The following is a 57,671-nucleotide window of genomic DNA, read 5'->3' on the forward strand; positions in this document are numbered from 1 at the left end:
TAAGATGAATGATTATAGTTTTTTTTCTTATGAATCTAATGAAGCGTTGCATATTTCTGAAGAGGAAAAGCACACGATAGGAGATTGTTTAAAGAAAATCGAAAAAGAATATTCGCTTAATATCGATAAACACAGCCAAGCCCTTATCGTATCATATTTAGAACTTTTGCTTAATTACTGCACACGTTTTTATGACAGGCAATTTATTACAAGAACTAATTCAAGTAAAGATACCATTATTGAATTTGAAAAGTACCTGAATAACTTTTTCAAGGGGGGAGAGCCACTGGAGCAAGGATTACCTACCGTGAAAAAGTGTGCAGAGTGGATGAATCTTTCGCCTAATTACTTAAGTGACCTTTTAAAAAAAGAAACAGGTAAAAATACAATGGAACACATACACTACACGGTCATCGAGCATGCAAAGAATAAACTTTTAAATACTACACTGCCTGTTGGTGAAATTGCATATAGTTTAGGATTCGAATACCCCGGACATTTTTCAAAGATTTTTAAATCGAAAACTGGAATGTCGCCTGTTGAGTATAGAACTTCAACATAACAAGAACCTTACTAAATTTCAGAAATGACAAAGGAAGAATTCATAGTTAAGGCTGGAAAAGAAAAGGTGCCCAAAATAAAAGTTGGAGACTCCATCCATGATGTCGGAACCATTTGGTAAGTGTTCATCTACATGGTTTTAATTTGCTAACAATTGGTATAAAGTCTGCTTTAAGACCATCATTGTTATAAGCTATTTTGCTTTTCCAGTATTCTTATAACGCGACTATATGCAATTTCTGATAAATTCCAGTTGTATCCTTCAAAGTGAGTGGTGTTTGTAAATTGGATAACAACGGCATCAATATCTTTGTGGTATTTGGCGATACTCTGATAGCCAGGGACTAATCCGGTATGATCATACACGTATATTGAGGAATAGATTGCTTGTTCACCTTCATTAAGCAATGAGCCATCGTTTAATGCCCTTAAGAATATACCCACATCCTCTGCAGAAGCTAACATTCCTTGCTTATCAGTCTTTAAATCGGGTTCATGGCCAACATGATAACCACTCATCACATCGTTTATATTCACTTCACTTAATGAACTGAAAGTATTGTTCAGATTAAGTGGTGTTAAAATTTCCTCTTGAATGTATTGAAAGTGATTATAGCCTAATGCCTTATCCATGAGTTCCCTAAGTAACAAATAATTCGTATTACTATATTCGTAGTTCTCGTCGGGTTCAAAACTAGCCGGCAAATCCAGAACCAATTTTAGTTTTTCGTTATTGCTTTCTTTTGGAGCTACCCAATAATTATGAGTGTTGGTATAATTGGGAATACCACTTCGATGTTGCACCATCATTCTCAAGGTAATTTTCTCAGCATTTTCAATTCTTCCTGCCAATTCAGGAAAATAATCAGCGAGTGTTTTATCCAAAGACAAACGCTTATCATTGACTAATTTAGTGATAGCAACTGCTGTATATAGTTTGCTGATACTGGCAATTTTGAATAAGGCTTTCGGGTTGGCAGGTATTTTATTTTTCCGGTCATGCCAACCGGCAGAATAAAACGCTGGTGGTTTGCCTGATTCGTCCACATAAACAATAACTCCATCAAATCCATAATCAATGGTTTTATTTACTTGTTCCTGAACCGTATTTGGCAGTGGTAATATCCAGGCCCATAGTAAAATCCATGGAACAAAGAGCATGGAGGTTATGGTTCCAATAAGCAAAACTATTCTGATTATTCGTTTTGTTTGTTTCTTATTCATAATATACTGTTTAAGGACGGTGAACTCTTATTAAATTGCCATAAGGCTGAGTAAATGCAAAGTGGCGATTACGGACCTCAAACCTATAAACCGATATATATTATTGAATGTTCTTATTTTTCAAATCTAGCACTATTACACAATGACCTTTATTTTATTGTTGAGTCATGCTTTTTAATCCAAAGCTTCAATCTTTAATCGTCGGAACATAACATCAGTAGCAGTTCCAACGAAAAGTCCCGGTTTCCCCGTTGTCAAATAGTAACTCAGTTTTTTCTTAAAGATGAATTGTCCATTTACATATACTGAAAACTCATCTCCGTTTACATCAATCTTTGCAGTAAACCAATCATCTTTAGGAAGGTGTATATTCCCTTTTTCTTGTTTATTATAAGCCTCAGTCCACCATGGACATACACCATGAGCTACCGGGACATAGGCAATCGTATTAGATTCACCTCCACCGCCCGGCATAAACCAAACGATCTCATAATTCTCGAGATCTTGTGCTCTCATTGCATAACCGAACCAACCTCCACTTGGAAAATTATCTATATGAAATCCTAAAAACTTCATATCAACTGTCATTGAATAATTGCCGATTTTATCTCCTAATAGGATAATTTTCCCACCTCGGGAATCATCTACCTTTTTTCCTGTAAATTCGTCAATTTCCTCGTTATAAGTATTTCCTCTCAGAATCAGAATTTGTTCGTTATCTATTGTATCGATTTTAAACAGATCAGTATTCTTTTCAATTGGAATCTGCTTCAAATTAAGGTATTTGCTATTTTCAGTTTGTGAATTAACAATAGCATTAATCATTAAAAATCCGATTGTTAAAAGTGTTAGTTTCTTCATTTCTATGTGTGTTGCATTGGTTGGACGAAGTATATAGAGATTCGGCTAACCAAACCTCCAAAAAAGCTCTATGCCAAAACTTTTATATGTTTTATCTGTCCAAGATATGCAAAAGGACGAAATCTTTTTTTGACAATAATCAGGTCATTAATCCAATTCAAGCAATTATCCAAATCACGGTAATTCAGCAATTATTTTAAACGGAACTGAAAGCCACTCTTATTACCCGAATTGTTTTGGTTTTCTGCTGTGTCTGGCATTATCTACTATTTCCTTAATTCGTTTTTGTCTTGTTTCTGCTCGTTTAGCTGAAATGATCCAGTATAGCATTGCCTTTTGAATTGATTTACTTAAACTTTTGAAAAAATCCTTAGAACCTGGAGACTGGTTCAGTTCATGTTCCAAATCAGATGGGATTTCAAGGTTTTCTACACTATCTAAAATTGTCCAGGAGCCATTTTGCTTAGCAATTTCAATGCTTTTTATTCCGGATTCAGTCATTAATCCTGATTTTATCAGTTTTTCGACTTTTTCTTTATTGATCTTTGACCATGTGCTTTTAGGTTTTCGTTTTCCAAAATACTGCATATACTTCTCTGAATCGATAGGTCGTTTTAAGCTATCAATCCACCCAAAACAGAGAGCTTCATCAACTGCTTCACTCCAACTTAAATTGGGAGTATCCGATTTTTTCTTATAGATGATCAGCCAAACAGATTCTTTAATCTTGTGATTTAGAATAAGCCAGTTTCTCCAATCTTCTTTATCTGAAGGACAAAAACTTTCCGGGTTATTATTCATGGATTTCAGTTGGGCGTTTATTTATTACTCATTTGTTTTATCGTTTCACCAGTTGGCAGTACTGCCAGATAATCAATTTTTATTAATCGTTTGAGTAAATTATCCAGATAGTGGGAACTGATCGGTCCCCATCCTTCTTTGTCCAATCCATGAAGATTCAGAATGAGCCAGCCTCCTTCACTTGCCAAAAAATTATTCACTTCCTGCTCTATATAATCATCACATAAGCCCGGACCTTGTCCCCAACACCCCAGACGCAGAGGGGCTTCTGCTACAGGGATTGTATTCACCATTCTTTCTCCAAGTACCAGCCAGCCCCCGGTACGTATGGCACGAACTTGCGTTAATGCGAAATCTTCTAATTCCGCCGTGGAAGCATTGTAAGCAAAATTGTACACAGCTTCAGATGAAGAGTATCCCTCGAGATGCTGGTCAAAATAGTTTAAGCACTTTTTGATATTCTTCTTTGCTTTATCAAACGGTATTTCGGTAAGGTTCAAATGCTCCCAGGAATGTGGCATAATTTCATGTCCACGTTCTTTAAGCTTATTCCAATCATTGAAATCTCCCAAGAGTTCTTGTGGAATCCATTTAGGTTCAGTATTGAAACTTTTCAAATGCCCTGTGGCAATTACATTCAGACAGGCTTTCAGTCCATAATTTTCATGGATTTCTGCAATTCTGTAAAATGATTTTTTGAAACCATCATCAAAACTCAAAGATAAAACATGGGTTTTTAAGGGATCTGAAGGTAGGTCTATAGAACAGAGACTAAGGGCTCCGGCAGCAGTTATGGATGTTATTATAAAGTTTCTGCGATCCATATAAGAATTATTTGCTTAGAATAATCAATAGTAAAATAAGTATTTCTAAATCAGTCCCTTTTCAATTTGAAAATATATTGCGCTCTACTCCCTTGGAAAAATACTTCAGGTGTTATTTGCGTTTTATCAAACTTAAAGATGCACAATACATACCATATAGGCAAGGGTGCATCAGTGTAGGTTAAGTCTTTAATTTGGAATCGGTATATAAAGAAACCAGCCCCATTGCTTGCGCAATGAGGCTGGTCATAATTGGTATGTTGAACCCCATCTAGATAGTGTCGCTTACTTCAGTTTCGAGCTCTTCGTCTTGCTGAGCAACGGCTTTGGCTGATCCATAAATAACATAGTCGAGGTAATAGGCTTCATTCTTGCCTTTCCAGATCAGTTTGCCCACATCGCTGATTTCACTGATTAGTTTGTACAGTTTATTAGCTTTTCGTGTACGTTCAATTTTCTTTTCACGTCTTTGAGTAATGGCAGCAGCTTGTTTGTCAATATCGTTATCAAGTTGTTCCCTGTCATTCATAATGACATCTAAACTTTCCTGGCTTACCATTCGTTTTCCAAGTGGTACGAGGCGAGGCGCTGCTACCTGACAGGCCAGCAGGGCTCGTTGTACCAGTTCATTATCATTAAGATCGCCCACTCGCTTCAGTTTAAAAGCTTTGTAATCGACCGAGTTAATGCCATATACCAAGCGAGCCCGGTTTCGTAAATCAACCAGGTTGTACTCTAAGCTGGCGCGCGACTTATTTTTATTGTTGGTCGCAATTTGCTGGAGTCCTTCATAGTAATCGTCTGTAGGAAACTCCTTAAGTTCATTTGTTTGCGTTTCAATAGCGGTGGCAGTTTCTGCTGAGTAGCCGTAGTTAACAAATTCGGCCTGGTCACGTAAGTAAGTTGCAATTAATTTATCTCCTCTTTGGCATAATTCGGCTATCGAAAAGTTGAATGACATGTTTTCTTCCATATAATAGAGTTTTTTAAGGGTGATGATACACGTGAAACGTTATGTTCTTTGTGTAATGATTAAAATAATGTGTTACTAATATAAAATAAACTTAAAATTCAGAAAAAAATTGTTTAGAAAATTTATAATTATAGATGGTATATAATGGATATATGTACATCTATATTATAGTTGCCTATAATTGAATAAACGGATGATAAGAAAGTAATATTGATTCATATATTATAAAGTTATAGTTTGGTATAGTTATAAATATCAAGAATAATAAGAGAATTAATATTTGTTCATATAAAAATGTAAATACGATTATAATATTGTTTTTTAAGATGTCATTAATAAATGGAGGAAATGTCAACCGAAGTCGGGAAAATTCCAACCGAAGAGTAGAAAATATCAACCAGAGGCGAGATGCTGTTAACCAGAGACGAGGAAATTCCAACAGACGATGAGATGTTGTTAACCAAAGGTGAGGAGATACTAACCGAAGACGGGGAAGTAATAACCAAGTTATAGAAGGGATTAACCAAGTACGAAAAGACTATATATAGTATTCTGGTTGTGAGGACTGAGTATATATTTATGAAGTGGTAGGGTAAGAAGAAAGCTCGCCAAACAGCGAGCTTTTATTAATCTCCATTAGAAATATTCAGTAAGGTTAAGGTATATTGCACCTCCTCCATTTGGCCCCCAACCATAGTCGATAGATAGATTGGTTCGTGTTTGTTTCTGGATTTGAATCCTGATTCCTGCACCGATTGCCGGTTCCCAGTGCTGGAATAGTTTAACGTTTTCATCCCTATTAGAGGCTGATGTTGCATTGGCAAAAATAACACCACCAAACAAATCGGGACGGGTGGCCATTAATGGCAGACGGAAACGATACTCTGCCTCAGCATAGAACATATCGTCACCTCTCCACCGGCCTTGTGCGTACCCGCGTCCGGAGCGCCCCATCTGATCCCAACCTATTGCTGGTAATGCCATATATGGAAGTGTACCGCTAGTTGTAACATTTGCGTAGGTCCAAACTGCAATAAGGTTGCGCGGTACTTCGGGATTTACATTAAAGTAATCTCGGTACTCCATCCATAAAGTTGATGAGTTCTTGTCGCTTCCCAGCAATTCGGCATTGTATCGATATGAGGCATTGATATAGCGCCCTGTATAAGGATTGGCAATATTGTCACGAGTATCATAAATGACATTTGCAGAAGCCCCTGAAATGGTATATCCGGTTGGGTCAAAGCCGTGTTTAATACTGTGCAGGTAATGATTAGTATACACAGGGTTTGGTGCATCAAGATCTAACAAGTGATCGTTAATCTCACTGTAAATATCCAGGTGATAGCCAAGACCAACATATAAACTTGGAGCAACTTGTTTAAGCCCCGACTGATAAAATCGAATCAGATTAAAGTCCATTAATTCACCGTCGTCAAACGAATCATCGAATTTAATTGACAAATGCCCGGGGGAAAGATTATCACCTTGGGGGCCTGTACCTAAACCAAAAGTTGGTTGAGACGATAAAAATAATCGCCAATCACCCATAAGCATCCATTCGTTGTTGTTTGTATATACATTGGATTTGATTGCAAATAAGCTCTGGTTTTTAGATGTCCAGGCTGCTGTTAACATGGCATTCGACATGTTGGTTGTAGCCGGGTCACCTAAAAATATGCTGCCCGATGCTGCTGCGCCATACATAAAACCAAAAGCCGGATTGGAAGCAATAATAGGAAGTGGTGATAAGTAAAGCTTGCCAACTTTTATATTAGTTGAATCGGATTGTGCAACTGTGGAATTATACGATAGGCTTAATAGAGTAAGCACTAGGAAAAGATATCTTGTTTTCATGACTATATACTTTAATGATTAAAAATTAAGTAGGTTAACTGAAAATACCAGGTAACTCTGGCCACTGATGATATTATTGTAACTGCTAACCTTAATTGGTAAACTTATATTGTTATTGATTTTTAAATTTCGGCTTACAGTAAGACCTATGTTATTGAATCCTGGAGTATTTCCGTAAAAATGACTTCCATTCGGGTTAACCCAGCTAAACGCTCCACCAACATGAGCCTTTAATTTGTACTCGTCCCATTCCCAGGTATAATCCAACTCTAGATATTGACTATAGCGATGCCTGCCTCTTCTGGTTGTAATTTCGTCTCCTTCAGTAATTGATTCAATATCTGCATCACGACCTGCCACCAGGGTAGAAGATTTCAGGTTCCATTTACCTGCTCGATCCAACTGCACTTGCACGATTAGATCAAAAACCCCACGCATAGTCTGACGGTTAAAGTCAAATATGCTACCCGGATCAGGGATGTCAGTTATACCATAGGTATAGTTGTAGAAATACTCAAATTCTACTGAGTAGCGATTTTGTGAGTATTTAATATTCAGGTCTGTTTCACGGTAACGACCATCAACACCAACACCACCATACATACCGAAACGCCAGTTGCCCCAGTTGAATCCAATATTTGTTGATAGTGTTGGAGCTGCAGAAGGGAATAGTCCTCTAAACACATTCATAGTTTTTAAATCAAGTGACAGATCCACTTTGTGATCACTGATATTCTCCATTTTAGCAACAGAATCTTGGCTATATCCAATAGTTGAAAACAGAAATAGAAACAGAGTAATATTTAGAAGACGTATTTTCATAATCTATAGTTTCCAGGGTGAATCATTTACTAGAATTCAAATAGCGTGAAATCTCATCGAAAGCTGATTCAACTTGCTTGGTACGCTCTTTGTCAACACTAACCTTTTCAGAAGCAAACCTAATGATTACAACTTCCTGCGTAGGGTTAATATAGATGTATTGTCCAAACATACCTTTAGCCATATAAGCTTGATCTTCATTATTGGTTACCCACCAGTAATTTCGGTAAGCACCTTCAGGATAAGCCCATGCATGCGATCCTTTAGCAAAAGCTCCGGTATCGCCATTTTCCAGAATGTCTTTAGTGATTGATTCCGGGAAAATACGCTTGCCATTAAATATACCGTTCTGTTGCATTAAAACTCCAAACTTAGCAAGATCGTAAGCATTTGATGACAGACCACCTGTAGGCCATGCAAATCCGGCTCCGTCAATAAGATAGTACGAGTCTCCTTCCGGGCCAAGATGTCTCCATAATTCATCCGACACATTTTGCTCAACCGTTTTACCTGTAACCCTGCCTAATATCCAACCCATTAGGTCAGCTTGCGGTGAGTTGTATATAAAAACATCACCATGCTTTCTGTCTTGTTCAATGGATGGTAAAAAGTCGAACACACCACTTCCTTCATAACCTTTGATTTTCCACGAATTAGCAGCAGCACCATATTGTCTGGCTTTTGAAGTAGGGTCTAACAATTCGCTCATACTTTCGTCCCATGCAGTTCCGGCTGTCATATCAAGTACCTGACGTACGGTGGCATCTGCAAAACCACTTTCTGCAAGTTCAGGAATGATCTCTTTAACTGTCTTGTTTTCATCCAATACGCCACGCTCAACAAGGATTGCCGCTACTGTACCAATAACTGATTTTGATGTTGAGGCCATCCAATGAGGTTGATAAGGCGTCATGTTATTCCAATATCGTTCATATACTAATTTACCTTTATGGATAACCACAAAAGCATCAGTATTGTGAGTGTCCAGAATTTCTTTTAATTGATAATCTTTATCTCCTTCTACAGGGATTGTTAGCTTATCCAGGTTTACAATTTCTTTCTCGAATTCATAAGGCGTTTGAGCGCCATTATCGATAAAAGCGGTTGAATGGATGCGTTGTACATTCATAAATGCCCACCGGTTAAAAGGATACATGGTCCAGTTATAGGCATCAACCATTTTATCCTCAGCAGGAGGAAATCCTTTCATCAACCCAAACTCATCAGCTGTAGGTTCAACTTTTTGTGCTATACCACTCATTGAGAGTCCAAATAAAGCAATTGCGATAAAAAATAGATTTTTCGTGTTCATAACGTATACATTTAAAAGTTTTACGCTACAAAATTGCTTGTTCGCGATGAGGGTTTTTACTCCTTTTCTGTCATCTGATACTCTAATACCATCTTTTCGTTCTTTTAATTATAAGATGCCAGACTTTGTTATATGACTGGGTTATTCTTAATTACAATTTGTGAATGAATCTCTTGAAATTTTCTTAAATACTGAAGGCAGAAAGAAGATGTGAAGAATGGACAGAATCATATTTGTTGAACCATATGTTTGCTGTAAACTTTGTATTATTATAACTTTATCATTATTCAGATGCTATGGATACAATTAAAGCAAAATATATAAAGCTTAAAGAGGGCTCGGCAACGAATTATTTTGAAGCTTTGCTGCGTACTTTTGGAGGGGAAGTAAAAAATAATGCTTATACGTATAAAGAAGGGCGAACGAATATTAATCTGAGCTTATATAAAATTTCAGATTTATTCGAGCTGGTTATTAATAATTCTACCCATTATGAAACTTTAGTTGCAGAGCGTAAGCCTGATAATGATCCTGATTTCGTTCATTTTCATATCGTCAAAGAGGGTGGTGTTAATCAGTCATACGACAATAAGAGCATGAGGGTTGAAGCGGGAAGTCCTAAAGGGGTATTTATGTACAACGGGCTTTTCCCTATTGTAGCAGAATATCAGCCAGATGTTGTCCATAGGGCTGTAACTTTCAGGGTAAAAAGGCAATATTTTGAAGACCTGATGCCTGAGGCTCTGCCAATATTTAATCAATTATTTGGGGACAAAGCGGTTGCCTATCATTTTCCGACTGTACCTGAGTTGGAACGATTAACCGAAGATATATTCAAGATAGACAGGACTACCTTTGGTAACCGGCAAATTATCTGTGCCCGTGGTATCGAATCATTTGTCACCCTGATTAGATATGTCAAGCAATTGTATGATAAAGAAGAGCTTAATGGACTTCATGTTGATGATTATAATCGTCTTCAAAAAATTAAGGATAAGTTGCTTATGAGTTTTGAGGAGGGGATAAATATAGAACTGTTAGCTCAGGAATTTGGGATTAGCGTTTCAAAACTTAATAGGGATTTTAAAACACTTTTTAATTATTCAATTTATAAGTTCTTTACTCATGCAAAAATGGATGAGGCATTTAGACAATTAAAAACTGGTAATTTTTCGGTTATGGAAGTTGGGTATTCATTGGGATACCAAAACCTTTCAAAGTTTTCTGAGATGTTTAAAAAAATAAAAGGGATTTACCCTAAAGATGTAATTAGCTTATCTGACATACATTAAAACTTTAATAATGAGTAATCAAACTTAGTTAGAAAAGGGATTAGTAATTATTGCCAAATATGTTAAAGCTATTGGTGCAACAGTCTTTAAAAGTGTGGTTGGTTTTACACTTGATGGCACCAAGATATTCGGCTATTTGATGAATGGATAATACTCAGTTAATTACTATTAATGAAAGAATATCATAATAGAATATTAGATACTAATAGTCCCTTTGTAGTTCAGACTGCTGAATTGAGAATTGAAGTATGTGGAACGATTAGATAATTATAAAAGCCCGCTATCAGGCGAGCTTTTATATCAATAATTAAGATCAATTTAATTATCCAACTGGTTTTTGATGATGGCCACAGCTTCTTCTATGGCTACATCTAATCCATTGAGGTTCTTACCACCTGCTGTTGCAAAAAATGGTTGTCCACCGCCACCACCTTGCATTTTCTTAGCTGCTTCGCGCACAATGGTGCCAGCATTTAAGCCTTTCTCTTTAACCAAGGTGTCAGCTATTAAAATAGCAAGCTGTGGTTTGCCTTTCACTTCGGCACCAAGTACAGCCACTACATCTTCTACTTCCTGTTTAATCTGGAAAGCTAAATCCTTTAATGAGTCAGCTAAAATAGGCTCAACTCTTGAAGAAATAACTTTAATACCATCTATATCGATTGCGCCATCAATTAGATCACGTTTTTCAATGGCCATCACATTTTTACGCATACCCTCAACCTGAGTGTTCATATTGCTGTTCTCAGCCATCAGATTTTCGATATTTTTCTTAAGGTTGGCAGGATTTTTAAACATATTGCCCAATTCCTTTACAAGAGCAAACTGCTGGTTGATAAACTCCTCAGCTTTAGCTCCTGTTACCGCCTCAATACGACGTATCCCGGCAGCAATGGATGATTCACTAATAATTTTAAAGAATCCCATCTGTCCGGTAGCTTCAACATGCGTACCACCACATAACTCAACCGATGTGCCAAATTTAATGGCACGAACCAGATCACCATATTTCTCACCAAATAAGGCCATGGCACCCATTTCCATTGCTTTAGTATGCGGAATATCGCGCATTTCTTCCAGCTTCATGTTCTGACGAATGCGTTGATTAACGATTGCTTCAACTTTTGCAATTTCCTCATCACTTACTTTCTGGAAATGAGAGAAGTCGAAACGTAAGTAATCCGGATGCACCAATGATCCTTTTTGCTCAACATGATCACCCAATAATTCACGCAATGCCTCATGCATCAGGTGGGTAGCAGTGTGGTTATTAGCTGTATTCTGACGCGCAACACTATTAACCACAGCCTTAAAAGTACCATTCAGTTCGCTTGGTAATTTTTTAGCTATGTGTACAATCAGGTTGTTTTCCTTTTTAGTATCAATGATCGATACCTTTTCGTCACCTTTTTGGATGTAGCCTGTATCACCTACCTGACCACCACTTTCGGCATAGAAAGGTGTGATGTTGAACACAATCTGATAAAGTTCTTTATTTTTTTGCTTGATTTTGCGATAGCGGGTAATAAATACATCTGATTCTAAATAATCGTAACCAATAAACTCTTCGCGGTCGTCGTGCTGAAGTACCACCCAATCGTCTGTTTCCACAGCCGAAGCATTGCGGGCACGATCTTTTTGCTTCTGCATTTCCTGTTCAAACTCCTTGCGGTTAACCACTAATTCGTTTTCTTTCAGGATCAGCTCGGTTAAATCTAATGGAAAGCCGAAAGTATCATACAACTCAAAAGCTACCGAACCGCTTACCACATTGTAATTCTTGTCTTTGGTTTCAGCAATGATCTTATCCAGCATATTAATACCGGTTGATAAAGTGCGCAGGAAGGACTCTTCTTCTTCCTTTATCACTTTCTCGATCAGTGTTTTCTGAGCTGATAATTCAGGGTATGCATCGCCCATTGTGGCAATGAGTGTATCCACTAATTTATAAACAAAAGCTTCTTTGCTGTTTAGGAAAGTATAACTGTATCGAACAGCACGACGTAAGATGCGACGAATGACATAACCAGCTTTGTTGTTAGATGGTAATTGTCCGTCAGTAATCGAGAATGCAATGGTACGCACATGGTCGGCCACTACGCGCATGGCAATATCCAATTCTTCGTTTTTGCCATATTCAAATCCCGATAATTCAGCAATTTTATTGATGATTGGTGTAAACACATCGCTATCGTAATTGGACGATTTGTTCTGGATTACCCGAACCAGACGCTCAAATCCCATTCCTGTATCAACGTGTTTGTTGGGTAATGGCACCAATTCGCCATTGGCCATGCGGTTAAACTGGATAAATACAAGGTTCCAGATCTCAATGACCTGGTCGTGATCCATGTTAACCAACGATTTGCCATCAACCTTGGCACGTTCATCGTCGGGGCGCATGTCAATATGTATTTCAGAGCAAGGGCCACAGGGACCTGTTTCGCCCATTTCCCAGAAGTTATCTTTTTTGTTGCCGTTGATGATGCGGTCTTCACCAATCCATTCTTTCCAGGCATCAGCTGCTTCGTCATCACGACTCACGTTATCCTCTTTGCTACCCTCAAAAACAGTCACATACAAACGATTTTTGTCGATCTTTAAAACATCAGTCAGGTATTCCCATCCCCAGGCAATGGCTTCTTTTTTAAAGTAGTCACCAAACGACCAGTTACCAAGCATTTCAAACATAGTGTGGTGATAGGTATCATGACCTACTTCCTCCAGGTCGTTGTGCTTACCCGATACACGCAAACACTTTTGTGAATTAGTAACACGCGGACTATCTGCAGGATTGTTACCTAAGAATATATCTTTAAACTGGTTCATACCAGCATTGGTGAACATCAATGTAGGGTCGTTTTTCACCACCATAGGGGCTGATGAAACCACTTTATGTTGCTTAGAACTAAAAAAATCAAGAAAGCTCTTCCTTACTTCTGACGCCGTCATCATATTGCGTAGTTTTAATTTTCGGTGTTATGTAAACAAAAAATGCCTTGCAAAGTTAGATTATTTAAGTAATTTTGGGTCGATTAGTCCCCAAATTTTCTAATTAAAATAAAACACCCGTAATATGTCAAAAGTTAAGTACCGTTATAATCCAGAAACACTTAGCTACGATAAAATAAACAAAGGTTATAAATATTACATCTCACGCGCATCCATCTATGTTTTGTTCACATTATTTGTTGGATTGCTCATGTATTTTATATACCCATATGTGTTCGAAAGCCCGATCGAAAAGCGTCAGGCGCGCGAGATTCAGCAGATGTTAGCTCAATTGGATATTATTAATAAAAAGGTTGATCAGTTTGAGCTTGTTCTGGAAGATATTGAGTTACGTGACGAAAATATTTATCGAACCATCTTTCAGGCAGACAGCATTCCAAACAGTATCCGCAGAGCAGGTTTTGGTGGTGTAAATCGCTACAAACACCTTGAAAGTATGGACAATGCCGAAATGGTTATTTCAACTGCAAAACGCTTGGATATAGTAATGAAACAACTGTATGTACAATCGACTTCTTTTGATGAGGTTATCTCTTTGGCCAAACGAAAGGAAGAAATGTTACGATGTACACCGGCTATTATGCCCATTTCGAATCGAGATTTAACACGAACAGCATCTGGTTGGGGATATAGATTACATCCAATATATAAAGACAGACGTTTTCATTGGGGAATGGATTTTTCTGCACCTATAGGTACTGATATTTATGCCACTGCCGATGGTAAAATAACGAAGATAACTACCGAAAAAACCGGGTACGGGAAACGAATTGAAGTTGATCATGGCTTTGGTTATAAGACGCTTTATGCTCACCTTGATAATTTTAATGTGAAGAAGGGTCAAAAGGTAAAGCGTGGTGACGTAATTGGCTATGTTGGTAATACAGGAGGAAGTACCGCTCCACACCTGCATTACGAAGTACATGTGAAAGGCAAAAAAGTGAATCCGCATCATTATTATTTCCAGGAGGATTTTACGGCCGAACAATATGATAAGATGATTCAGATTTCATCTAACTCCAACCAGACTTTCGACTAAGGATAATATTGATTGAAATAACAAAAGGTGGCTTATTGGCCACCTTTCTTGTTTTATGTCCTTTCTGTTATGTATTGATATAAAGTTGTAATCTTCATAACCTGAGCTCAACGTATAATAAAAACCTTCACCTCGTTTGAGATGAAGGTTATTATTGAAAGAACTTATTCTTATCGTACTACCAATTTTGTTTTTTGTCTGTTGTTATTGCCTTCTGTTACCAGGATATAAATTCCCGGGTTTAACACAGGTACATTAAGTGATATACCAGTTGATCCACTAGACAAGTCATTTACAGAATATTGTTTCATTACCTGACCATTAATGTTGTAGATGGTAATTCGTAAAACTGAACCTGCTTGTTCTTTAGGTACACTCACAGTTATCTGTTCACCTTTGTTAACCGGATTAGGATATACCATCAATTTACTCGTTGTTGGTTGTTTGATATCTGTTGATGATTCTCCCATTTTAAGAGGTGCAATAGGGGATTCGAATGAAGTTGAATCCACGTACTCAATTGTCAGATATGGGGCATCGGAACTTTCCTTTGATTGAATTGTACTCCAGATATTCATATCATTTGGATCAAACATTTTCAAACTTGCAACTTGATCTCCTCCAAATTCCTGTTTAATGTAATCTGATATATCATACTGATACCAGGTTAGATCTGTTGAATTTATTGTTGTTGTTCCTATTAGACTACCTAAAGTTGGTTGGTTATCCCAGGTAAGGGTAGTCTCCTGCCAGGTATCATCGCTTATTTCATAGCAATAATAATCTAATGCAGGATTTGATTTGGCCATAATATTTAGCACTGCACTATGGATATATGAAACATTTAACTGGCTAAGATCAAACATCATATATGATTGCCTGTCGTATTTACTATTTCCATTTAAACCTTTCACAACCAAACGGGTAGAAGTGCCATAGTTTTTCGAACTATTAGGTCCGCCTTCAACATAGGTATCCTGAGCAACCACTAAAGAACCGTTTTGTAGTGTAGGTTGAGTCCAGGAAATATTATCAATAGCTAAAGCTTCATCACCGGCAGAAGCATCTCCTCCCATATGTCTGACTTCAATAGCAACATCTCCTCCTATATTAATATCTTCAATGGTAAAATAGTATTTCTTACTACTTCCTCCTATTGGGTTACATGTACCTACAGAGGTTCCATTGACTAATACTTCCAGCTGACGGTTATCTATATTACTACCATACCAAAACCTTGTCATTTGAAGCGACAATGATCCTATTCCAATTTCTCCATCGATGCTAAACGAAGAGTTAGCTCTTAATGCTCCTGTTTCAGATTCAATTTGATAGGACGAAGTTGTTAAACGGGCATCATTATAGGTAACTGTAAGATTGTTATCTCCTACATAGTTTCCGGAGCTATAGTTGGAGCTGGTCAGGTTTGTAAACGTTTCGGTAAAAGTAGCCAATTCAAAATTAACCAGATAGGATTCTTGTGTTACTCCATCAGCCGCAGTAACAACAATGGTAGAAGTACCCGGAAGTTCTGTTGCATCATTTACCTGGTAAGATGCACCCGGATCTTCTGTATATGCTGTTATTGACGGCACAACTGAAGTCCCTTGTTTCAGTATAATAGTATATTCCTTTTGATCGGGTTGAAACCGGTTTATATAAAATTGATCTACCTGTATGGATTGCAACCTTACATCAGGGTAAGATAATGTTACCGTGTAACTTTTGGTTGAACCATCTTCTGCCGTAACCAAAACAGTAGCAGTTCCCGGATATCCTCCTTGTGGTGCAATTACCTCATATGAAGCTGAGCTGCTTTCGGGAGTTGCCTCAATTAATTCTTGCCCTTGTGGTACTTCTAAAGAGTAGCTTTCCTGGTCTCTGTTAAAACCGACAATTGAAGTTCCATTAACTTTAATATCAGATAAATGGGCATTATAATCTGCCGAATAATTGGTCCAACTTATATTATCGATAGCTAAGGCAACATGGGAAGCTGAAGCATTACGTATACCCAATGTAAAATCTCCGCTTATTTTAAGGTCCTGAACTGAGAATGTATAGATTTCTGTGCCTGTGTGAGTCATTTGTCCAACAACCTGATCATTAACTAATAATTCCAGTTTTCTTTCTACTCCGGCTCCCCACTTATCAATTACCTGTACAGAGAAATCATCGATTCCTCCTGATAATAATTCAGACGTAACTCCAGTTGTGTTTTCATAAAAATAAATGCTATTTCCACTACCTAAATACGTGGCTCTTTTAGCTCTTACATGCCAATCGATATCATTATCTCCTGTAAAGTGAATATTAAGCCAACCATCTGCTGTGTAATTGGTAAACGTTTCGGTATAAGTTCCGATGGTATCCAACTGGACGGTGTATAAGGTGGTATCTCCTGAAGTGTTAAATACTGAAATGGTTGTCTGTCCGGGTATAGTACTTGCCGGGATTACTGCTACAGTTGCACCAGGATCAGTTGTTTCTGCTGTTATTGATGGTACTGATGACGAAGCAGGCAACATCATTTTATATGAAGTTGTATACGGGTCAAAGCCACTTATCGTATTGTTCTCAACCAAAATATCACTTAAATGAGGTTCTTGTACTGCTATTCCTGCTTCAACTTTTGCTTTCACCAACCAGTCCGGTAGTTTACCAAAGCGTACTTTTAATTGCTCCTCATATAATGATTCCTCATCCACCATTTGCCCATGCGACTCATTTTCCTGCAATTGACTTTCTACAAAAGTTACCGAATTACCATGAAACCCGGATATAATTGGAGGAAGGATACGTCCGTAAACACTTGTGCTACGCCAAAATTCATAATCAGTAACCTGAGCTCCCGTATTATTAAAATTCCACATTACAAGATGTGATAAATGGTTGGGCTGATTGGCAACAGATCCTCCATAACGCCATAACATTCCTCCGTCAACACGGTCGATCAGTGTTGTAAATGGTTGGTTGGCATGACTTTCAAAACTGGTTGTTCCCGGCCAGCTCACACGCCAAAGTACATTACCTGAGCTTTTTCCTGCAATACCAATTGAATGCCATTGACCCGCAAGATCATCAGATAACCCTATAAGTATATGTGTTGAACCATTGGCTTTAATAGCTGTGTGCCCTCCGTTTCCATCGATAACATTATGAATAGCAGTTCCATTGGCTGACATGGTGAAATTCATAACCTGGCTCCAGTTAGAAAAACGGCAGCGGCGTACCCATGAGTTAACTGTTCGTGTCATTTCTATGCAGCTCCAGCCGCTATCGTCCAGCGCACTGTCGTGATGCCCAAACTCATCAACAAAATTTCCGGTAAAAGCAATATCCTCAACGCCAACATGATCAATGTACTTATGGCTCCATAATTCCCAGTTATAGTTACTGTTAATGGTTCTGTGGATAGGTTCTTTGAATGTAATGGTGTTGCCGTTAATTGATTCTACCTGGTGTATCTCTCTAACTGCAACTCCATCATTGATAATAGTTGTCCATGCAGGGTCAACTGTGTAAGGAGATAAAGCATCAGCAATTGCTTGTGTACTTGCATCCTGCATATAAAGTATTACCCATTGTCCGGGCATTACACCGGAAGCATCAGCAACCGTAACAGAAAATGTTTCGCGTGTTGCATTAGCTGTAATGTCTGTTATTTTTGCTCCGGCTGAACTTTGTTGAAATGAAAACATAAACGGACATGAGTACATTTCATTGGGGTTTGCTGGATCCATATGACGATCCATAAAAAGTTCTGTTCCACCTGAACCTGATCCGGAACCTCTTAATACAATGTTTCCTTTACTGATTACAATGGGTTGATTAATGGGATCTGTAAGTTCATTAATAAGGAATTTCCCAGGAGGGAAAAATACTACCCCGGAACCATTGGCTTCTGCAGCGGCGATGGCACTTTCAATGGCTGCTTTATCAGACAGTCCATCGTTAGGCACTGCACCATATGCAGGATCGGTTACATCAAACACCTTGTAGGTTACATCTGGTATTTCTGTTTCGCCGTGTTTGTAACCAGCATATGAAAAATCGGGCAGTATGGGCTCTGTTCCGTTTTGCCTGGCAGTTTTATAGTCATAAAATAGTGTACTGGGATTTTGTGCCTGGGATTCCCAGATCCCTGAAATCAGAATTGTTGCTAATATTAGCAAGCATGTGGATTTTTTCATAAAACTTAGATTTAAATAATTAACACTCACAAGTTAGATGGATATAATCCAATTGCTGTGCATAATTATTCAATCTACATCTAAAATTGTTCGCTTTATCACAGACAATAAGTGATTTGCATAAGGTTGGAACTTGCTTTATATATGAAAAATTCCAACAAAACAGCTTGGATTCTTAATGCATATTTAATTGCTCATTATCCAAAGACATTGTACAAATACATGCTTCATAAATATCATTTTTAACTCCAAATCTTTGCCTGACTAATCAAATAATTTAATGATGTTATCCGCATGATAAAAACATATAAATATTAATGATTGTATATTCGCATTCAAATAATATATTTATAATTTAGGCCTTAAACTTAAAAGCACACGATGAAAAACACATTAACTCTTATTGTATTAGCATTGTTTTTTTTGCACAAAAATGATGCGCAAGTGGTTTTAGAAAAAATTTATACTCCTGCTGAATCTTTTACCACAAAGGTAATTGCTTTTGAAAGTGATAAAACTAAAAAAACCATGTACGCAGAGCTCACAAAAGAAAGAATTAACATCTACGATTCGTCACATGAATTATACAAAGAAGTCATTGCTAAAAATGATAGCTATTTCAAACAAATGTTTTTACCGACTGATCATTTATTCAATGATGATGATAACATCGAACTTATTGTTTTAGAAGGTACAAATGAAAATTCATATGGACAGTTTTGCATTATTAATGAAAACGGCGAAATATTACAACGAATTGGTCCGGATCGATTCTATTCTGGAGATAAAGATGAATCAATGCCCCTCGTTGAATTAATTGAAGAATGGAATGGTGGTCGCAAAATAAAAATTAATGGCAGTCAGGAAATATACATATATGATGTGACCGGAGTTTCAACACCAAATTCAATCACTAAAGAAAAGTCATCATCTTTTTCATTTTATCCAAATCCAACCTATGAAGTTTTAACTATAGAATTTGATAAAAATATGACTGGAACTTTAAATATATATGATTTAAACGGGAAGCATGTAAAAAGTAACGATGTAGATCAACAACGTAATATTGAGGTAGAAATATCAACTTTAAGACCAGGCACTTATTTATGGCAATTAAATAACATCCAATCTAAATTTGTGAAAGAATAAATACAATTCCTTCCAATTCATCATCCGTATTTAATTATCTGAGATATTTTATACTTGAGGGCTCATTGCAAACGTTCGTATTACCAACAGGAGCGTTTTGGAATCCCCATTACCATCATTCTGGATACCATCAGTCAAACCTGTATCAACATTTGGAAATCAAGAAAGTCCTGTTAAAACAACAAAAGGTGGCCCAACGGCCACCTTTTAAATTGAATTTTATCTTAAAGAGTAAATAATTATCAGACTTTAAGCATCTGGTAAATCAATCTTATGTCTAAATTCTAATGATCTACTTTTAACAATTACTCTTCCAATTTCTCGATCTCCAAAGCTAATTGATCAACCAACTCGTCTAACTGGTTGATAACCGCCATAATGGTCTCCGGCTTGGACAAATCCACTCCGGCTTTCTTTAACTGTTCCATTGGGTGATCATTACCTCCTGATTTTAATAAGGTGATATAACGCTCCAATGCAGCTTGACGATCCTTCTTTTTGCCTTCCGTTACATCTTTATACAACTTGGCTGAAGAGGCAAAACAAGTGGCATATTGATACACATAGAAAGGAGAATTATAGAAATGGGGGATACGTGTCCACGCATAACCGGAATACATGGTTGGTTCAGACACATCACCATAATAGGTGTCTGCCAACTCTTTCCAGATATTGGTCAGGATATCGGCATTCACCGGGCGACCCTGTTCGGCCATTGTGTGTACCTGGTATTCGTAATCAGCAAACATGGTTTGTGCATAGAAAGTACCAATAATACCCTTAATGGCTTGATTTAATAAGGCAATACGCTCTTTCGGATCTTTTGTGTTGGCCATCATATGATCAAGTAACAAACGCTCGTTAAAGGTAGAGGCTACTTCGGCCACAAAGATGGTGTAACTGTGCGTTGCAAAAGGCTGTGTTTCATTAGAAAGAGTAGTATGCATTGTATGGCCCAGCTCATGAGCCAGAGTAAATACATAATCCAGCGTCTCATCGTAGTTTAACAGCATATAAGGGTGAACACCATATACGCCTGAAGAAAATGCACCAGAGCGTTTACCTGGATTCTCGTATACATCCAACCAACCACTTGAAGTAGCTGTTTTAAGTTTGGCCTGATAATCTTTACCCAATGGCAATACTGATTCAGTTACGATATCAACTGCTTCATCATATGGGTATTTCTTATTGAAATCAACCAGACTAATGGAGCCATCAAAACCATAGTACTTTTCAAGACCTAACACTTTCTTACGAAGCTTACTATATTTCTGTACCGGAGCAGTGTGCTCTTTAACGGTATTGATCAGGTTGAGGTAAACTTCCTTTGGAATATTGTTTCCTTCCAATTTGGCATCCAAACAAGTTGGATATTTTTTGGCTCTGGCATTAGCCCATCCAGATTGCACAATACCATTATAAATGGCTGCGTAGGTATTTTTATTCTTGTAATAAACATCGTAAAAGGCCTCATAAGCTTTACGTCTGTCTTCCTGGTTCTTGTTGTTAGTTACAATGTTAGAGTAACCACCCGGAGTAACTTTCACTTTTTCACCATTCGAAAGTTCTACCTCAGGAAATTCAATATCAGCTGTTGACAACGCAGTAAATACTTTTCCGGCAGTTCCTGATACCTGGGAGAAATAAGATACCAGTTCTTCCATCTTTTCGCTAAGTACATGTTTTTGCAGACGGTACATATCCATTAACTCAAACTGATAAACTTGCAAAGATTCATTATCAGCAATCCATTGTTTCATGGTTTCTTCTGGAATTTGAATCATCTCAGGCGACATCCAGGCCATTGAAACACCAAATTGAGCAAACATGATTTGTACTTTCTGAAGCTTGCCCTGGAGCTCGGTATTTCGAGTGTCAACGGTACTTTGCAAGGATACAAACTGGTAGGCTTTGTAAGCCTTTTTCATCAGGCTTTCCTGTAATTGCATCATGGCTAACAAATTGTGAGCACTTTCGCCCAGCTTACCTTTAAAGGTTAGCATTTCATCCATATCTTTTTGGATCGCAGCCAGATCAGTTTCCCAATCATCCCAGCTTTTATAAATGTCGTCGAAATTCCATTTGTACTGATCGGGAATTTCTTCGCGCGTTTTGTAGTTAACCTGCGCTACTGATGGTAATAAGCAAGCAATTGCCAAAATTAAAGTGATTAGTGTGTTTTTCATTCGGATTATTTTTACTTAGACATAGGTTTAGCAAAGGGGTGTAACGATCACCCCTTATTTAATGTTTAGTTTTTTCTTAATTGTTTTTGGTAATGCATCTTTATGCAACATGATAGCCACAGTGTGCTGACGCATATAGCTTTCTGACATATATAAGTAGCCCTCATAACCTCCGCGATCGGTTCCCCAACTGTTTTTGGTTTTGTAATAAGACGTTCCGTTCTGATCTTTTGATAAGCCAGTGATGTGCATCAGGTGGTCATCAGTTGACTGCCATGATAAGAATGCTTCCTGACGGATTTTAGGAGTAATCTCTTTTTCCTCTTGTGGAGCATAACCTTTGGAGTCATCAACAGGAATGATAGCCGCACCTTGTTTGTGAGAAAAGAACTTTTCGCTTACATCTCCATCCCAGACAAATGTATAACCACTGGCCAATGCATTATTCATTACTTCCATCAATTCATCCAATGGCAGGTTGTAATATAAGTCATCGCTCCAGTTGTCCGGTACTTCCAGGTTGAAGGCTTTGTAATAAGGGTGATGGGTATAAGAGGTTAACTCAATGTAATCATCTGCATTAATCTTCATTTCTTTGGCGAATTCCTGAGGTGTTTTGCCGTTTACCATTTCAGGAACTTCTCCAAGATAAATGTCAAGAATAGCATCTTGCACTTCGTACCAAACAGGAGAGGGAGATGCCTTACGTCCTTTAATAAAATTATCAAGCAGTACTTTTTGCGATGAAGCCAGCTCAGAATGGTTGTGCGGCTTTGTTACATCACGACGACCAGGGTAAGCTTCCTCTGTCGCAATTCCATAGTCGCGAACTACTTTCATTACATCATGTGCCTGTCCGCCTTCACTAAAATTGCCTTTGCCATGTGCCATTATATAAAGACGAGCTTTTTCAGGATATGCGTAACGTACAAAATACATTTCTGATAAATCCAGCTCAGGACCGCCTAATCGGATAATTTCCGACTCAAGAAAAGAGGTTGTACTGTAAGACCAGCAAGTTCCTGTTCTGTCCTGGCTTTTTACCGGTGTGGTTTTGATGTCGTGCACCGGCTTAAATTCAATGGTGCTTTTTTGTTCTTCCTGAGCCGACGCCCCAAAAGCAATGGCACCAGCCAGCATTAATAACTGTAGTTTCTTCATGATTTACTTTAATTACTAGTTTTTAGACAGTAGTCAGTAGAATATGGAACTACTGACCACTGACTATTATCTAATGACTATTTTTTGCCTTCTTTTACAGTTGCCTCAACGTCTTCCACATCAATTGGAATTCGCTCACCAAGAATGCGACAGCTGTCTTCGGTTACAAGGATATCATCTTCTAAACGAACACCACCAAAATCTTTATAAGATTCCACTTTATCAAAATTGATAAATTCAGCATTGGTACCATCTGCTTTCCATTGATCAATTAATGCTGGAATGAAATAGATACCTGGCTCGTTGGTGATACAGAATCCCGGTTGCAGGGTACGACCCAAGCGAAGTGCTGACAGACCAAACTGGGTGCTTCGTTCCATCTCGTCCATGTAGCCAACTAATGTATCGTTGTAATCCTCCATATCGTGAACATCCAATCCGATCATATGGCCCAGACCATGAGGCATAAACAATGCATGGGCTCCTGAAGCAACAGCAGCATCAACATCTCCTTTCATTAACCCAAGATCTTTTAATCCTGATGCTAATACGCGAGCTGCCACCAAATGAACATCTTTATAAGTGACACCAGGCTTAGTGGCTTCGCGGCTAATGTTATTGGCGTCCACAACAATTTGGTAAATCTCTTTTTGCTTTTGGGTGAACGTGCCACCTACCGGAGAGGTACGAGTATGATCGGTTGCATAGTGTAATGGTGATTCTGATCCGGCATCAACCAATAATAAGTCGCCAGTTTTAAGAATATTGCTATGATCATGGTTGTGTAAAGTCTCACCACGTTTGCTACAAATGATCGGGAAGGAAACCATTCCGCCTCCAGACATTGAAATGCCTTCCAAAGCCCCTGTAATGGCTTGCTCAGATGCGCCGTCCTGGGCCATTCGCATAGCTGTTGTATGCATTTTATAGGCTACTGCCATGTGACGCTCCATTTCTTCTATCTCACAAGCTTCTTTAATAGAGCGAATCTTGATACAAGCCTTAGTCAGTTCTAACGAAGCTTTTTCTTTTACTTCTGAATGATGGCAACCTAACAGATCGGCCAGCCACATAATATTTTCACCACGGTAAGGAGGATTAAAATGAATGGTGCGCCCAGCCTTTTTAGCTTCATCAATCATTTTGACCAAATCAGCCATTGGTCGAGTGTTTTCAACACCAACCGACGCAGCTTTTTCGACCATGGTTGGTTGTGGTCCCATCCAGATGATATGACCCAATGAAATATCGTCACCAATTAAATATTCCTTGTTGTTATCCACATCAATAATGGCAGCGTGGTCCTGCAGATCAATGCCAAAGAAATAAAGGAAAGTACTATCCTGACGGAAGTGATATACATTGTCAGCGTAATTCATTGGAACATCTTTGTTTCCCAACATCAGAATCAATCCTGATTTTACTTTTTCAGCCAATCGCTTACGCCTGTTTATATACGTCTCTTTTGTAAACATGTTAAATGATTTTTAAAAATTGGATTTCAAGATAAGGTTTTTAATAACAAAGGAAAACGACATTTATCATTCAATAAATTAACTGCTTCCTGAATAATTATGCATTTAACAGGGATTAACTATCTCTTGACAAAAACATGCTGAACTTTTGATAAAAACATCACTATGTTTTTGGAAAAAGATAACGATGTTTTTCTAAAAATATAAGCATGTTTTTTAGCCTCAATAATAATGACTGATAATAAGCAGTTTAAGGCTGATCTCTCAAAATAATTAAACTTGTATAATTATACATATTATGCTGATCACCAGTTGAAACCAAAGCAGAATTCATATGTACCAGACTTATCAGGGAATCACTTTCCAGCCTGTTTCTGCAATTCGCTTAGCACATTAAAAACACTTAGTGAGTTTCCAAAGGAACTGTAGTGCGCTGCTCTTCTTTGCAAAAGGATAATATCACGAAATAAATGGTGGTTAAAAAGGGTGTCTTTTACCTAAAGAGCAAGGCAAACAAAGCAAAGATTTCTCTATGGTAACTACAATCAGTTTGACGTTAATTAGCAGACAGAGGTTTAAATTTAACTTTACTCAATTTGCCTTTTATAATAAATATGAGTTAGCTATATAAATTATTTTTTATGCACGCCGAAGTTACAGACTTCGGCGTGTCGTCTAATTGACTACGAATTTATTTGAAATGCCATTGTATTCATAAATGTACATGCCAGGATTATAACCAGAAACATCTAACTGAATTTTGTCGAAATATTTATCAATTTTCTTTCTTTCAATTATAGCACCCTTAGAATTGAAAATAGTCATGATAGCTTGATTCTGGCTTTTTAAGTTATATGGTAGATTTACGACTGATCTACTGGGGTTGGGAAATGGATTTCTTTTTTCAGTAACGCTTAAAGCTTGGGTATTTGTTGGTACAGTGCCTCCCAGTGTATATACTTCCCATTTATTGGTGATAGAGCCGTCGGAATTTATAAGAGTTTCTCCAATATTTATTCTAAACTCATTATTGTTAATGTATACATACGGATGAATAAAAGGTTGACCTGAGTATTCTTTAATAAGTTCACCATCTTCATTTAAGAATTGTGTATGGATTGTATATTGAGGGGTTCTAAACAAAATGATAAATTCAACTTTCTCATCTGAATTAAAGGCCTTAGTTGAGGCATGGATTATATTATATATTAGATCATAGCCGGCCGGAATTTCAATTGGTACAATCTTGTGTAAGCTAAAATCTGGATTGAATATTTTTACTGAATTATCCTTGGAACTATACAGAATATACTTTACTGTATTTGGATTAGCTGGCGATTCTTGTACGTTTTTCAAAAAATACGTGAAATCCTCCGTATGTGTTACCTCGAAAGTTTGCTTCAAGGTCATTTGTGCTTTAGTTGCGATAAACATGCTAAATAGGCCTAATAAAATAATCGTTTTTTTCATTGTAATGTTGTTGATTGAATATTTGAATTTGAGTTTAATAATTCTTGTGTCTTATTGGTAGTTCAAGTTTTATGGTGTTAAAAATAATCAATGAAAATAGGCGTAAAGGTTCAAGTATAGTAAATCCATACTTTACTTCCATAAATAATTACTTTAGTTGTTGTGTGTTAATGTGTTTGAATGTCACTGTTATACATTAATGTGTATTTGGTTCAGCATGTCAAAAGTAGTAAAATATTAACATAGTAATATATTATAATTGGAGAAACAGAATGATTTCTTCTATACAGATAAACCTTAAAAGGATATTAACTTCTGACTGAGCTTTCTCTTTCTTCCACCGAAAAACCTGATTTTACTCAATTTGCCTTTTATCATGTATATGAATAAAATATGCTCGTAATTTCGCTCAAAATTGAAAACACAAACTGATTATATATGGATACAAAAGCGTTTCAGGCAGCTATTTTAGAGGGAATTCCTGAAGTGTTGCCGGCACCAAAAGCTTACGAATCGGGTATCAACCATGCTCCTAAGCGTAAGGAAATTTTAAATGAAGAAGAGAAGAAACTGGCATTGCGTAATGCTTTACGTTATTTCCCAGAAAAGGATCATGCAGAGCTGGCCCCTGAGTTTTTAGAAGAGTTAAATACTTACGGACGTGTCTATATGTATCGTTTGCGTCCTGATTATGAGATGAAGGCGCGTCATTTAGATGAGTTCCCGCATCAATCACGTCAGGCGGCAGCTATTATGCTGATGATCCAGAATAACCTGGATTATGTAGTGGCACAACATCCACATGAATTAATAACCTATGGTGGGAATGGAGCTGTTTTCCAGAACTGGGCGCAGTACCGTTTATGCATGCAGTATCTGGCTACTATGACCGATGAGCAGACCCTGGTGATGTATTCAGGACATCCTATGGGCTTGTACCCATCTCATAAAGATGCGCCTCGCGTTGTGGTAACCAATGGTATGATGATACCGAATTACTCGAAGCCGGATGATTGGGAAAAATTCAATGCATTAGGCGTGACCCAATACGGACAAATGACAGCCGGTTCATTTATGTATATCGGACCACAAGGTATTGTACATGGAACAACTATTACTGTGCTTAATGCCGGAAGAAAAATTTCAGGTGGCAAAACTGATTTGGCAGGTAAGCTGTTTATCACTGCCGGACTGGGTGGAATGTCAGGAGCACAGCCTAAAGCAGGTAATATCGCAGGATGTATCAGTATTACAGCTGAGGTTAATCCTAAAGCAACGCATACACGTCACTCGCAGGGTTGGGTGGATGAAGTAATTGCCGATTTGGATGAATTAGTAGCTCGTGTTGAAAAAGCCAAAGCAGCTAAAGAAGTTGTGTCGATTGCTTATCAGGGCAATATAGTTGATGTGTGGGAGAAATTTGCTGAGGAAGGTATTAAGGTTGATTTAGGTTCTGACCAAACATCTCTTCATAACCCATGGGCGGGAGGCTATTACCCGGTTGGGGTGTCTTTTGAGGAATCAAACAAAATGATGGCTGAAAACCCGGAATTATTCAAAGAGAAAGTTCAGGAGAGTTTACGTCGTCATGTTGCGGCAGTGAATAAATGTACCGATAATGGCATGTATTTCTTTGACTATGGAAATGCTTTCTTGTTGGAGTCGAGTAGGGCAGGTGCTGACATCATGAATGAAAAAGGTGACTTTAAATATCCGTCGTACGTTCAGGATATTATGGGGCCTATGTGTTTCGATTATGGATTTGGTCCTTTCCGTTGGGTATGTTCAAGCAATGATCCAAAGGATTTAGCCATTACTGACCAGATTGCTACGGATGTTCTGGAAGAATTAATGAAAGAATCGCCAGCTGAGATTCAACAGCAAATGGCTGATAATATTCTGTGGATTAAAGAAGCAGGAAAGAATAAGATGGTGGTTGGTTCGCAGGCACGTATTCTTTATGCTGATGCCGAAGGACGTACGCGCATTGCAGCAGCTTTTAATAAAGCCATTGCCGAAGGGCGTATTTCAGCACCAGTGGTGTTAGGTCGTGATCATCATGATGTATCAGGTACTGATAGTCCTTATCGTGAAACATCAAATATCTATGATGGCTCCCGCTTTACTGCTGATATGGCTGTTCAGAATGTGATTGGTGATTCGTTCCGTGGTGCTACCTGGGTATCGTTGCATAATGGTGGCGGTGTAGGCTGGGGTGAAGTAATGAACGGTGGTTTCGGTATGGTATTGGATGGATCAGAAGATTCACATCGCCGTTTAACCAATATGCTATTCTGGGATGTAAATAATGGTATTTCACGCCGAAGCTGGGCGCGCAATGAAGGTGCTGTTTTTGCCATCAAACGTGCCATGGAAGCTAATCCAAATTTGAAGGTGACAATACCAAATATGGCCGACGATCAATTAATAGACGGACTGTTTTAAACCAGATTTTGCTTCAATATAGTTTAGTTAGGACTTGCCTTCGGGCAGGTCCTTTTTTATACAGACAATTCCCACTTTTATCCAAGGGACAAGAAGGGATGTGTAATCCGTTTCATCTATTCTTGTTATAGAAAAAAAGCTGCCAGGCTAAGAATACCTGACAGCTTTTGAATTATTAGAGGGAAAAATTCTTATTTCTTAATCACTTTTTTGGTTGTTATACTTCCGTCAGCAAACTTAACTTGCAAAATATACATGCCTTTAGGTAAATTATGAGTAATAATTCGCTTAATGCCAGAATTATCGTTTTTAACAACCTGACCAGTAGTATTAAACATTACTATATTCTGTACATTTTTAGTTGATTCAATTCGCAATTCGTTTACAAATGGATTTGGAGTTATTGTAACGTCTGTTTTTGTCTCACTATAGAGGTTGGTTGGAGTACTGTCTACTCCTGAAATATAAATGTTTGTCAATCTCCAACGAACAGCATCTGATGTTCCACAGGCATAAACGAAGGCGATGTAAGCATTCCCTGATATGCTACTTAAAGAAACAGTTCCAGAATTAATCCATGAATCGGTTCCATCACCAAGAGTAAAACCAGACAAATCAATCCAGGTTGCACTGGAAGGATCGCCTCCTCCATCGTAATCTGTTGAATATTTAACAGACAATCCAGCGTTGTCACCAAATTTTGATGCAGAAACAAATTCTAATGTTTCATTACTGGTATTATCCATATTTATAGCAGTTGAAATTAGCCAGTCTTCATTTTCTCCAGAATCATAACCATTAATATAGGCGTGTGTTTTTCCATTATAATCATTAGATGACCATTCCTCGGAGCCACTTGCATCAACAGAAATTGCGGTCCATGGAGCTAAGTCTGAATCAAAGTCAGTCCAAAGTAGTTCAGAATCATGTCCATCAATTGAGAATGTGGCATCTGACTCGTCATTAATTGATGACTCACTTGCATCAACTACCTTAATCTTGTATCCATTCCAACTCCATGCATTTGCTGGGATTGTGAAATCATATGTATTTGCTCCATCAACAGAAGCTACATCTTCAACAATTGTTTCCCAAGTAGAATCATCATTCCAAACTTGAAAATCAACGGAACTTACATCTGTAGAATTCCATGCAAATTGCACTTGTTGCCCAGAACTATATGATTCACCACCATTTGGGGAAGTTAGCTCCAATGTTCCTGTTGGAGGAGGAGGTACATGACCAAGTTTATAAAGGTGCAAGGTGTTAGGATTAGTATATGACCTAAAATCTGTTTTGTATATTGCGATTTTGCGATTATTGCCTGCTGCATTCCTTGTGGAGAAAATAAATCCATCATCGTCGTCATAACTTGCATCAAACCCTTCTAATGCAGATGCTTCAAGGCTAAAGCCAGATGTATTATCTCCAGTTATTTCACAAAATTCATTAGTATTTTCATTGTAGAGAGTATACCCATTCGTAGCATCTCCTGCTACTTTCCAAACAATAGCGGTGGCTGGATCAACTATGGTACCACTTGCTATTGTCACAGAGACAGCCTCAAATCTTCCACTTGAAGCAAATGAGCTACCCATTGCACCATTATCATCTCCATTAATACCATGAAGAACATAATAAGTGTCGGCTTCAAAATCATCCATGGAACTAATTTTTCCGAAGCTTCCGGTACCAGTATACTGGGCATGTAAAGCAAGACTAAAAGTGAATAAAAAACTAAAAACAAAGAGTAAAGTCTTTTTCATTATTAAATGTTTTAGGTTAAAAAGTAAATTTATCGCTACTAAAATAAACAAAATTGAATCAAAAAAGCAACTGGTAAAATGCTAATTGTTAATTAGATATTAAGTTTTAACAGACCAAAAGGTCGTTTATTTGTAATTGAAAAGTGAAAAGGTAAATTGAAGCCGTTAACTGTTGATAAACAGCAGTGTCAGGATACCGTAATTATTAAGATTGTATTAAGCGGAATCAGAATCTGCCTTATAGATTGTCGATCTGTTAAAGACAAAAAACAGTTGATCTTCTTTATTCTAAATTGTTCAGAAGTGATTAACTAGTTGTTGAGAATATTATTGACTTTGTAATTGATGGTTTTTTTATAAGCCCCGGTATTTAATTTGTGAGCTTGTTCCAGGTATTGTTGGCATGAGGTTGTATCATTATAGACCTTCAGATAAATTTTAGCTGTTTCCAGAGCGGAGTAAGGTCCAATGTATCTGTCATCGTTTTGAGTTAAGGCAATTACCTGGTTGAAATTCGACATTGCGTCTTTATAATTGTGTAATTGTTGCTGTATTTTGGCTTTTCTATAAAAGATTTCTGCACGATAATATTCATTGAGGCGAGACATGTTGGTTTGATTCAAATGCAGTTGTGCATTCCCAAAATAACCTCCATCGTACAATAACCGGGCTTTTAGTAAAGAAACGGGGAGGGTGTTTAATGTTGTAATTTCGGCTTTTGCTTGTTTGTCGTTTGAGGTGGGTAGTTTGGCTTCTTGTGTGATTAACTGTTTAATGCTATCTCTTTTAGTATGCAAAGCGTTTATATGATACCACCATGCTTCGCGAAGTAATGCATCGGTCTTAAAAGAGTCTCCAGAATAAGTGCTTTTAAACTTATGGAATTGATTCAGGCATGCACTATCTAAAGAGTTCAGCAATAAACGGCCCTTCATATAATGTAGTAGTGGAAATTGGTTTAACGTGGTTTCAGATAATTCATTTATATATGCCAAGCCTTCATTTCCTAACTTATTTTTTATTGCAAGTGATGTAACAACAAATGATAAAAGGGGTGAATTCTGGGAGTTAGCAAGTTGCAATTGTTGCCTGACATTTGAGTCCTGGACTTCTCCAAATTTTAACTGGCAATAATTATAAAGAACAAGAGCTTCGATATATTCACCAGTTGTTTGTGAGCATAGTTGAATATTCTCAGCAAGCAGTTTGAATCCTATATCAATATTGCCGTTAAGTCCGATCAGGGATGTCCAGAAGCGATACTGCTCCGGTATTTGATTGAGAAATACATTGATCATCCCCTTAAGTTTATTGTATTGAATAGGATAATTTGAATCTCTTATATTAACCATCTTTCTGTGTGCTTTGTAAAATGATCGAATGCCATTGGTAAAGTCTTCATTATTCCAGTATAAGAGACTTTGCTGGATGAGTAATGTGGAATACATAACTGGAAAACGATCATCATCTGAATGCATTTTTGAGAATTGATTGATCCCGGTATGAAACGATTCAGCAAACAATTTCCTTTCTGAACTTTGATAAGCTAGAAAAAGGTCATACAATCGCAGATATTCCTCTTCAATTGATGAGTAGCAAGTATTGCTGCTAAAATATGAAGTAGTTATATCTGGAGATTGATATAGTTGCAGTAACTTTTTCTGACCATCCACAGATAGGAAGTTTCTCTTTTGTGCCCATGAAGGACAAATGCAGTAAAAAAAGAGAAAGCCGATCAGAAAATACTTCATGTTTGAGTTTTGTTATAAAAATAGCAAAAGCTATAAACAAAAACAGCCGGAACAAGTCCGGCTGCTATATATTTTTGAACAGGCTTATTAAGCTTCTTCACCTCCGATTGCACTATCAACAAGGATACGACCACAGTATTCGCATACAATAATCTTTTTACGCGAAGCAATATCCATCTGTCTCTGAGGTGGGATTTTATTAAAGCAACCACCACAAGCATCACGTTCAACGCTTACAACGGCTAAACCATTGCGGGCATTCTTACGAATACGTTTAAAAGCAACTTGCAAACGTTCAGGAATCATGTTAATGATCTCGTCTGATTTTTCAATCAATCGCTCCTCTTCAACCTGTGTTTCGCCAACAATCTCTTCCAACTCTTTTTTCTTGGCATCTAAATCAGCCTTTCTTTCTTCCAAAAGAGTCCTCGATGATTCACCCAGTTCTTTCTTATTCTTTAATTCGGCTGTGAATTCTTTGATACGTTTTTCGCAAAGCTCAATCTCCAACTTTTGAAATTCAATCTCTTTAGATAAAGAATCGAACTCGCGATTATTTCGCACGTTGCCTTGCTGTGCTTCGTATTTCTTAATTAGCAAATCAGCCTCTTTAATCTCATTTTTCTTACTCAGTATGGCGTCGTTTAAATTTTTAACCTCCCCATCAAGGTTGCCCATACGAGTATCCAGCCCTTCTATTTCATCCTCCAAATCCTGAACTTCTAAAGGAAGCTCACCACGAAGGGTACGAATCTTATCAATTGACGACTCTACGCTTTGAAGGTCGTAAAGAGCTTTCAATCTCTCCTCTACCGTCATTTCTGGTGCATTTGCTTTTGAATCTTGTGCCATGCTGTTATAAATAATTTACGGGATTGGTATTCACGTTTGATAAATGGATTGCAAAATTAGAGAATTTTTTTGTAAGTATCTCAAAAAAAACTTCTTTAGTGTATTGTTCACTCTCAAAATGTCCAATATCAGCAATTAAAATCCGACCTTCGGCATCAGCAAACTGATGATATTTAAAATCGCCTGTTACAAATACATCGGCTTTTTCAGCTATTGCTTTGCCAAGTAAGAAACTGCCTGAACCGCCACATAAAGCCACTCTTTTCACAGGCTTATTTAATAATTCAGTGTAGCGAACACAGGCAGTATTAAAAGTGCTTTTCAGTTGATTTAGAAAAGTGGCTTCGTCAATTTCATTAGGTAAATCACCTACCATACCTATACCTGTTGTAGGCCAATCATTAGCTAAAGGATACAAATCGTATGCAACTTCCTCATAGGGGTGAGCCATTATTAAAGCACTTACTACTTTGTTCTTTAGGTAGGCCGGTAAGATCGTTTCAACCCGAATTTCTTTTTCGGTATGGATTTGACCTTTTTTGCCAACAAAAGGATTCGTGTTATCGCCACCTCTGAAAGTTCCTTCACCGTTTAAGTTGTAACTGCAAGCATCATAATTACCAATCTGTCCGGCACCGGCATTAAAAATTGCATCACGAACCATATCTGCATGTTCATTGGGAACAAACGTTACAAGTTTTAACAGGCTTTCTTTTTTAGGCGATAGGATTTTGCAATTTTCCAATCCGAGCTTTTCGCACATCTTACCACTTACACCATTTAATACGGAGTCGGCATTGGTGTGCGAAGCGTATAAAGCAATGTTATTTTGTATTGCTTTGATAATAATCCGTTCGGTGGCATTGCGACCATTGATCTTCTTTATTCCTGAAAGCATTATAGGATGATGAGCTACAACCAGGTTACAATTTAATTCAATGGCTTCATCAATTACTTTTTCTGTAATATCAAGGGTGATGAGTACTCCTTTGGCATTATCATTAGCATTACCAACCAATAAACCAACATTGTCAAAATCCTCTTTCAGGGCACTTGGAGCAAATTGCTCAAGCTCATTAATTATTTCTTGAATTTGCACGATTATCTTATTCTATATTGTCACGAATTTCCACCAATAACTCCCTGATATCTTTCAGTTTTGACACTACTTCGAAATTGTTGACAGTGTCATCGTGATTCTCTTTCAGCTTTTTTTGGGCACCTTTCAGGGTCATACCTTTTTCTTTAACAAGGTGAAAGATGAGGTGAAAATTCTCAACATCCTTTGGAGTGAACAGACGATTACCTTTTTTGTTTTTGTGCGGTTTAATGATGTCAAACTCCTTCTCCCAAAAACGGATGAGCGAAGTATTAACTTTAAACATATCGGCAACCTCACCGATGGAATAAAAGAGTCTTTCTACTTTTTGCTCCTTATAAGGCATAATATCTTAATTATCTATTTTAAATCAGGAAAAGATGTAACACAATATTAGCGGTATTTTGGCGAAAAGCCAAATACTAACAAGTGAGCAAGTCTAAGAATAAAGGCGTTTACAGATTAAATTTCGACAACACATATCTTAATCATCGAATCTTTTTTTACTTTTAAACCATTATAAGAATGAGGAACCGGGGTATTCCTGCTAAGTAAAGCAACATGAATTATTTTGATATTGTAGCTGGTATTCTGCTGATACTGGCAGTTGTCAAGGGGTTTAAGAATGGATTGATTATTGAATTAGCATCCCTTGCAGCATTGGTTTTAGGCCTGTTTGGAGCAATACAGTTCAGCAGCATAACTGAATCTTATCTGATTGATTATATTGACTCTTCATATATTGGCATTGCAGCTTTTATTATTACCTTTATATTAATTGTTATTGGGGTTCACCTGATAGCTAAAGCTGTTGACAAATTGGTATCAGCTATTGCACTGGGGATGGTTAACCGGGTGTTAGGCGCAATTTTTAGTTTACTCAAATATGCATTTATCATTAGTGTTATATTAGCAATATTAGGAAGTTTTGAAAGGACCTATAATGTAATTCCTGAGGATCAAAAAGAGTCGTCTCACCTATATGCTCCTTTGAAGTCAATTGCACCTTCCATTTTTCCTTATCTGCAATTTGAGGATGTTCGCAGCCAGATAGATAATGCTAAAAAGGGAATTGATATTTAATCAGGCCAAATGTCAGTTAACTTTTGAGCCACTCAAGGAGTCATTAAAGGCATGCAATAGCTCATCATTATCAATAGGTTTTTCGAAAACATAACTGAACCCCATTTCAAGATAATTTTCCTTGTCTTCGTTAGATAGTGTGCGGCTGGTCTGTCCAATAAAAGGAACATAAATACCCATTTGTCTGATACCAGGAATAAAACCTTTCAGCTCAAGTCCTGGCATTTCTAAATCCATTAACACAATGTGAATGTCATTACGTTTCAGCAATAGTTCGCGCGCTGAATTTTGAGTTCTGGCCGAGATTAATGTTATTCTTGTGCGCTCCAGAGCTTTTCGCATTTGCAACTGAGCTGTACTGGTCGCATCAATCAGCAACATCATTTTATTTGTCCAGGTATAATTAGCTGGTCTGATTACTTTCTGTGCGATTGCATTGGCAGAAGGTTTGGTTCCATTTACTTTTGGTTTTGTGAGCATAGGAAGCGTAAAGAAAAACTCAGAACCAGTTTCAGGCTCCGATATCAGACCAATGTTACCACCATGCGCATCAACAAGCCGTTTGCAAATCGATAAGCCAAGCCCGGTTCCACCATAATTTTTTGAGGTGCTTTCATCGGCTTGGCGGAATGGTTCAAAGATAAAGGATTGCTTTTCAGGAGCGATACCAATGCCTGTGTCGCGCACATAAAAGCGAACTTTACTCTCTTCAATTGTGTAACCAAATTCAATAAATCCTTTCTGAGTGAATTTAAAAGCATTACCCAGAAGGTTAATAAATATCTGCCTTAAACGGCGATGATCACACGCTATATACAGTGATTCTTTATTATCAGGAAGATTGAGATAGAACTTTAAATGAGTTTTTTGGTCGATGGCCATTCGTTTTTCAAACAGTAAATGGACTTCATTAAGTAGCTTAATAACATCAAAATCTTCTTTGACAAGGGTCAGCTCGCCACTCTCAATTTTAGCAAGGTCAACAATGTCATTAATCAGTTCCATCAGGTTTTCGGAACTTTTATTAACTATATCGACGTACTCAATTTTTTCTTCATCTGAGATGTTTTCTTCTTTAAGTAAATTGGTAAATCCAACTATTGCATTTAATGGTGTCCTGATTTCATGGCTCATATTAGCCAAAAATGCCGATTTAAGTTTGTCAGCACCAATAGCTTTTTCTTTTGCAATAACGAGTTCCTGTTCCGCTTTCTTCTTCTGAGTATAATCCCGACCTACGATCAGGAGTGATGAAATTTGAGCTTTATTAGTTTCTGGTGTTATTGTCCAGTCAAATGCTCTAATGTTATCTTTAAAACGGTATTCAAGTTCAACATTATTTGGAATGGCTGAACTAATAACCTCATTTATTTTAGACCCTAAACCATCGATTAATTCTTTAGGCAGTTCATTGATTTGATTAAGGAGGTTGCCAACGCATTCCGCTTCTTCCAGATCAAAATCATTTAAGAAAGCAGGATTGCAATACAATAAAATACCATTGTGATCAATGCGAAGTATGTGGTCAGGTGAGTTTTCAGTTAAAGCTCTGTATTTCTGTTCGTTGTTTTTAAGTGATACTTCGTTGTTCTTTCGTTTGGTTATGTTGTGAATAGAAGCATAATAATGAAGGTTACCATCCAGATTTAAAGTCGTGACATATACCTCAGCATGAACAATTTCTTTCTTTTTGTTGATAAGCTGTGTATCCCCTTTATAATCATCACCATTTTTAACCTGGCTGATGACTTCTGTAAATCCATCGTAATATTCCTTGGAAGGGAATATGGCCTCAATGTGGAGGTTAAATATTTCTTCTTGCGTATAATGAAGCATTTCGCATGCCGACGCATTTCCATACATCAGTTTCATCTGATCATTGATGATAAAAATACCATCAATGGTGGCTTCAATTAATTTTCGGTTTCGCTCTTCGCTTTCACGTAAATGGTCCTCGGTCTTCTTCACGTGCGTGATGTCTTCTCCTATAATGAGGAAGGTGTCTTCTCCTGTATATTGCGGAGCCGGAGTACCAAGTACGCGAATGATAAATTCCTCATTATGTTTGCCCTTCATGTGAGCCTCAAGCGTGCCAATACCATTAGTTTTGATATCCTGATAAAATTGATGAATCTTATCTAAGTCTTGTTTCCCTTCGTAGTAAAGATCGGCCAATGGCTGTCCGATTAACTCTTCTCTTGAATAACCGGATTGAAACAGTGTTGCATCATTAACGTATTCTATGATGCGATTTCGTATAAGGAGAATACCAACAGGCGCAGAGCTTAATATGTTTTGAAGGAAGCGTTCTTTATCGGCTAATTCTTTGTTAACCTTTAATATTTCGGCGTGATTCTTCCTGATCTCTTCAGAAGTAGATTCTCTTTCAAAAGTATGGCCAATGAGTCGGGCGGCCATGTGTAATAAATCTGTTTCGTGTGGCAACCACTCACGTTTGAAGCTGCACTCATCAAAACCTATGAAACCATAAAAAGAGTTCTTTACCCAAAGTGGATAAACTAATATCGATACTATTCCCTGGTTTGAAAGTGGTTCATGAACTTCTTCCGGAAGGTTTTTAATGTCAGATGCAATGATTTGCCCCTCTTCAGTTAAAAGATGGCGCCATTCTTTAAAATCATTATATGACAAATTTTGGAGTGTATCTTTGACAGATTCAACACCTTCACTGCACCACTCGTAGGTATTAGAGAAATATTCTGTGTTTTTGTGATTCTCAAATATGTAGATACGACTTACATCAGCGAAATCGCCTAAGATGTTAAGAGTGTGTTGGATTTTATTCTCTATTGGTTGATCAGAAGATAGTTCAGTCGAGAGATATAAAGGCAGGTAACCCGATGATATGGGTTCTTCTTGTTCATTAGGTCTGAAAGGTAAACCCCAAACACCTTGATACATACGATTTATCATGCGTTTGAGTCTGCTGTTTTCAGCTTTTATTGCCTTTATCTCGTTTTTATCCACTTTAAATTCATGATTTCCAAGAGGAAAGATCCACCTAGTTCAATAAGTACAAAAATAGCTTTTTTACATTGTATAAATACATTCATTACTAAAGGAAATTCGCTTGTTCATGTAAAAAACTAAGCTATTAATAAAATAATCTAACAAACTCAGGACTTATTGCAAGAAGAAATGCGGAAAGATTCTGTTGATAATACGTTTTTTTAAATTCAATCGTTTATTTTTGAAGAAAATGTTTTTGGATGGAGCAAAATAACGGGTTAGTCATTAAGTCAACTGGTAGTAGGTATACGGTTCTCACCGAGGGTGGAGAATTAGTAATCTGCAGAATTAGAGGAAAGATACGGCTTCAAGGAATTAAGAGTACTAACCCGGTATCGGTAGGTGATCGTGTTGTGTTTGATGCAGAACCCAATGGAGAAGGGGTGATATCAGAAATAAAAGAACGTCGGAACTATATAATTCGAAAAGCGACAAACCTATCCAAGGAATCACATATCATTGCCGCTAATGTTGATCAGGCAGTGTTGATTATCACCATAAATTACCCAATGACGTCTCGAGTATTTGTTGATCGTTTTATTGCTGCTTCAGAGGCCTACGGTATACCTGTTACGCTCGTATTTAATAAAACAGACCGGTATGACGAAAAACATTTACAAATATTGAATGAATGGCGCGAACTTTACGAAGGCATTGGCTATAAGACGCTCGCTGTATCTGCAAAAAAGCAAGAAGACCTAAGTGAAATAGAAACTTTACTAAAGGATAAAATTAGTGTTTTAAGCGGCCATTCAGGTGTTGGTAAATCTACATTGATCAACAGAGTTGAGCCTGGCTTGAATTTAAAGACAGCTGAAATCTCAGCTATTCATCAATCAGGAAAGCATACCACGACATTCGCCGAAATGCACGCGTTAAGTTTTGGTGGATATATCATCGATACACCTGGTATAAGAGGGTTTGGTCTGATTCATATTGAAAAAGAAGAGTTATACCATTATTTTAAAGAGATCTTTAAATACGCAAAAGACTGTCGTTTTAATAATTGTACACATTATAGTGAACCTGGTTGTTCGGTTAAGGAAGCTGTTGAAGATGGAAAAATAGCCTATTCACGTTACGAAAGCTATCTGAGTATTTTACTAAACAGAAATGAAAAGTACAGGTAGTATCTGATGATTTAATTATAGGCAATGAAGAAAGCTTTTATCATAGCGTTTATCAGTATTGCATTTTTAATAGCGTCAAATATCTATTACTATTTTGATACCTACAAGTGGCAATCGAATACACAAAAAGATATTCTGCTCAAGCAGTCTTTGATGGTTCGCGATAGGCTAGAGCAATTTGCCAATAAAACAAATACCGGAATTTCAATTTTAATTTCCCAGAAGGAACTTGACAGTCTTTTTGTCTCTAAAGGTCATTCTATTGAAGTCCAAAAACGTCTTGAATTGCTTTATAATGGTTTTAGTGAGCGATTAAATGAGATTGTTGTTTATGATACAAAAGGAAATTCATTTGAACTAAAAAAGAGTGAAGGAGGTTCGTTTGTTTCCGCTTTCAGTAATGCTGAAATAATGCATGTCAAATTACCTAAGGTGCTAATAAACCCTTATGGTACTCGGATCATTTATATTCAACCCCTTGCACCCGAAGATGAGATTATAGGGTATGTCAAGTTTGATATGGATTTGAATAAGTTCTTCGGTTCTGTGTTTTACAATTTTAATGTTGAGAATATTAATTTTCAGTGGGTGCTTAAACCTAATGGAGAAGTAGTATATAATACCTTAAACGAAGAATGGTTTTATACGGAAATTGAAGATCTTGAAACTGAAATCGGTCATCAGGATTGGTTCTCCAGAGTCCATAGAATTAGTATTGGCGACGAAGAGATAAAGGTACTGACAATGTTTAGTAAGTTAAGTTTCAATGGAGCCGGTTACTACCTTGCATTTTCTATACCTCAAAAAATTATTACGTCATCAATTGCCAGATACACCTTTATGGTTGGAGGGATCTCTTTATTTATTATTTGTCTGATTATTGTGTTTTTTACGGTTCTTCAACGGCGTTATGATGAGGACGAAAAGACCTTAAAAGCTTCGGAACAGGCACTGAGGAAAATGGTGTATTACATGCCGGTTGGCGTGGTGTTAATTGATGATGGCAATAGGATTCATCAGGTTAACCGATCTGCGCTGAAGTTATTCGCATTTGATGATGAGGATCAATTAGTTGGACGCCTGGCAAACGATGAAGTTCTATTTGAAAATAAGATAAGGTTAGACAAAACGACCTATTCTGCTCACTCTAATAAGTTCATTCTAAAAAGTAAAAGTAACGAAGAGTCGGTTATTCTGCACGAGCAGATTCCTTTTTATTTGCTGCGCGAGAAGTATACAATTCGTGTTTTTATGGAAGTGTCTTCGCTTGAAAATGAAAGGAAAACAGAAGAGATGGCTCATAAGGCCAAATCAACATTTATAGCCAATATTAGTCATGAGTTACGCACACCATTAAATGGAATTATTGGGATGACTGATATCTTATTGTCTTCGGAAAAGGACGATAATGATCTCAAGCTTTTAAATGTTGTGAAACGATCGGCTGATACACTTCTGGCTCTGATTAATGATATTCTTGATTTCTCAAAAATGGAATCAGGACGATTTGAGATTGAGGCTATTTCATTTGATTTATATGAAGAAATTGAAAGTACTATACAATCGTTCAAATCGAGGGCTGCAGATAAAGGACTGAAATTAACCTGGACATCGTTAATGGGATTGCCTCGGAACTATTTGGGTGATCAGATAAGAATTCGTCAGGTTTTGAATAATTTGATTAGCAATGCGATTAAATTTACCGATAAAGGCCGAATTCATTTAAGTGTAAAGCAAATTAGGGGAGTCAATGGTTCTCCGGCCATATTATTTTCCTTAAAAGATACTGGTATTGGCATTCGACAGGAAAAGTTGGATACCATCTTTAGTCCGTTTTCACAAGAGGATGAAAGCACCACTCGAAAGTATGGAGGAAGCGGACTTGGTATTACCATCTCAAAGCAGTTGGTTGACATGATGGGTGGAGAAATTTGGGTCAATAGTCCATCTGGCATATCAGAATCTAAACAGTTTCCAGGAGCTGAATTTGCATTTACCATTCCATATAAAGCAAAAACCCATACTAAGCACTATAATTATAATCATATTACCACTTTAGATAAAGTGAGGGCTTTTGTTATTTCAGATGAACCATTGCAGGTTAGGACATTAATGAAAAATCTTGATTCGCTCAGGGTGGATTATAAAGTATTCCCACCATCTAACGAATCGATAGATATTATCCGAACTGATAATAAACACCATCTGTTGATTATTGATCACCGTCCTGACTTTAATGGTCTGGAATTTATGCAGGACATTTATAATACCAGGCTTCATAAACGGATTCCGATTATAATGCAGAGTTCGGACTTTGAGCCTTCAAATACATCATTAGCAAAGCGTCTTGGAGTGGATGTTTATCTGCGTAAACCTGTTGAATTGAAAAACCTCGAAGCCAGAATAAAGAGCTTTTTCCCAAATATTCAGGAGAGAAAAACATTGTTGAGTGAATTAGGAAATAAGCAATCATTAAAAGTGTTAGTTGCTGAAGACAATGTTCTCAACCAGAGAGTGGCTAAAAACTTGTTTGGTAAAATTGGTCACAAAATAGATATCGCAAATAATGGATATGAAGCTGTCATAAAAATGCGAAAGAATAAATATGATATTGTATTTATGGATGTTCTGATGCCGCAAATGAATGGTATTGAAGCTCTTCAAAAAATGCGCAAAGACGGTGGTGATTGTCCGGTGATTGCAATGACAGCAAGTGTTGATGAGTCAGAACGCGATCGTATTCTTAAAGCAGGCATGGATGATTTTATAACAAAACCAACCAAGGTTGACGACTTATCACGTATGTTAGCTAAATGGTGCAAGGTTTGATAAGTAGCACGAAAAATAAATATGGTGATTATGCGTTGTGTTGATATAAATAGTTAAAAATGAGTTTTTATACACACAAGCGCATTTGGAAGCTTTTTCTTTTGATTGGGGCCATAACAATTGGTTTTTTCACCTTGATATATACTGACGATTTAACAAATGAACTGAAAGAGGAGGAGCGCAAGAGTGTCGAGATTTGGATACAGGCCATTAAGCAAATTACACAAAGTGGAGCAGGCGAAGATGAGTTAGGACTTACTCTTGAAGTCATCAGTCAAAACACGACAATTCCCATTATTATAATAGAAGCGGACTCATCAATCAATTCTCATCGCAATATTAAATTGCCAAAGGGTAGGGAAGATGCAGTTTTGGAAGCCGAGTTAAAGAGGCTAATGAAGCAAGGTGATCCATTGATTATCGATTTAGGTGGAGATGAATTGCAATACCTGTATTATGATGATTCCGTGTTAATAAAAAAGCTTGAATGGTTTCCGATAATTCAGCTTTCAATTGTGGCTCTGTTTATTTTTATCGCTTATATTGCCTTTAATGGTGCACGGAAAGCCGAACAGGATCAGGTTTGGGTTGGTATGTCAAAAGAAACTGCTCATCAATTGGGAACGCCAACATCTTCTTTGTTGGGATGGGTTGATCTGTTAAAGTTAAAAGATGAGAATCAGGATATTGCACAAGAACTGGAAAAGGATGTTGAACGCTTGCAGGTCATTACAGATCGTTTCTCAAAAATTGGTTCTAAACCTGAGTTAACAGAACAGCCTTTAATTCTAACAATTGAAGAAATTATTGATTATTTACGTCGACGTACTGCATCAAACATTGATATTGATTTAGAGGTTGGAGATGTTCCTTATTTAATGGTGAAAGTTAATAAAGTACTTTTTCAATGGGTCATAGAAAATTTATGTAAGAATGCTGTTGATGCCATTAAAGGAGAAGGTAATATTTTGATAAAAATTCACCGCAATAATGGTCATGTAAATATAGATGTAAAGGATACCGGCAAAGGTATTCAGCGAAGTCAGTTTAAAACCATTTTTAAACCTGGCTATACCACCAAGCTTCGTGGTTGGGGACTAGGTTTGTCTTTAGCTAAACGAATAGTTGAAGGATATCATGGAGGGAAACTCTTTGTCAAAGAATCAGAAATAGATGTTGGTACAACATTCAGGATTACACTTCCAAAAGCCTGATGGTTTTCAACTTATTGGATATTAATAAGGAAAAAAAACTCCTTTTCTTTTCTTACATTGGTTTATTTTATACTTTTGCACAGTTTTTAGAAAGGGAAAAGTGGACAGATTGAGAAACTACGGTATCCCATTCAAGGGATTGAAAGAAGGTAAGCACTTGTTTAAGTATGAAATAGGAGCTGAATTCTTTGGATTGTTTGTGCAGCCATTGATTGAAAAAGGGGTGTTAAAGGCTGAAGTGGAGTTAAATAAAAGCTCAGCACTATTAACATTAAACTTTAATATTGGAGGTGAAGTAGAAACCGTTTGTGATAACTGTTTGGAAGCTTTGACTCTTCCGGTTGTAAACGAATCGCTGATGTACGTTAAATTTGGCGAGGAGTATGATGAACCAACAGAAGAGATCATAGTTTTACCTCACGAAGAACACGAAATCAATGTAGCACAGTTGATATACGAGTTTATTTGTGTGGCATTGCCAATCAGGCATGTTCATCCCGAAGATGAAAATGGCAACGTAACCTGCAATACTGAAATGATGAATCAGCTGAATAATTATTTAGTTGAAGAGGGAACTGAGGAGGAGCAGGACGATGATATAGATCCGCGATGGGCGGCTCTGAAAAAATTAGTAGATAAATCAAGTAAATAGGTTGAAAAATGGCACATCCTAAACGAAAGATCTCGAAAACGAGAAGAGACAAGAGAAGAACGCACTACAAAGCAGTAGCACCTGCATTGGGAGTATGTTCAAACTGTGGCGCTACTGTAAAGTTGCATACAGTTTGTGGTGAGTGCGGTTATTACCGTGGAAAATTAGCTGTAGAAAAAGAAGTGACAGCATAGTTTATTGAATCCGCATTCAATAAAATTTGCCCTCAAAGAAATTTGAGGGCAAATTTTGTTTAAGGGCAATAAAACTGATAATATTTGTTTACAATAACTGTTTTCTTACTTTTGTATTCGCCCTAAATAAGTGTTAATTAATATACTTCGTTGATATTAGTTGCTTAAGGACAGATGGGATTGAGTAAATGGTATGTGTGGTACTGTTTACAAGTTATTGAATAAATGGAGACAAGAAAAAGATAATTCAGGAGTGAGTAGTAATTTTTTGAAGGTTTCCGATCTGCTGTTGTGCCTTGATGTGAACAGCAAAAAATGAAAGTCAAATGAAAAAAACCAGTGCAGTAATTACAGCCATTGGAGGTCACGCTCCTGATTATATCCTTGATAATCATGAGTTGAGTACAATGGTTGATACCACCGACGAGTGGATTATGACCCGTGTGGGAATTAAAGAGCGTCATATTCAGAAAGGCGAAGGCCTGGGTGCTTCGGACATGGGAGTAGAGGCCATTAAAGAGATATTTGAAAAAACCGGTGTTACGCCAGATGAGATTGATTTGGTAATCTGTACAACGGTGACACCTGATCATCCGTTTCCTGCCACAGCTAACATTATTGCAGATAAGTGTGGTATAAAAAATGGACATGGTTTTGACTTAAATGGAGCATGTTCAGGTTTCTTATATGGTTTAGATACAGCAACTCGTTTTATTGAATCCGGGGCAAAAAAGAAAGTAATTGTTGTATGTGCTGAGAAAATGTCATCTATTGTTGATTACACGGACCGAACTACTTGTGTGTTGTTCGGTGATGCAGCAGCAGCTGTTTTGGTTGAGCCAACTGAGGAGGAAATAGGAGTTCGCGATAGTATCTTACGCAGTGATGGCTTTGGTCGCGTGCATTTGCACATGAAAGCCGGGGGATCTGTAATGCCTGCCTCGCATGAAACGGTTGATAAGAAATTGCACTCAGTATACCAGGAAGGTCAGCCTGTATTTAAAAATGCGGTTTCTAAAATGGCTGATGTATCGGTTGAGATTATGGAACGCAATAATATGACCCATGAGGATATTGCTTGGTTGATACCTCATCAGGCTAATTTGCGGATTATTGGGGCTACAGCTGACCGAATGAATTTGGCTAAAGAAAAGGTAATGATTAACATTGAGCGATATGGTAATACCACTTCGGCTACTATTCCTTTATGTTTGTGGGAATGGGAGAAACAGCTCAAGAAGGGTGACAATATTGTTATAGCATCATTTGGTGCAGGTTTTACCTGGGGAGCAATGTACTTGAAGTGGGGTTATGATGGAGAAAAATATGCTAAAAAATAAGGCTGTTGGTTTTTAGCTAACTGCTAATAAAAGAATAAGGATCGCATCTTTACATTCATCATTTGAATAAAGATGCGATCCTTTTTATTTCTACGAACACTTGATTACTTGTAACTATCCAGCTTTTCGGCTAGTTCGTCCACATCATCAATTTTGAAATTACCGAAGAAAGAAAGCAGAACACCATTGGTTTCACCTTGAAACAGCACATGGCATTCGTATACTTTCTTTCCTTTGCGATATATTCGAATATCAACATCCTCATCCTGATCGTCATCTTCAACCTTATCATATCGGCTTAATGGCAGGTAGCTCAGGGTTTTCTCCCTAAATGCCATTGGTTCTTCATCTTCAGGAGCTTTGTAAATTATAAGTTTAACTTCATGGAGATCGCCGGTAACATTGCTATCTGTGTCTCCATCTTCGTTATCAAAATTAAGGTTAACCGCATCCAGCATCTCCTTCGAGAATGACATCATAGTAACGCCTTTTTTCAATGCCATCTTTTCAAAAAGTCTGTCTGATGGCCGATCTTGTGCCTGAGCAGTATAGTTAAAAGCAATGATCAGGATTAATGCAATTGTCTCTTTCATATTTTAATAGGTTTTAATAATTTTAGTTTTAGGTCATGTAAATCAACCTTGTATAGATTTAATGTCTTTTTACACTAATATTCATCAATAAATCGATCCAGGTAAGGGCTCACATCAAGGTTCTTGTCGTATGGAACCTGTATATTGACATACACTTTTTGGTTTCGAACAAGAGCTTCGTTGGCAATGATGAATTTTCTATCCAAGTAAATGACAGAATCGTTTTGTACCCACTCATATTGGGTAGTTTTAGCATTGAATTCGGCATCTCTTTCATTTAAGCCTCTTGCTTTTTTATCAATGGTGATCTGAAATTTATCGCCTCTGCTGATATTGATAACCGGAGCACCTTCTACCATTAATTCACCATCCTCAGAGAAAACTTCCAAATGATCCATGTCCCATAAATACTCACGCTCACCGTTGCTGATCTCAACTTCAGACGCTTTTAGGTATATGGTTTTTGACTGGCTTGGATTTAGAGCTTGTTGTGCAGTTACAGAACCGGATTCCTCAAAGCTTTTGGCAATTCGAATTCCTGTAAAGAACACAAGAACTATTCCTGATAACCAAAGGATGAGTGCCGTCATACCTACTACTTTGCCATGACTGTTAAAACGGAATATCAATTTTAAACCAAGGTAAAGGATAACCAGGAATGGGATTCCAATAACAAGAAGGACTGCTATCATTAGTAAATTCTGATCCATGTATGAAAGGAAACGGTCGGGAACAGATGCCAGAAATTGGTTACCATCTGTTACTGCCAAACCAAGGATGGTATCTTTAAACGCAAAGAAACCAACTAATCCCATTATTGATAACACACTCCAAATAACGATGCCAACGCCTAATATTATTCCAAAAATATTGAGCAATTGATATAGGCCATTGGCCATGGCATCGCCTGTTTTATTCGCTCTTTTTTGCATACGCTTATAATTAGGTTTGTTTGTATATTCTTTAAATTTTGAGGATACTGCCTCGTATTCTTCTTTAATGTTTTTACCCATGTTTTTGAATGTGATACCACCGCGCATTTCAATGCGTTGTCCAAGCGTTTTGGCTTTTGGCATGGCAATCCATAGGATGACATAGATTAATGCGACTATTCCAAAGGACATAAAAGCCGTAACGACCGCAATGATCCGGAATACTAATGGATCAACATCCAGATAAGCACCTAATCCGGCACAAACACCACCTAAGAGACGGTCATCAGGATCCCGAAAAAGCGATTTCTTACCAACGTAAGTGGTAGAAGATTGACTTTGGCTTTTTCCTGAGTCTGAATTACCTTCGGCATCTTCTTCATCAATAATCTCAGCAGGTTCACCAATAGTATGTATAATTTCTTCAACAGCGTCCAGTTGGATCGTGCATCCCTGGCATTTATATTGAAATAGTTCGGCAATTCGCGCTTCAATATCTGCAATAACCTCTTGAGCCTCTTCGGTACTTCCTAACCGGCTTTTAATGGTATCCAAATATTCATTCAATCTGTCATAAGCACTTTCTTCTATTTTAAAAGCTAATCCGTCCAGATTGATATTTATAGTTTTATTCATGACAGTTTAATTTCTAATGATTCGATACTTTTGATTAACAAACCAGCATAAATCCTCCAAACATCCAGAATAGTACTTTTAGAGTAAGTGCCCCTAGTAATATAAAAGCAATCAGATAAAGGATGATTTTCAGTACTGTTTTAAATATCAGTCCGATGATTAGTAAGACTAGAATCAATGTCAATGCGCCTGGGAAAAAGATGTGATTAAACGTAGGTGCTACATGATGTGTAAATCCGGTGAAAACTGCAGCCGGTCCATGAAACAAGTCTGGAAAATTGGGCATATTGAAAAGCAAGGCAGCTCCAACCACTGCTATAACAATCAGAATAGCATTTTTTTCACTTTTTGAAAAACGACTGAAAAAACTTCGTCCCTTTTTGTAAGTTGGGGATTCTTTAAAGTTTCCAAATTTTTTGCGAACTTCTTCATATTCATCACGAATGCTACGTTCAATGTTTTCAATGGTGATGCGTTCGCCTCTCATTTGTAACTTTTGCGCAGTGGTGCGGGCAGGAGGGACAGCAATCCATAGAATAACGTATATAACAGGGATACCACCCCATGTTAAAATGGTAAGCAATGCAACAATAACTCGTATCAAAAGCACATCGATGCCAAAATAGGCAGATATTCCGGCACAAACACCACCAAGTATCCGGTTATCAATATCGCGATAGAAACGGCGGGTAGGTTTTACATATATAAGTGAACTTGATGAAGTAGTTTTTTGTCCTTCTGTTTGATCACCTTCTTCGAATTGTTCCGGCTCACCCATAGTGGCAATTACTTCTTCAACCATTTCCATGGTTACGACGCCGGTTTCGCGATCGATACGCTCATTGAATATTTCGGCTACGCGGTTCTCAATATCAGAGATAATTTCATCGCCACTTTCCTGAGAACGAAAGGTTGATTCAATTTTATCCAGATAACTGCGCAAACGTGAATAAGCATCTTCATCGATGTAAAACATGTGTCCGCTTATATTTATGGTGACTGTTTTTTTCATTGTTCGGTTATTTTTTTGGTTTGATGTATCAATTCAACAGCATTAACAAGATCTTTCCAGGATGTATCCATTTCACCCAGAAAATTTCGGCCTTCATCAGTTAGGGCATAATATTTACGTGGAGGCCCCTGAGTTGACTCTTCCCAACGATAGCTGAGAAGTTTAGCATTCTTTAGTCGCGTTAATAACGGATATAGTGTTCCTTCCACAACGATCATCTTAGCTTCCTTTAATTGATTGATGATATCGGAAGCATAAGCATCGTTGTTGGATAAGATGAGCAGGATACAATACTCTAAAACTCCCTTCCGCATTTGTGCTTTTGCGTTTTCTACATTCATTCTCCCGGTTTTATAGAGTTATTATTTTATAATTTACTAATGGAGTGGCGTTTAAATAAAAATCCATCTTCCATTCTTTTAGTTCGTTTGTTTTTTGAGGTAATCTTCTTCTTGCCACATTTTTGATTTGGCTTTTTTACCTCATTAGCTTCTGGTACTTTTTCAGTCTTAACCTGTTCTTCACAGATTACTTTACATGTATCTGCTTTTGTTGATTGAGCTTTTAGGTTAATAGCGCTAAATAGAAATAAAAGCATAACGGCTGTTTTAAAGCTAGACTTGAATATGGTTACTGGTAATAACATGGTTAAAATACTATTTTAAACAATGAATTATGCATTACAAATATACATTGATAAGATGGTACTATGCAATACAAAGTACCATATTTTTTTAAATATTTTTATCAATACGTCTAAAATGTAGATTATTAGAGGGATTCAGGATATAATTTTTTTTAGTCTCTTTGCTTGTTTTTGTACATTTGCACCTGAAAATGAAGTATAATGATATTTGATCCAGGGTATTTTGCTCTCTTTCTGGCTTCTTTTTTAGCAGCCACTGTTGTTCCATTTAGTTCTGAAGCATTGCTTTCAGGAATGTTGGCAGCTGATTACAATTTGTACTGGTGTCTGGCCCTGGCAACATTAGGTAATTGGTTGGGAGGAATGAGCTCGTATGGGTTAGGTTGGTTGGGAAAAACCGAATGGATTGAGAAATACCTTAAGATTAAACATTCACAGATTGAGAAAACCAAGAAGCTTGTGTCGGGAAGAGAATTATGGATTGCTTTTTTTTGTTGGTTACCAGGGGTTGGTGATGTAATAGCTGTTATATTAGGATTGCTGAAAGTTAACTGGTTACTAGCCAGTATTGGTATGTTGATTGGGAAATTACTACGTTATATTGTTTGGGCGCTTATTAGCTTAAAAGTTATCAACTGGTTTGCCTGACAGATAAAGCAAATACTTTGAATATTAGAGGCCTTGCTTTCGAATTAAATAATTTTCAAATCATCACAATTTTCCCCATTTTTGCAGCTCTTTATTAATTGATTATAAGAAACAACGTCATATGACAACTGAAAAAGCTGAAGGAATCAGTAATGCTTCATTTGATATTGCCGTAAAAAAAAGTAATGCTTTAAAAGCGGATTTGCAAATAAACCCTGAGAAGCACAGGGTTCTTACAGGTGACAGACCAACAGGTAATTTACACATTGGCCATTACTTTGGTTCGTTACAAAACAGAGTACGCTTACAAAATTTAGGCGTAGAGACTTTTATTGTAATTGCTGACTACCAGGTATTGACAGATAGGGATGTATTCCAGGATATTTCCAGGTATGCAACAGAATTAACAATCGACTATTTAGCTTGTGGATTGGATCCACATAAATTTAATACGCACATTTTTCCACACAGCCATATCCCTGAGTTAAACCAGTTATTGGTGCCCTTTTTATCGTTAGTCTCGAACTCAGAGTTAAGTAAAAACCCAACAATTAAGGAAGAGATTCAGGCTTCTGGTCAGAATGTGATTAATGCCGGTATGTATACATATCCTGTGCATCAGGCCGCAGATATTTTATTTTGTAAGAGTGACGTTGTTCCGGTTGGTAAAGATCAGCTACCACACATTGAGTTGACACGTACAATTGCCAAACGTTTTAATAAGAGATTTAAGGCGCGTGTGTTTAGAGAACCAACAGGATTGTTAAGTGAAACACCAATGATCCTTGGTTTGGATGGCGGACAAAAAATGAGTAAGAGTCGTAATAACACCATCATGATTAAGTCAACTGAAGATGAGACCATGAAGGCCGTGAGGTCTGCAAAAACAGACTCGGAACGATTAATTACTTTCGATCCTGATAATCGCCCAGAAGTAGCTAATTTGCTTCGCATTGCTGCTTTGGCTAATGGTACTGAACCAGAAAAGATTGCCGAGGAGATTGGTGATCAGGGAGCCGGAAAGCTGAAGCAGATTGTAACGGAATCGATCAATGAACATTTCAGAGAAATTCGTCAGCGACGCACACAATTAGAGAATAATCTAGACTTTGTAAAAAGTATTCTGCGTGAAGGTATCGCGGAATCGAGAAATGTAGCTCAAAAAACATTGGAAGAAGTGAGAGCTGCAATGAATATGGATATCTAACAGACAATTGTTATAGAATAATATCAGGGGAAGTTTTGGCTTCCCCTTTTTTTATGTCCGTATGTTAAAAAATCATTAAAAAAACTCCGACGTAAAAATACGTCAAATAAATGACGTACTTTTACGTCGATATTAAGACAATATGAAATAAGGTTGATAGTGGAACTGTCACATTTAATGATTGACGGGCAAATCAACCAATAAACCTATAATAATGCCCCAGGCAAAAACAGATTTATTCGACAATCAATTACAGGAACTGGCACAGTTATTTAAAGCTCTTGCACACCCGGCGCGTCTTCAAATTCTCAAGTTTTTAGGATCACGCGATGCTTGCTTTTCGGGTGATATTACCGAGATTGTCCCCCTTGGCAGGACCACAGTTAACCAACATGTAGCTGAGTTAAAAAAGGCCGGATTAATAAAAGGTACAGCACAAGGCACTAAAACCAACTATTGCTTGAATCCGGAAGGCATTAAAAAGTTAAATCAATTGGGCCTACCTTTTCTTGATGACCTTGAATGTAAAGATTGCACACCAAAAGAATGTTAATAACTAAAATACAACACAATGAGAGTATTGATTTTATGCACCGGCAACAGTTGTCGTAGTCAAATGGCACATGGATTCTTACAGTCGTTTGATAAAAATATCGAAGTGTATTCGGCAGGAACAGAAGCATCGGGAAAATTGAATGCGAAAGCTGTTCAGGTAATGAATGAGATTGGTATTGATATCAGTCATCACACCAGTGATTCGGTTGACAAGTATCTTGGAGAAAAGTGGGATTACGTTATTACAGTTTGTGGAGGTGCTAATGAATCATGTCCTGCTTTTGTAGGTGATGTAAAGCATCGCATTCATATTGGTTTTGATGATCCGTCGCATGCAGAGGGAAGCGATGAGTTTATCATGAGCGAATTTCATCGTGTTCGTGATGAGATCAAAGAAGGGTTTTTCAAGTTTTACACTGAAAATATTAAATAAGCTGTATTAGCTTTTAGTTATAAAAAGATGACTCAGAAAAAGAAACAAATCGGATTTTTTGAGAAGTACCTCACCTTATGGGTGGCACTTTGTATCGGTGGAGGAATATTAATTGGTCACTTCTTTGGAGAGACAGTCACTATATTGAGCCAACTGGAAGTATCAGGCGTGAATATATTGGTGGCGGTCTTGGTGTGGTTGATGATTTACCCCATGATGCTGCAAGTTGATTTCTCCAGTATCAAAAATGTGGGGAAGCGTCCAAAAGGTATAATCTTAACTTTGGTGATTAATTGGTTGATCAAACCATTTACCATGGCCTTTTTCGCCTGGATATTCTTCACCAAACTTTATGCTGCATATATCGAACCTCAACTGGCCGGTGAGTATATTGCCGGGGCTATTCTGTTAGGTGCAGCACCATGCACGGCAATGGTGTTTGTTTGGTCGTATCTGACTGATGGCGATCCTAACTACACCTTGGTACAGGTATCGGTTAATGACCTGATTATTTTAATTGCCTTTGTGCCAATTGTTGGCTTTTTGCTAGGCGTAACAAATGTGACCATTCCATACGATACATTGGTTACCAGCGTTGTGGTTTTTGTGGTAGTGCCTCTGTTGGCCGGAACCCTGACCAATCGTTATCTGGTTAAGAAAAATGGAGTAAAATGGTTTACTGAAACGTTCCTGCCAAAATTTAAGCCTGTAAGTATATTTGCTTTATTGGCTACATTGGTGCTTTTATTCGCTTTCCAGGGACATAATATCACTGAGAATCCGCTAATCATTTTGTTGGTAGCTATTCCGCTGATAATCCAAACCTATTTTATCTTTTTCATTGCCTGGTTTGGAGGTCGTAAACTAAAGTTACCGCATGCTGTTTGTTCACCAGCAGCAATGATTGGAGCCAGTAACTTTTTTGAATTGGCCGTTGCTGTTGCCATCGCTTTGTTTGGTTTGCAATCGCCGGCAGCATTGGTTACCGTAGTTGGAGTACTGGTTGAAGTTCCTGTTATGTTGTCATTGGTTGCATTAGCTAATAAGTGGAAGTATTAAAAGATTATCAGTCAGTAGTCAGAAGTCGGTAGTAAAGTTGTTAAACTGGATACTACTGACTAAAAACTGCTGACTAATTATTATTTTTGCATCATGATTTATTTATTGGCAGGCATAGTAGTAGCGTTGATTGTAGCTTTCATTTTTTCACGACGAAGCAAAGAAAGCAATGGAGGGGAAGAGCAGAAACAGATGGCTGACGATTGTTGCGGAGCGCATGAAGTTTGTGAATCGGACAGTTTGCTAAGCAGTAGCGATAAAGTTGAATACTACGAAGATGAAGAGTTGGATGCCTTTAAAGAGAAATCGGCTGATAGCTATAACGATGATCAGATAGAACAATTTCGCGAAGTGTTGATTACCCTTAAAGAACGTGAAGTAGCTGGTTGGTTAAAAAGCCTGCAGATAAGAGGCGTTAATCCCCCCGAAATAATACGCGAAGAGGCCCTGATGATTGTGGCCGATCGCAGAGGAGTTTAGGATGACCAATCTAACAAGTTTTGGGAAGCATAATTAACCTACCACATTTTCTCAAATGAAGCTTTACTAGTTGGAGTGCTTTTTTTTACCCAAATGGTTTCTCTTTTGTTTTTCAATATGAAAGAACTCTTATTTCCGAAAATTTTTGATAACACAGCAATTGGAAATAAAAAAACATAGAAGACAATGGCTAATAAAATATTTGGCACAATATAACTCAAAACTTTAGCAAGTTTCATCCATAAGGCATCAATAATCTTACTTATTCTGTTTGAAATTATTCCTAGAATGCCAATAGTTAAAGAGGCATATAATGCCCAATTAGCATCAAGCCAAAGAAATACAATTCCAAACCCAACAGATATTACTAATACCGTTTTAACTGCATTGGTTTTTATTTTCTTCATATCTTAAAATAATGTGTAAATAAACGGAGCTATTGCACTGCTGCCTCCAAATACGATTAATATTCCCAGTACCAATAGGATTAATATAATTGGTGCTAACCAGAACTTCTTCCGCTCTTTTAGAAAGAGCCATAAATCAGTTAAAAATTCCATAATCAGTTAATTATTTTTTGTGTTATTAATTCGCTTCCAATATACCTGGCTATTTCATCGTACCCTTTTATATTTGGGTGCCCATCAAACTTGAAAAAATACTTGTCTTTAGGATGTAAATCGATGAAATGGCTTGTCATTTCGATATAAGGCAAGTCATTTTGCATAGCAATACTCTGATACAAAGAGTCAATATGGTTATTCTCTTTTAGGAAGTCATTGAAAATATCATTAGGAGTTCGAGAGACCTTGTGGCCTGTAAACCTTGCAGTTGGCATATTGATAAATATCAATTTTGCATTATTTTCGTTGCACAACGATTTCATTTCCTTGAAATCTCTATCCATTAAGTTCAGTGCTAATTTTGTTGCAGCGTGATCAGGACTATTAAATGCAGATATTCCGTAAGTTAAATCAACATAGTGGTTTAAAAGTCCGGGGTTTAGATTTCCAGTCTCAAACAGGTATTTTACGCTATCAGATAGTAATTCATATTGCTTTTTTTGCAGATAATCATATTCAGCTAATTTACTTTGTATTGAGTTGATGTGGCTTTGTTTGAGGTCAACCTCGTTTTGCCCTTGCTTATTTAGGATATTGCCAACTGAGTGCTTTGCGTATGTTTTTATCGCATATTTAAGTTGTACTGTAAGCGAAACATCTTCATTTGTTGTTTTTGATCCTGATTTTATATCATTTTCGTAAAGTTGAATCAGATCTTCTAACTGCAGCACCCCAACCAAAACCAGATCTGGTTTTAAAAGAGGGACAGCACTATTCATATATTCTAAATAATTTGTGGTATATCGCCCGGCTCTTCCACAATTAAGTACCTCAACATTTTCATATTGCATTGCATGTAGATAATCTTGCACTTTCCTGGGCCAGCTATTCTCTATATTAACTCCAAAGCCCATAGTCCAGGAATCACCAAAACACAAAATCCTATATTTATCTTGCTTGTCAATATTTATCTCTCGGTCTCTGATTCCTATACTATTTGTGACAATTTTGTAATCAAACTCAACTGTTTGGCTTCTGACTGAATAATTTTTTGGAAAAATAATCCCCTGCTCCGTTTGAAGAGAATTATTATCATCTCCCATATTCATATTAATACATACTACTATACCTGAAAGAATCCCAATAAAAGCACAACTCAATATTACATCTTTCAATCTATTATTGATTTTTTCTTTATGTATCAGTACTGTAATAATAACTCCGGTAACCAATAGAATTGTATATATAACCCATAGCCATATTATATCTATTACCGGAGTGTTTTTATACAGTAAATAAAAAGACAAAGGATTCCAGAACAACAGTGCGACTATAATAAAGAAGTTATATATCTTGCTTTCATTCTTCATAATCAATCCATTTTAAACTTAACCATCCATTTTTCCTTGTTTTCCCAATCCGGCTGTTCAGTTTTGCAATACACAAAATCATTGATTACCAAATAATCCATTTCGGTACTCATAAAGCATCTGTAAGCATCGTGTGGAGTACAGACTATTGGCTCTCCTCTTACATTAAAACTGGTATTAACTACTAGACCATAGCCTGTTTGATTTTTGAATTCGTTTATCAATTCCCAGTATCTTGGATTCGTTTCTTTGTGAACTGTTTGTATCCTTGCCGAAAAATCCAGGTGGGTTATAGACTGTATATCACTGCGTTTATAATACAAGCGTTCCCAAAGTGGTAATTCATAGTAGTTATCAGGTAGCTTTTCCCTTCTTTTTTCCTGAACCGGTGCTACCAACAACATATATGGAGAAGCTGTATTTAAGTCAAAATAGTTTTGATTTTCTTCAATTAGAACTGATGGCGCAAAAGGTCTAAATCCTTCACGGTATTTTATTTTAAGGTTTAGCTTCTTTTGCATTTCGTGATTTCTGGCATCACCTAAAATGCTTCGGTTGCCTAATGCACGAGGTCCAAACTCCATCCGGCCTTGAAACCAGCCTACAACATTACCATCAGAGATCTTTGATGCAATGAATTTAGAAAGTTCTGCGAAGTTGTCATATTTTTCATAGACCGCTTTGACCTTGCGGCTCATCGATAAAATTTCTTTATCGGAGTAATCAGGACCAAGATAAGCTCCATGCATTTTATCATTTACTTCATCAGCTATTCTTTCGTCGTCGAAATACATATAATTAGCAGCCATTGCTGCACCAAGTGATCCTCCGGCATCTCCTGCTGCCGGCTGTATGTAAATGTTCTTAAATACTTTTTCTTTGAGAAGTTTGCCATTTGCAACACAATTCAGAGCTACACCTCCGGAGAGACAAAGGTTATCGGAATTGGTAATCCGTTTTGCTTCTTTTGCCATTTTTAATACAATCTCCTCTGTAACCTTTTGAATGGCCATAGCAAGGTTACAATGGTGCTGTTCTATATCTGCCTCAGGTTTTCTTGTAGAGAAAGAGAATAGTTTTGCCCATTTTTTCTCTTTTATCATTCTTAACCCTGTTGCATAATTAAAATAGCTTTGGTTTAGCCAAATGGAGCCATCGTCTTTTATATCAACAAGATTGTCTTTAATAATTTCAATAAATTCATTTGTTTGTTTAGAATTTGGATTGCCATAAGGTGCCAATCCCATTAGTTTATATTCTCCTGAGTTTACTGTAAAACCCAGAAAATATGTAAAAGCACTATAAAGTAATCCAACTGAGTGAGGGAAGTTTAATTCTTTTTTGATCTCAATTTTATTGCCGCTCCCCATGCCAATTGTTGAGGTGTTCCATTCTCCAACACCGTCAATAGTCAAGATAGCTGACTCTTTATATGGTGACACAAAAAAGGCACTTGCTGCGTGCGATAAGTGATGTTCAGGAAAAAGAAGTTTAACTTTTTTCTTATCGTATTTCTCAATCTCTTTTAGTCCATCGAAAATAAGTTTCTTTAAAAACATCTTTTCGTTTAGCCAAACAGGTATTGCCTTTAAAAACGACGCGAGACCCCTTGGAGCAAAAGCATAATATGTTTCTAATAGTCTCTCAAATTTTAGTAATGGTTTGTCGTAAAAAACTATCGCATCTAATTCATCAATGCTAAGCCCCGCTTCCTCTAAACAATACTTAATTGCGTTTATTGGGAATTCTGGTGTGTGCTTAATTCTTGTAAAGCGTTCTTCTTGTGCTGCTGCAATCCCTTTGCCACCAACAGTTAAAGCTGCTGCCGAATCGTGATAAAATGCTGAAATTCCTAGTATTTTCTTCATTTAACTCCCTTTTATACTGTTATGTCTGTCTGGGTATGTGTCACAACATTGTTCAATTTCAGTTGTGCA

47 protein-coding genes are annotated in these 57,671 nt (G+C 37.3%); 18 read left to right on the forward strand and 29 right to left on the reverse strand.

The window, feature by feature from the left end:
• Window positions 1-562, forward strand: a 562-nt coding sequence (locus AC4MRQ_RS02745) for a helix-turn-helix domain-containing protein (protein ID WP_491196107.1), incomplete at its 5' end; no start/stop codon positions are given.
• Between the two features lie 185 nt (window positions 563-747).
• Here the strand turns inward: AC4MRQ_RS02745 and AC4MRQ_RS02750 are convergent.
• The 8 genes from AC4MRQ_RS02750 to AC4MRQ_RS02785 form a co-directional block, all read right to left on the reverse strand.
• Window positions 748-1,785, reverse strand: coding sequence for a serine hydrolase domain-containing protein (locus tag AC4MRQ_RS02750; RefSeq protein ID WP_491196108.1), 1,038 nt, complete (start codon window positions 1,783-1,785; stop codon window positions 748-750).
• Between the two features lie 174 nt (window positions 1,786-1,959).
• Window positions 1,960-2,646 carry a hypothetical protein gene (locus tag AC4MRQ_RS02755; protein WP_491196109.1) on the reverse strand — a complete coding sequence of 229 codons (687 nt, stop codon included), beginning with the start codon at window positions 2,644-2,646 and terminating at the stop codon, window positions 1,960-1,962.
• A 222-nt stretch (window positions 2,647-2,868) separates the two neighbouring features.
• Complete coding sequence (locus tag AC4MRQ_RS02760; protein WP_491196110.1) at window positions 2,869-3,447, reverse strand: YdeI/OmpD-associated family protein; 579 nt, start codon at window positions 3,445-3,447, stop codon at window positions 2,869-2,871.
• Between the two features lie 17 nt (window positions 3,448-3,464).
• Window positions 3,465-4,271 (reverse strand): polysaccharide deacetylase family protein, encoded by an 807-nt coding sequence (locus tag AC4MRQ_RS02765; RefSeq protein WP_491196111.1) that lies wholly within the window; start codon window positions 4,269-4,271, stop codon window positions 3,465-3,467.
• A 271-nt stretch (window positions 4,272-4,542) separates the two neighbouring features.
• Window positions 4,543-5,244 carry a hypothetical protein gene (locus AC4MRQ_RS02770; protein WP_491196112.1) on the reverse strand — a complete coding sequence of 234 codons (702 nt, stop codon included), beginning with the start codon at window positions 5,242-5,244 and terminating at the stop codon, window positions 4,543-4,545.
• A gap of 636 nt (window positions 5,245-5,880) precedes the next feature.
• Entirely contained in the window at window positions 5,881-7,101 is a 1,221-nt protein-coding gene (locus tag AC4MRQ_RS02775) for a BamA/TamA family outer membrane protein (RefSeq protein ID WP_491196113.1), read from the reverse strand.
• 18 nt (window positions 7,102-7,119) lie between these two features.
• Window positions 7,120-7,923, reverse strand: a complete 804-nt coding sequence (locus AC4MRQ_RS02780) for a hypothetical protein (protein WP_491196114.1) — start codon at window positions 7,921-7,923, stop codon at window positions 7,120-7,122.
• Window positions 7,924-7,945: 22 nt separating this feature from the next.
• The gene (locus tag AC4MRQ_RS02785) at window positions 7,946-9,235 is read right to left on the reverse strand and encodes a serine hydrolase domain-containing protein (protein WP_491196115.1); all 1,290 of its coding nucleotides are present in this window, start codon (window positions 9,233-9,235) and stop codon (window positions 7,946-7,948) included.
• A 296-nt stretch (window positions 9,236-9,531) separates the two neighbouring features.
• Between AC4MRQ_RS02785 and AC4MRQ_RS02790 the strand changes: the two genes are divergently transcribed.
• Entirely contained in the window at window positions 9,532-10,527 is a 996-nt protein-coding gene (locus tag AC4MRQ_RS02790) for a helix-turn-helix domain-containing protein (RefSeq protein ID WP_491196116.1), read from the forward strand.
• A 318-nt stretch (window positions 10,528-10,845) separates the two neighbouring features.
• Here the strand turns inward: AC4MRQ_RS02790 and alaS are convergent, their stop codons facing one another.
• Window positions 10,846-13,482 (reverse strand): alanine--tRNA ligase, encoded by a 2,637-nt coding sequence (alaS, locus tag AC4MRQ_RS02795; RefSeq protein ID WP_491196117.1) that lies wholly within the window; start codon window positions 13,480-13,482, stop codon window positions 10,846-10,848.
• Window positions 13,483-13,603: 121 nt separating this feature from the next.
• On the opposite strand from alaS, the gene AC4MRQ_RS02800 reads away from it, so the two are divergent.
• Window positions 13,604-14,578 carry a M23 family metallopeptidase gene (locus AC4MRQ_RS02800; RefSeq protein ID WP_491196118.1) on the forward strand — a complete coding sequence of 325 codons (975 nt, stop codon included), beginning with the start codon at window positions 13,604-13,606 and terminating at the stop codon, window positions 14,576-14,578.
• 170 nt (window positions 14,579-14,748) lie between these two features.
• Here AC4MRQ_RS02800 and AC4MRQ_RS02805 read toward each other — a convergent pair whose 3' ends face one another.
• Window positions 14,749-18,771, reverse strand: coding sequence for a DUF4955 domain-containing protein (locus AC4MRQ_RS02805; RefSeq protein WP_491196119.1), 4,023 nt, complete (start codon window positions 18,769-18,771; stop codon window positions 14,749-14,751).
• A 381-nt stretch (window positions 18,772-19,152) separates the two neighbouring features.
• Between AC4MRQ_RS02805 and AC4MRQ_RS02810 the strand changes: the two genes are divergently transcribed.
• Window positions 19,153-19,920, forward strand: a complete 768-nt coding sequence (locus AC4MRQ_RS02810; protein ID WP_491196120.1) for a T9SS type A sorting domain-containing protein — start codon at window positions 19,153-19,155, stop codon at window positions 19,918-19,920.
• A gap of 305 nt (window positions 19,921-20,225) precedes the next feature.
• On the opposite strand, the gene pepF is transcribed toward AC4MRQ_RS02810, so the two are convergent.
• The 4 genes from pepF to AC4MRQ_RS02830 all read right to left on the reverse strand — a co-directional run bounded on the left by pepF (window position 20,226) and on the right by AC4MRQ_RS02830 (window position 26,215).
• A complete protein-coding gene (gene pepF / locus AC4MRQ_RS02815) occupies window positions 20,226-22,109 on the reverse strand; it encodes an oligoendopeptidase F (RefSeq protein ID WP_491196121.1) in 1,884 nt (627 codons plus the stop codon).
• 54 nt (window positions 22,110-22,163) lie between these two features.
• Window positions 22,164-23,270 (reverse strand): C1 family peptidase, encoded by a 1,107-nt coding sequence (locus tag AC4MRQ_RS02820; RefSeq protein WP_491196122.1) that lies wholly within the window; start codon window positions 23,268-23,270, stop codon window positions 22,164-22,166.
• A 77-nt stretch (window positions 23,271-23,347) separates the two neighbouring features.
• Window positions 23,348-24,745: an aminopeptidase P family protein gene (locus AC4MRQ_RS02825; protein WP_491196123.1), complete on the reverse strand. Its 1,398-nt coding sequence runs from the start codon at window positions 24,743-24,745 to the stop codon at window positions 23,348-23,350.
• Window positions 24,746-25,420: 675 nt separating this feature from the next.
• Window positions 25,421-26,215, reverse strand: a complete 795-nt coding sequence (locus AC4MRQ_RS02830; RefSeq protein ID WP_491196124.1) for a T9SS type A sorting domain-containing protein — start codon at window positions 26,213-26,215, stop codon at window positions 25,421-25,423.
• A gap of 438 nt (window positions 26,216-26,653) precedes the next feature.
• On the opposite strand from AC4MRQ_RS02830, the gene hutU reads away from it, so the two are divergent.
• Window positions 26,654-28,660, forward strand: coding sequence for a urocanate hydratase (hutU, locus tag AC4MRQ_RS02835; RefSeq protein WP_491196125.1), 2,007 nt, complete (start codon window positions 26,654-26,656; stop codon window positions 28,658-28,660).
• Between the two features lie 191 nt (window positions 28,661-28,851).
• Here hutU and AC4MRQ_RS02840 read toward each other — a convergent pair whose 3' ends face one another.
• The 5 genes from AC4MRQ_RS02840 to AC4MRQ_RS02860 form a co-directional block, all read right to left on the reverse strand.
• Window positions 28,852-30,426, reverse strand: coding sequence for a choice-of-anchor J domain-containing protein (locus AC4MRQ_RS02840; RefSeq protein WP_491196126.1), 1,575 nt, complete (start codon window positions 30,424-30,426; stop codon window positions 28,852-28,854).
• Between the two features lie 311 nt (window positions 30,427-30,737).
• On the reverse strand, window positions 30,738-32,177 hold the full coding sequence (locus AC4MRQ_RS02845; RefSeq protein ID WP_491196127.1) for a hypothetical protein: 1,440 nt from the start codon (window positions 32,175-32,177) through the stop codon (window positions 30,738-30,740).
• Window positions 32,178-32,264: 87 nt separating this feature from the next.
• Window positions 32,265-33,029 carry a zinc ribbon domain-containing protein gene (locus AC4MRQ_RS02850; RefSeq protein WP_491196128.1) on the reverse strand — a complete coding sequence of 255 codons (765 nt, stop codon included), beginning with the start codon at window positions 33,027-33,029 and terminating at the stop codon, window positions 32,265-32,267.
• A 4-nt stretch (window positions 33,030-33,033) separates the two neighbouring features.
• A complete protein-coding gene (locus AC4MRQ_RS02855) occupies window positions 33,034-34,128 on the reverse strand; it encodes a Nif3-like dinuclear metal center hexameric protein (protein WP_491196129.1) in 1,095 nt (364 codons plus the stop codon).
• 7 nt (window positions 34,129-34,135) lie between these two features.
• Window positions 34,136-34,474 (reverse strand): MerR family transcriptional regulator, encoded by a 339-nt coding sequence (locus tag AC4MRQ_RS02860; protein WP_491196130.1) that lies wholly within the window; start codon window positions 34,472-34,474, stop codon window positions 34,136-34,138.
• A 215-nt stretch (window positions 34,475-34,689) separates the two neighbouring features.
• Between AC4MRQ_RS02860 and AC4MRQ_RS02865 the strand changes: the two genes are divergently transcribed.
• Entirely contained in the window at window positions 34,690-35,211 is a 522-nt protein-coding gene (locus AC4MRQ_RS02865; RefSeq protein ID WP_491196131.1) for a CvpA family protein, read from the forward strand.
• 12 nt (window positions 35,212-35,223) lie between these two features.
• On the opposite strand, the gene AC4MRQ_RS02870 is transcribed toward AC4MRQ_RS02865, so the two are convergent.
• Window positions 35,224-38,199: a hybrid sensor histidine kinase/response regulator gene (locus AC4MRQ_RS02870; RefSeq protein WP_491196132.1), complete on the reverse strand. Its 2,976-nt coding sequence runs from the start codon at window positions 38,197-38,199 to the stop codon at window positions 35,224-35,226.
• Window positions 38,200-38,441: 242 nt separating this feature from the next.
• Here AC4MRQ_RS02870 and rsgA point away from each other — a divergent pair, with 242 nt between their 5' ends.
• From rsgA to AC4MRQ_RS02900, 6 genes are all read left to right on the forward strand, one after another.
• The gene (gene rsgA / locus AC4MRQ_RS02875) at window positions 38,442-39,371 is read left to right on the forward strand and encodes a ribosome small subunit-dependent GTPase A (RefSeq protein WP_491196133.1); all 930 of its coding nucleotides are present in this window, start codon (window positions 38,442-38,444) and stop codon (window positions 39,369-39,371) included.
• Between the two features lie 24 nt (window positions 39,372-39,395).
• Window positions 39,396-42,200, forward strand: a complete 2,805-nt coding sequence (locus AC4MRQ_RS02880) for a response regulator (protein ID WP_491196134.1) — start codon at window positions 39,396-39,398, stop codon at window positions 42,198-42,200.
• Between the two features lie 59 nt (window positions 42,201-42,259).
• A complete protein-coding gene (locus AC4MRQ_RS02885) occupies window positions 42,260-43,414 on the forward strand; it encodes a sensor histidine kinase (RefSeq protein ID WP_491196135.1) in 1,155 nt (384 codons plus the stop codon).
• A 100-nt stretch (window positions 43,415-43,514) separates the two neighbouring features.
• Window positions 43,515-44,066 (forward strand): YceD family protein, encoded by a 552-nt coding sequence (locus AC4MRQ_RS02890; protein ID WP_491196136.1) that lies wholly within the window; start codon window positions 43,515-43,517, stop codon window positions 44,064-44,066.
• 8 nt (window positions 44,067-44,074) lie between these two features.
• Complete coding sequence (rpmF, locus tag AC4MRQ_RS02895) at window positions 44,075-44,260, forward strand: 50S ribosomal protein L32 (protein ID WP_212188993.1); 186 nt, start codon at window positions 44,075-44,077, stop codon at window positions 44,258-44,260.
• A 326-nt stretch (window positions 44,261-44,586) separates the two neighbouring features.
• Window positions 44,587-45,600 carry a beta-ketoacyl-ACP synthase III gene (locus AC4MRQ_RS02900; RefSeq protein WP_491196137.1) on the forward strand — a complete coding sequence of 338 codons (1,014 nt, stop codon included), beginning with the start codon at window positions 44,587-44,589 and terminating at the stop codon, window positions 45,598-45,600.
• A gap of 104 nt (window positions 45,601-45,704) precedes the next feature.
• On the opposite strand, the gene AC4MRQ_RS02905 is transcribed toward AC4MRQ_RS02900, so the two are convergent.
• The 5 genes from AC4MRQ_RS02905 to AC4MRQ_RS02925 form a co-directional block, all read right to left on the reverse strand.
• On the reverse strand, window positions 45,705-46,193 hold the full coding sequence (locus tag AC4MRQ_RS02905) for a DUF4252 domain-containing protein (protein WP_491196138.1): 489 nt from the start codon (window positions 46,191-46,193) through the stop codon (window positions 45,705-45,707).
• 74 nt (window positions 46,194-46,267) lie between these two features.
• Entirely contained in the window at window positions 46,268-47,761 is a 1,494-nt protein-coding gene (locus tag AC4MRQ_RS02910; protein WP_491196139.1) for a PspC domain-containing protein, read from the reverse strand.
• Between the two features lie 34 nt (window positions 47,762-47,795).
• A complete protein-coding gene (locus tag AC4MRQ_RS02915) occupies window positions 47,796-48,773 on the reverse strand; it encodes a PspC domain-containing protein (RefSeq protein WP_491196140.1) in 978 nt (325 codons plus the stop codon).
• The gene (locus AC4MRQ_RS02920; RefSeq protein WP_491196141.1) at window positions 48,770-49,114 is read right to left on the reverse strand and encodes a PadR family transcriptional regulator; all 345 of its coding nucleotides are present in this window, start codon (window positions 49,112-49,114) and stop codon (window positions 48,770-48,772) included. The genes AC4MRQ_RS02915 and AC4MRQ_RS02920 overlap by 4 nt, the downstream gene beginning before the upstream one ends.
• A gap of 26 nt (window positions 49,115-49,140) precedes the next feature.
• A complete protein-coding gene (locus AC4MRQ_RS02925) occupies window positions 49,141-49,371 on the reverse strand; it encodes a hypothetical protein (protein ID WP_491196142.1) in 231 nt (76 codons plus the stop codon).
• Window positions 49,372-49,620: 249 nt separating this feature from the next.
• On the opposite strand from AC4MRQ_RS02925, the gene AC4MRQ_RS02930 reads away from it, so the two are divergent.
• The 6 genes from AC4MRQ_RS02930 to AC4MRQ_RS02955 all read left to right on the forward strand — a co-directional run bounded on the left by AC4MRQ_RS02930 (window position 49,621) and on the right by AC4MRQ_RS02955 (window position 53,801).
• On the forward strand, window positions 49,621-50,067 hold the full coding sequence (locus AC4MRQ_RS02930) for a YqaA family protein (RefSeq protein ID WP_491196143.1): 447 nt from the start codon (window positions 49,621-49,623) through the stop codon (window positions 50,065-50,067).
• Window positions 50,068-50,188: 121 nt separating this feature from the next.
• Window positions 50,189-51,274: a tryptophan--tRNA ligase gene (trpS, locus tag AC4MRQ_RS02935; protein WP_491196144.1), complete on the forward strand. Its 1,086-nt coding sequence runs from the start codon at window positions 50,189-50,191 to the stop codon at window positions 51,272-51,274.
• 214 nt (window positions 51,275-51,488) lie between these two features.
• Window positions 51,489-51,827 carry an ArsR/SmtB family transcription factor gene (locus tag AC4MRQ_RS02940; RefSeq protein WP_491196145.1) on the forward strand — a complete coding sequence of 113 codons (339 nt, stop codon included), beginning with the start codon at window positions 51,489-51,491 and terminating at the stop codon, window positions 51,825-51,827.
• Between the two features lie 18 nt (window positions 51,828-51,845).
• Window positions 51,846-52,262 (forward strand): arsenate reductase ArsC, encoded by a 417-nt coding sequence (locus AC4MRQ_RS02945; protein ID WP_491196146.1) that lies wholly within the window; start codon window positions 51,846-51,848, stop codon window positions 52,260-52,262.
• 27 nt (window positions 52,263-52,289) lie between these two features.
• On the forward strand, window positions 52,290-53,321 hold the full coding sequence (gene arsB, locus AC4MRQ_RS02950; protein WP_491196147.1) for an ACR3 family arsenite efflux transporter: 1,032 nt from the start codon (window positions 52,290-52,292) through the stop codon (window positions 53,319-53,321).
• Window positions 53,322-53,414: 93 nt separating this feature from the next.
• The gene (locus AC4MRQ_RS02955) at window positions 53,415-53,801 is read left to right on the forward strand and encodes a hypothetical protein (RefSeq protein ID WP_491196148.1); all 387 of its coding nucleotides are present in this window, start codon (window positions 53,415-53,417) and stop codon (window positions 53,799-53,801) included.
• 38 nt (window positions 53,802-53,839) lie between these two features.
• Here AC4MRQ_RS02955 and AC4MRQ_RS02960 read toward each other — a convergent pair whose 3' ends face one another.
• The 4 genes from AC4MRQ_RS02960 to AC4MRQ_RS02975 are packed head-to-tail and all read right to left on the reverse strand — an operon-like array spanning window position 53,840 to window position 57,602.
• Window positions 53,840-54,208 carry an SxtJ family membrane protein gene (locus AC4MRQ_RS02960; RefSeq protein ID WP_491196149.1) on the reverse strand — a complete coding sequence of 123 codons (369 nt, stop codon included), beginning with the start codon at window positions 54,206-54,208 and terminating at the stop codon, window positions 53,840-53,842.
• Window positions 54,209-54,211: 3 nt separating this feature from the next.
• Window positions 54,212-54,361 (reverse strand): DUF5989 family protein, encoded by a 150-nt coding sequence (locus tag AC4MRQ_RS02965; protein ID WP_491196150.1) that lies wholly within the window; start codon window positions 54,359-54,361, stop codon window positions 54,212-54,214.
• A gap of 2 nt (window positions 54,362-54,363) precedes the next feature.
• On the reverse strand, window positions 54,364-55,734 hold the full coding sequence (locus AC4MRQ_RS02970) for an SGNH/GDSL hydrolase family protein (RefSeq protein WP_491196151.1): 1,371 nt from the start codon (window positions 55,732-55,734) through the stop codon (window positions 54,364-54,366).
• 2 nt (window positions 55,735-55,736) lie between these two features.
• Entirely contained in the window at window positions 55,737-57,602 is a 1,866-nt protein-coding gene (locus AC4MRQ_RS02975) for a carbamoyltransferase family protein (RefSeq protein WP_491196152.1), read from the reverse strand.
• Window positions 57,603-57,671 lie beyond the last annotated feature (69 nt).

The organism is Carboxylicivirga sp. (assembly GCF_982718395.1).

What these genes read in the sequence shown, in the direction of transcription:
- AC4MRQ_RS02750 (WP_491196108.1), bottom strand. Translation starts at nt 1,785, where the DNA reads ATGAATAAGAAACAAACAAAACGAATAATCAGAATAGTTTTGCTTATT.
- AC4MRQ_RS02755 (WP_491196109.1), bottom strand. Translation starts at nt 2,646, where the DNA reads ATGAAGAAACTAACACTTTTAACAATCGGATTTTTAATGATTAATGCT.
- AC4MRQ_RS02760 (WP_491196110.1), bottom strand. Translation starts at nt 3,447, where the DNA reads ATGAATAATAACCCGGAAAGTTTTTGTCCTTCAGATAAAGAAGATTGG.
- AC4MRQ_RS02765 (WP_491196111.1), bottom strand. Translation starts at nt 4,271, where the DNA reads ATGGATCGCAGAAACTTTATAATAACATCCATAACTGCTGCCGGAGCC.
- AC4MRQ_RS02770 (WP_491196112.1), bottom strand. Translation starts at nt 5,244, where the DNA reads ATGGAAGAAAACATGTCATTCAACTTTTCGATAGCCGAATTATGCCAA.
- AC4MRQ_RS02775 (WP_491196113.1), bottom strand. Translation starts at nt 7,101, where the DNA reads ATGAAAACAAGATATCTTTTCCTAGTGCTTACTCTATTAAGCCTATCG.
- AC4MRQ_RS02780 (WP_491196114.1), bottom strand. Translation starts at nt 7,923, where the DNA reads ATGAAAATACGTCTTCTAAATATTACTCTGTTTCTATTTCTGTTTTCA.
- AC4MRQ_RS02785 (WP_491196115.1), bottom strand. Translation starts at nt 9,235, where the DNA reads ATGAACACGAAAAATCTATTTTTTATCGCAATTGCTTTATTTGGACTC.
- AC4MRQ_RS02790 (WP_491196116.1), top strand. Translation starts at nt 9,532, where the DNA reads ATGGATACAATTAAAGCAAAATATATAAAGCTTAAAGAGGGCTCGGCA.
- alaS (WP_491196117.1), bottom strand. Translation starts at nt 13,482, where the DNA reads ATGATGACGGCGTCAGAAGTAAGGAAGAGCTTTCTTGATTTTTTTAGT.
- AC4MRQ_RS02800 (WP_491196118.1), top strand. Translation starts at nt 13,604, where the DNA reads ATGTCAAAAGTTAAGTACCGTTATAATCCAGAAACACTTAGCTACGAT.
- AC4MRQ_RS02805 (WP_491196119.1), bottom strand. Translation starts at nt 18,771, where the DNA reads ATGAAAAAATCCACATGCTTGCTAATATTAGCAACAATTCTGATTTCA.
- AC4MRQ_RS02810 (WP_491196120.1), top strand. Translation starts at nt 19,153, where the DNA reads ATGAAAAACACATTAACTCTTATTGTATTAGCATTGTTTTTTTTGCAC.
- pepF (WP_491196121.1), bottom strand. Translation starts at nt 22,109, where the DNA reads ATGAAAAACACACTAATCACTTTAATTTTGGCAATTGCTTGCTTATTA.
- AC4MRQ_RS02820 (WP_491196122.1), bottom strand. Translation starts at nt 23,270, where the DNA reads ATGAAGAAACTACAGTTATTAATGCTGGCTGGTGCCATTGCTTTTGGG.
- AC4MRQ_RS02825 (WP_491196123.1), bottom strand. Translation starts at nt 24,745, where the DNA reads ATGTTTACAAAAGAGACGTATATAAACAGGCGTAAGCGATTGGCTGAA.
- AC4MRQ_RS02830 (WP_491196124.1), bottom strand. Translation starts at nt 26,215, where the DNA reads ATGAAAAAAACGATTATTTTATTAGGCCTATTTAGCATGTTTATCGCA.
- hutU (WP_491196125.1), top strand. Translation starts at nt 26,654, where the DNA reads ATGGATACAAAAGCGTTTCAGGCAGCTATTTTAGAGGGAATTCCTGAA.
- AC4MRQ_RS02840 (WP_491196126.1), bottom strand. Translation starts at nt 30,426, where the DNA reads ATGAAAAAGACTTTACTCTTTGTTTTTAGTTTTTTATTCACTTTTAGT.
- AC4MRQ_RS02845 (WP_491196127.1), bottom strand. Translation starts at nt 32,177, where the DNA reads ATGAAGTATTTTCTGATCGGCTTTCTCTTTTTTTACTGCATTTGTCCT.
- AC4MRQ_RS02850 (WP_491196128.1), bottom strand. Translation starts at nt 33,029, where the DNA reads ATGGCACAAGATTCAAAAGCAAATGCACCAGAAATGACGGTAGAGGAG.
- AC4MRQ_RS02860 (WP_491196130.1), bottom strand. Translation starts at nt 34,474, where the DNA reads ATGCCTTATAAGGAGCAAAAAGTAGAAAGACTCTTTTATTCCATCGGT.
- AC4MRQ_RS02865 (WP_491196131.1), top strand. Translation starts at nt 34,690, where the DNA reads ATGAATTATTTTGATATTGTAGCTGGTATTCTGCTGATACTGGCAGTT.
- rsgA (WP_491196133.1), top strand. Translation starts at nt 38,442, where the DNA reads ATGGAGCAAAATAACGGGTTAGTCATTAAGTCAACTGGTAGTAGGTAT.
- AC4MRQ_RS02880 (WP_491196134.1), top strand. Translation starts at nt 39,396, where the DNA reads ATGAAGAAAGCTTTTATCATAGCGTTTATCAGTATTGCATTTTTAATA.
- AC4MRQ_RS02885 (WP_491196135.1), top strand. Translation starts at nt 42,260, where the DNA reads ATGAGTTTTTATACACACAAGCGCATTTGGAAGCTTTTTCTTTTGATT.
- rpmF (WP_212188993.1), top strand. Translation starts at nt 44,075, where the DNA reads ATGGCACATCCTAAACGAAAGATCTCGAAAACGAGAAGAGACAAGAGA.
- AC4MRQ_RS02900 (WP_491196137.1), top strand. Translation starts at nt 44,587, where the DNA reads ATGAAAAAAACCAGTGCAGTAATTACAGCCATTGGAGGTCACGCTCCT.
- AC4MRQ_RS02905 (WP_491196138.1), bottom strand. Translation starts at nt 46,193, where the DNA reads ATGAAAGAGACAATTGCATTAATCCTGATCATTGCTTTTAACTATACT.
- AC4MRQ_RS02910 (WP_491196139.1), bottom strand. Translation starts at nt 47,761, where the DNA reads ATGAATAAAACTATAAATATCAATCTGGACGGATTAGCTTTTAAAATA.
- AC4MRQ_RS02915 (WP_491196140.1), bottom strand. Translation starts at nt 48,773, where the DNA reads ATGAAAAAAACAGTCACCATAAATATAAGCGGACACATGTTTTACATC.
- AC4MRQ_RS02920 (WP_491196141.1), bottom strand. Translation starts at nt 49,114, where the DNA reads ATGAATGTAGAAAACGCAAAAGCACAAATGCGGAAGGGAGTTTTAGAG.
- AC4MRQ_RS02925 (WP_491196142.1), bottom strand. Translation starts at nt 49,371, where the DNA reads ATGCTTTTATTTCTATTTAGCGCTATTAACCTAAAAGCTCAATCAACA.
- AC4MRQ_RS02930 (WP_491196143.1), top strand. Translation starts at nt 49,621, where the DNA reads ATGATATTTGATCCAGGGTATTTTGCTCTCTTTCTGGCTTCTTTTTTA.
- trpS (WP_491196144.1), top strand. Translation starts at nt 50,189, where the DNA reads ATGACAACTGAAAAAGCTGAAGGAATCAGTAATGCTTCATTTGATATT.
- AC4MRQ_RS02940 (WP_491196145.1), top strand. Translation starts at nt 51,489, where the DNA reads ATGCCCCAGGCAAAAACAGATTTATTCGACAATCAATTACAGGAACTG.
- AC4MRQ_RS02945 (WP_491196146.1), top strand. Translation starts at nt 51,846, where the DNA reads ATGAGAGTATTGATTTTATGCACCGGCAACAGTTGTCGTAGTCAAATG.
- arsB (WP_491196147.1), top strand. Translation starts at nt 52,290, where the DNA reads ATGACTCAGAAAAAGAAACAAATCGGATTTTTTGAGAAGTACCTCACC.
- AC4MRQ_RS02955 (WP_491196148.1), top strand. Translation starts at nt 53,415, where the DNA reads ATGATTTATTTATTGGCAGGCATAGTAGTAGCGTTGATTGTAGCTTTC.
- AC4MRQ_RS02960 (WP_491196149.1), bottom strand. Translation starts at nt 54,208, where the DNA reads ATGAAGAAAATAAAAACCAATGCAGTTAAAACGGTATTAGTAATATCT.
- AC4MRQ_RS02965 (WP_491196150.1), bottom strand. Translation starts at nt 54,361, where the DNA reads ATGGAATTTTTAACTGATTTATGGCTCTTTCTAAAAGAGCGGAAGAAG.
- AC4MRQ_RS02970 (WP_491196151.1), bottom strand. Translation starts at nt 55,734, where the DNA reads ATGAAGAATGAAAGCAAGATATATAACTTCTTTATTATAGTCGCACTG.
- AC4MRQ_RS02975 (WP_491196152.1), bottom strand. Translation starts at nt 57,602, where the DNA reads ATGAAGAAAATACTAGGAATTTCAGCATTTTATCACGATTCGGCAGCA.